Source organism: Curtobacterium sp. MMLR14_006 (assembly GCF_001864985.1).
In the GTDB taxonomy this organism is placed as follows: domain Bacteria; phylum Actinomycetota; class Actinomycetes; order Actinomycetales; family Microbacteriaceae; genus Curtobacterium.
Window position 1 is genome coordinate 58,993 of record NZ_MJGU01000002.1, and the last position, 56,011, is coordinate 115,003.

Annotated in this window: 54 protein-coding genes (1 of these 54 cut by a window edge); 26 read left to right on the top strand and 28 right to left on the bottom strand. The window is 72.7% G+C overall.

Going from position 1 to position 56,011, the window contains the following annotated elements; translation table 11 throughout:
- The first annotated feature begins 33 nt into the window (after positions 1-33).
- The gene (gene uxaC / locus BIU94_RS01030; protein WP_071253451.1) at positions 34-1,452 is read left to right on the top strand and encodes a glucuronate isomerase; all 1,419 of its coding nucleotides are present in this window, start codon (positions 34-36) and stop codon (positions 1,450-1,452) included.
- 43 nt (positions 1,453-1,495) lie between these two features.
- A complete protein-coding gene (locus BIU94_RS01035) occupies positions 1,496-2,116 on the top strand; it encodes a class I SAM-dependent methyltransferase (RefSeq protein ID WP_071253296.1) in 621 nt (206 codons plus the stop codon).
- Here BIU94_RS01035 and BIU94_RS01040 read toward each other — a convergent pair.
- A complete protein-coding gene (locus BIU94_RS01040; protein ID WP_071253298.1) occupies positions 2,094-2,765 on the bottom strand; it encodes a response regulator transcription factor in 672 nt (223 codons plus the stop codon). The genes BIU94_RS01035 and BIU94_RS01040 overlap by 23 nt on opposite strands.
- The gene (locus BIU94_RS01045) at positions 2,762-4,189 is read right to left on the bottom strand and encodes a sensor histidine kinase (protein ID WP_071253300.1); all 1,428 of its coding nucleotides are present in this window, start codon (positions 4,187-4,189) and stop codon (positions 2,762-2,764) included. Before BIU94_RS01045 ends, BIU94_RS01040 begins: the two co-directional genes overlap by 4 nt.
- Before the next feature lie 216 nt (positions 4,190-4,405).
- On the opposite strand from BIU94_RS01045, the gene BIU94_RS01050 reads away from it, so the two are divergent.
- Positions 4,406-4,669, top strand: coding sequence for a hypothetical protein (locus tag BIU94_RS01050; protein WP_071253302.1), 264 nt, complete (start codon positions 4,406-4,408; stop codon positions 4,667-4,669).
- Here the strand turns inward: BIU94_RS01050 and BIU94_RS01055 are convergent.
- Positions 4,656-5,195 carry a gluconokinase gene (locus BIU94_RS01055; RefSeq protein ID WP_071253304.1) on the bottom strand — a complete coding sequence of 180 codons (540 nt, stop codon included), beginning with the start codon at positions 5,193-5,195 and terminating at the stop codon, positions 4,656-4,658. The genes BIU94_RS01050 and BIU94_RS01055 overlap by 14 nt on opposite strands.
- Before the next feature lie 112 nt (positions 5,196-5,307).
- Here BIU94_RS01055 and gndA point away from each other — a divergent pair, with 112 nt between their 5' ends.
- Positions 5,308-6,780: an NADP-dependent phosphogluconate dehydrogenase gene (gene gndA, locus BIU94_RS01060; protein WP_083404502.1), complete on the top strand. Its 1,473-nt coding sequence runs from the start codon at positions 5,308-5,310 to the stop codon at positions 6,778-6,780.
- 205 nt (positions 6,781-6,985) lie between these two features.
- Here gndA and BIU94_RS01065 read toward each other — a convergent pair whose 3' ends face one another.
- Positions 6,986-7,681, bottom strand: coding sequence for a hypothetical protein (locus BIU94_RS01065; protein WP_139196213.1), 696 nt, complete (start codon positions 7,679-7,681; stop codon positions 6,986-6,988).
- A 107-nt stretch (positions 7,682-7,788) separates the two neighbouring features.
- Here BIU94_RS01065 and BIU94_RS01070 point away from each other — a divergent pair, with 107 nt between their 5' ends.
- Complete coding sequence (locus BIU94_RS01070) at positions 7,789-9,369, top strand: molybdopterin-dependent oxidoreductase (RefSeq protein ID WP_139196215.1); 1,581 nt, start codon at positions 7,789-7,791, stop codon at positions 9,367-9,369.
- 228 nt (positions 9,370-9,597) lie between these two features.
- Here BIU94_RS01070 and BIU94_RS01075 read toward each other — a convergent pair whose 3' ends face one another.
- From BIU94_RS01075 to BIU94_RS01120, 10 genes are all read right to left on the bottom strand, one after another.
- Positions 9,598-10,377 (bottom strand): putative protein N(5)-glutamine methyltransferase, encoded by a 780-nt coding sequence (locus BIU94_RS01075; RefSeq protein ID WP_071253309.1) that lies wholly within the window; start codon positions 10,375-10,377, stop codon positions 9,598-9,600.
- Positions 10,374-11,351 carry a ribose-phosphate diphosphokinase gene (locus BIU94_RS01080; RefSeq protein WP_071253312.1) on the bottom strand — a complete coding sequence of 326 codons (978 nt, stop codon included), beginning with the start codon at positions 11,349-11,351 and terminating at the stop codon, positions 10,374-10,376. The genes BIU94_RS01075 and BIU94_RS01080 overlap by 4 nt, the downstream gene beginning before the upstream one ends.
- Positions 11,352-11,412: 61 nt before the next feature.
- Positions 11,413-12,840 carry a bifunctional UDP-N-acetylglucosamine diphosphorylase/glucosamine-1-phosphate N-acetyltransferase GlmU gene (glmU, locus tag BIU94_RS01085; protein WP_071253314.1) on the bottom strand — a complete coding sequence of 476 codons (1,428 nt, stop codon included), beginning with the start codon at positions 12,838-12,840 and terminating at the stop codon, positions 11,413-11,415.
- 261 nt (positions 12,841-13,101) lie between these two features.
- Positions 13,102-14,472 carry an MFS transporter gene (locus tag BIU94_RS01090; RefSeq protein ID WP_071253316.1) on the bottom strand — a complete coding sequence of 457 codons (1,371 nt, stop codon included), beginning with the start codon at positions 14,470-14,472 and terminating at the stop codon, positions 13,102-13,104.
- Between the two features lie 130 nt (positions 14,473-14,602).
- Positions 14,603-15,640 carry an NAD(P)-dependent alcohol dehydrogenase gene (locus BIU94_RS01095; protein WP_071253318.1) on the bottom strand — a complete coding sequence of 346 codons (1,038 nt, stop codon included), beginning with the start codon at positions 15,638-15,640 and terminating at the stop codon, positions 14,603-14,605.
- The gene (locus BIU94_RS01100; RefSeq protein WP_083404504.1) at positions 15,637-16,947 is read right to left on the bottom strand and encodes an ROK family transcriptional regulator; all 1,311 of its coding nucleotides are present in this window, start codon (positions 16,945-16,947) and stop codon (positions 15,637-15,639) included. The genes BIU94_RS01095 and BIU94_RS01100 overlap by 4 nt, the downstream gene beginning before the upstream one ends.
- 150 nt (positions 16,948-17,097) lie before the next feature.
- Positions 17,098-18,147 carry a sugar phosphate isomerase/epimerase gene (locus BIU94_RS01105; RefSeq protein WP_071253320.1) on the bottom strand — a complete coding sequence of 350 codons (1,050 nt, stop codon included), beginning with the start codon at positions 18,145-18,147 and terminating at the stop codon, positions 17,098-17,100.
- A gap of 34 nt (positions 18,148-18,181) precedes the next feature.
- A complete protein-coding gene (locus BIU94_RS01110; RefSeq protein WP_083404505.1) occupies positions 18,182-19,294 on the bottom strand; it encodes a Gfo/Idh/MocA family protein in 1,113 nt (370 codons plus the stop codon).
- The gene (locus BIU94_RS01115) at positions 19,279-19,986 is read right to left on the bottom strand and encodes a ThuA domain-containing protein (protein ID WP_071253323.1); all 708 of its coding nucleotides are present in this window, start codon (positions 19,984-19,986) and stop codon (positions 19,279-19,281) included. The genes BIU94_RS01110 and BIU94_RS01115 overlap by 16 nt, the downstream gene beginning before the upstream one ends.
- Positions 19,983-21,179, bottom strand: coding sequence for a Gfo/Idh/MocA family protein (locus BIU94_RS01120; RefSeq protein ID WP_254782800.1), 1,197 nt, complete (start codon positions 21,177-21,179; stop codon positions 19,983-19,985). Before BIU94_RS01120 ends, BIU94_RS01115 begins: the two co-directional genes overlap by 4 nt.
- 97 nt (positions 21,180-21,276) lie before the next feature.
- On the opposite strand from BIU94_RS01120, the gene xylA reads away from it, so the two are divergent.
- From xylA to BIU94_RS01135, 3 genes are all read left to right on the top strand, one after another.
- Positions 21,277-22,470 carry a xylose isomerase gene (xylA, locus tag BIU94_RS01125; RefSeq protein WP_071253327.1) on the top strand — a complete coding sequence of 398 codons (1,194 nt, stop codon included), beginning with the start codon at positions 21,277-21,279 and terminating at the stop codon, positions 22,468-22,470.
- On the top strand, positions 22,463-24,049 hold the full coding sequence (locus BIU94_RS01130) for an FGGY family carbohydrate kinase (protein ID WP_071253461.1): 1,587 nt from the start codon (positions 22,463-22,465) through the stop codon (positions 24,047-24,049). The genes xylA and BIU94_RS01130 overlap by 8 nt, the downstream gene beginning before the upstream one ends.
- Positions 24,050-24,125: 76 nt before the next feature.
- Positions 24,126-25,112 (top strand): acetylxylan esterase, encoded by a 987-nt coding sequence (locus BIU94_RS01135; RefSeq protein WP_071253329.1) that lies wholly within the window; start codon positions 24,126-24,128, stop codon positions 25,110-25,112.
- 7 nt (positions 25,113-25,119) lie between these two features.
- On the opposite strand, the gene BIU94_RS01140 is transcribed toward BIU94_RS01135, so the two are convergent.
- Both BIU94_RS01140 and BIU94_RS01145 read right to left on the bottom strand, forming a co-directional pair.
- The gene (locus BIU94_RS01140) at positions 25,120-25,500 is read right to left on the bottom strand and encodes a hypothetical protein (protein WP_139195823.1); all 381 of its coding nucleotides are present in this window, start codon (positions 25,498-25,500) and stop codon (positions 25,120-25,122) included.
- A 9-nt stretch (positions 25,501-25,509) separates the two neighbouring features.
- Positions 25,510-25,974 (bottom strand): MarR family winged helix-turn-helix transcriptional regulator, encoded by a 465-nt coding sequence (locus BIU94_RS01145; protein WP_071253333.1) that lies wholly within the window; start codon positions 25,972-25,974, stop codon positions 25,510-25,512.
- 184 nt (positions 25,975-26,158) lie between these two features.
- Between BIU94_RS01145 and BIU94_RS01150 the strand changes: the two genes are divergently transcribed.
- From BIU94_RS01150 to BIU94_RS01180, 7 genes are all read left to right on the top strand, one after another.
- Complete coding sequence (locus tag BIU94_RS01150) at positions 26,159-26,812, top strand: hypothetical protein (protein ID WP_071253334.1); 654 nt, start codon at positions 26,159-26,161, stop codon at positions 26,810-26,812.
- 116 nt (positions 26,813-26,928) lie between these two features.
- A complete protein-coding gene (locus tag BIU94_RS01155; protein WP_071253335.1) occupies positions 26,929-27,813 on the top strand; it encodes a S26 family signal peptidase in 885 nt (294 codons plus the stop codon).
- Complete coding sequence (locus BIU94_RS01160) at positions 27,810-28,664, top strand: LamG domain-containing protein (RefSeq protein WP_071253336.1); 855 nt, start codon at positions 27,810-27,812, stop codon at positions 28,662-28,664. Before BIU94_RS01155 ends, BIU94_RS01160 begins: the two co-directional genes overlap by 4 nt.
- A gap of 31 nt (positions 28,665-28,695) precedes the next feature.
- Entirely contained in the window at positions 28,696-29,181 is a 486-nt protein-coding gene (locus BIU94_RS01165) for a GNAT family N-acetyltransferase (RefSeq protein ID WP_071253338.1), read from the top strand.
- 88 nt (positions 29,182-29,269) lie between these two features.
- A complete protein-coding gene (locus BIU94_RS01170) occupies positions 29,270-29,701 on the top strand; it encodes a chemotaxis protein CheY (RefSeq protein WP_071253340.1) in 432 nt (143 codons plus the stop codon).
- Positions 29,698-30,009 (top strand): transcriptional regulator, encoded by a 312-nt coding sequence (locus tag BIU94_RS01175; protein ID WP_071253342.1) that lies wholly within the window; start codon positions 29,698-29,700, stop codon positions 30,007-30,009. Before BIU94_RS01170 ends, BIU94_RS01175 begins: the two co-directional genes overlap by 4 nt.
- Positions 30,010-30,034: 25 nt before the next feature.
- On the top strand, positions 30,035-31,093 hold the full coding sequence (locus BIU94_RS01180; RefSeq protein WP_139196217.1) for a glycosyl hydrolase family 18 protein: 1,059 nt from the start codon (positions 30,035-30,037) through the stop codon (positions 31,091-31,093).
- Here BIU94_RS01180 and BIU94_RS01185 read toward each other — a convergent pair.
- Genes BIU94_RS01185 through BIU94_RS01195 form a run of 3 tightly spaced genes read right to left on the bottom strand, consistent with a single transcriptional unit; the run spans position 31,086 to position 33,851 of the window.
- Complete coding sequence (locus tag BIU94_RS01185; RefSeq protein ID WP_071253348.1) at positions 31,086-32,069, bottom strand: D-alanine--D-alanine ligase; 984 nt, start codon at positions 32,067-32,069, stop codon at positions 31,086-31,088. The two genes, BIU94_RS01180 and BIU94_RS01185, sit on opposite strands and share 8 nt — an antisense overlap.
- Positions 32,062-33,204, bottom strand: coding sequence for an alanine racemase (gene alr / locus BIU94_RS01190; protein WP_071253350.1), 1,143 nt, complete (start codon positions 33,202-33,204; stop codon positions 32,062-32,064). Before alr ends, BIU94_RS01185 begins: the two co-directional genes overlap by 8 nt.
- Complete coding sequence (locus BIU94_RS01195; RefSeq protein ID WP_071253352.1) at positions 33,201-33,851, bottom strand: M15 family metallopeptidase; 651 nt, start codon at positions 33,849-33,851, stop codon at positions 33,201-33,203. The genes alr and BIU94_RS01195 overlap by 4 nt, the downstream gene beginning before the upstream one ends.
- Positions 33,852-33,938: 87 nt before the next feature.
- On the opposite strand from BIU94_RS01195, the gene BIU94_RS01200 reads away from it, so the two are divergent.
- A complete protein-coding gene (locus tag BIU94_RS01200) occupies positions 33,939-34,616 on the top strand; it encodes a response regulator transcription factor (protein ID WP_071253354.1) in 678 nt (225 codons plus the stop codon).
- Entirely contained in the window at positions 34,613-35,695 is a 1,083-nt protein-coding gene (locus BIU94_RS01205) for a cell wall metabolism sensor histidine kinase WalK (RefSeq protein WP_071253356.1), read from the top strand. The genes BIU94_RS01200 and BIU94_RS01205 overlap by 4 nt, the downstream gene beginning before the upstream one ends.
- A gap of 145 nt (positions 35,696-35,840) precedes the next feature.
- Here the strand turns inward: BIU94_RS01205 and BIU94_RS01210 are convergent, their stop codons facing one another.
- The 4 genes from BIU94_RS01210 to BIU94_RS01225 all read right to left on the bottom strand — a co-directional run bounded on the left by BIU94_RS01210 (position 35,841) and on the right by BIU94_RS01225 (position 41,552).
- The gene (locus BIU94_RS01210) at positions 35,841-38,270 is read right to left on the bottom strand and encodes a glycoside hydrolase family 3 N-terminal domain-containing protein (RefSeq protein WP_071253463.1); all 2,430 of its coding nucleotides are present in this window, start codon (positions 38,268-38,270) and stop codon (positions 35,841-35,843) included.
- An 80-nt stretch (positions 38,271-38,350) separates the two neighbouring features.
- The gene (locus tag BIU94_RS01215) at positions 38,351-39,232 is read right to left on the bottom strand and encodes a carbohydrate ABC transporter permease (protein WP_071253358.1); all 882 of its coding nucleotides are present in this window, start codon (positions 39,230-39,232) and stop codon (positions 38,351-38,353) included.
- Positions 39,232-40,254, bottom strand: a complete 1,023-nt coding sequence (locus tag BIU94_RS01220; protein ID WP_071253360.1) for a carbohydrate ABC transporter permease — start codon at positions 40,252-40,254, stop codon at positions 39,232-39,234. The genes BIU94_RS01215 and BIU94_RS01220 overlap by 1 nt, the downstream gene beginning before the upstream one ends.
- 2 nt (positions 40,255-40,256) lie before the next feature.
- Positions 40,257-41,552, bottom strand: coding sequence for an ABC transporter substrate-binding protein (locus BIU94_RS01225; protein ID WP_071253362.1), 1,296 nt, complete (start codon positions 41,550-41,552; stop codon positions 40,257-40,259).
- A gap of 146 nt (positions 41,553-41,698) precedes the next feature.
- Between BIU94_RS01225 and BIU94_RS01230 the strand changes: the two genes are divergently transcribed.
- Entirely contained in the window at positions 41,699-42,733 is a 1,035-nt protein-coding gene (locus BIU94_RS01230; protein ID WP_071253365.1) for a LacI family DNA-binding transcriptional regulator, read from the top strand.
- Between the two features lie 69 nt (positions 42,734-42,802).
- Here the strand turns inward: BIU94_RS01230 and BIU94_RS01235 are convergent, their stop codons facing one another.
- Complete coding sequence (locus tag BIU94_RS01235; RefSeq protein ID WP_071253368.1) at positions 42,803-43,786, bottom strand: AraC family transcriptional regulator; 984 nt, start codon at positions 43,784-43,786, stop codon at positions 42,803-42,805.
- A gap of 107 nt (positions 43,787-43,893) precedes the next feature.
- On the opposite strand from BIU94_RS01235, the gene BIU94_RS01240 reads away from it, so the two are divergent.
- Positions 43,894-44,340 carry a MarR family winged helix-turn-helix transcriptional regulator gene (locus BIU94_RS01240; RefSeq protein WP_071253370.1) on the top strand — a complete coding sequence of 149 codons (447 nt, stop codon included), beginning with the start codon at positions 43,894-43,896 and terminating at the stop codon, positions 44,338-44,340.
- A gap of 106 nt (positions 44,341-44,446) precedes the next feature.
- Here BIU94_RS01240 and BIU94_RS01245 read toward each other — a convergent pair whose 3' ends face one another.
- The 4 genes from BIU94_RS01245 to BIU94_RS01260 all read right to left on the bottom strand — a co-directional run bounded on the left by BIU94_RS01245 (position 44,447) and on the right by BIU94_RS01260 (position 49,260).
- On the bottom strand, positions 44,447-45,295 hold the full coding sequence (locus BIU94_RS01245) for a carbohydrate ABC transporter permease (protein ID WP_071253372.1): 849 nt from the start codon (positions 45,293-45,295) through the stop codon (positions 44,447-44,449).
- Positions 45,295-46,266: a carbohydrate ABC transporter permease gene (locus BIU94_RS01250; RefSeq protein WP_175472214.1), complete on the bottom strand. Its 972-nt coding sequence runs from the start codon at positions 46,264-46,266 to the stop codon at positions 45,295-45,297. The genes BIU94_RS01245 and BIU94_RS01250 overlap by 1 nt, the downstream gene beginning before the upstream one ends.
- Positions 46,263-47,582 carry an ABC transporter substrate-binding protein gene (locus BIU94_RS01255; protein ID WP_071253374.1) on the bottom strand — a complete coding sequence of 440 codons (1,320 nt, stop codon included), beginning with the start codon at positions 47,580-47,582 and terminating at the stop codon, positions 46,263-46,265. The genes BIU94_RS01250 and BIU94_RS01255 overlap by 4 nt, the downstream gene beginning before the upstream one ends.
- A 661-nt stretch (positions 47,583-48,243) precedes the next feature.
- Positions 48,244-49,260, bottom strand: coding sequence for a LacI family DNA-binding transcriptional regulator (locus tag BIU94_RS01260; protein WP_254782798.1), 1,017 nt, complete (start codon positions 49,258-49,260; stop codon positions 48,244-48,246).
- 202 nt (positions 49,261-49,462) lie between these two features.
- Here BIU94_RS01260 and BIU94_RS01265 point away from each other — a divergent pair, with 202 nt between their 5' ends.
- From BIU94_RS01265 to BIU94_RS01295, 7 genes are all read left to right on the top strand, one after another.
- Complete coding sequence (locus BIU94_RS01265) at positions 49,463-50,698, top strand: ABC transporter substrate-binding protein (RefSeq protein WP_071253376.1); 1,236 nt, start codon at positions 49,463-49,465, stop codon at positions 50,696-50,698.
- A 2-nt stretch (positions 50,699-50,700) separates the two neighbouring features.
- On the top strand, positions 50,701-51,666 hold the full coding sequence (locus BIU94_RS01270) for a carbohydrate ABC transporter permease (protein WP_071253378.1): 966 nt from the start codon (positions 50,701-50,703) through the stop codon (positions 51,664-51,666).
- Between the two features lie 109 nt (positions 51,667-51,775).
- Entirely contained in the window at positions 51,776-52,528 is a 753-nt protein-coding gene (locus tag BIU94_RS01275; RefSeq protein ID WP_254782810.1) for a carbohydrate ABC transporter permease, read from the top strand.
- Positions 52,529-52,581: 53 nt separating this feature from the next.
- Positions 52,582-53,388, top strand: coding sequence for a ThuA domain-containing protein (locus tag BIU94_RS01280; RefSeq protein ID WP_071253382.1), 807 nt, complete (start codon positions 52,582-52,584; stop codon positions 53,386-53,388).
- Positions 53,385-54,491, top strand: a complete 1,107-nt coding sequence (locus BIU94_RS01285) for a Gfo/Idh/MocA family protein (protein ID WP_071253384.1) — start codon at positions 53,385-53,387, stop codon at positions 54,489-54,491. The genes BIU94_RS01280 and BIU94_RS01285 overlap by 4 nt, the downstream gene beginning before the upstream one ends.
- Before the next feature lie 51 nt (positions 54,492-54,542).
- On the top strand, positions 54,543-55,913 hold the full coding sequence (locus BIU94_RS01290; protein ID WP_071253386.1) for an ATP-binding protein: 1,371 nt from the start codon (positions 54,543-54,545) through the stop codon (positions 55,911-55,913).
- On the top strand, positions 55,910-56,011 hold the beginning of the coding sequence (locus BIU94_RS01295; RefSeq protein ID WP_071253388.1) for a response regulator transcription factor. The gene runs 513 nt beyond the window's last position; the window shows 102 of its 615 coding nt (coding positions 1-102); the start codon lies at positions 55,910-55,912; the stop codon falls past the right edge of the window. Before BIU94_RS01290 ends, BIU94_RS01295 begins: the two co-directional genes overlap by 4 nt.

Sequence of the window (56,011 nt, forward strand, 5' to 3'; positions counted from 1 at the left end):
GCTCGTCCCCGCTCGTCCCCGAAGGAGTCGACGATGACCCAGACCACCGCCACCCGTCTCGCGCCGCACGCCGACCGGCTGTTCCCCGCCGACCCGGCGGCCCGCCGGGTCGCCCGCACGGTGTACGACGCCGTCAAGGACGCCCCGATCATCTCGCCGCACGGGCACGTCGACGCGGCGACCATCGCCGCCGACCAGCCGTTCCCGGACCCGGCGGCACTGCTCGTCACGCCCGACCACTACGTGCTCCGGCTGCTGCACGCCAACGGCGTCCCGCTCGAGGCGCTCGGTCGCGACCCGCACCACCAGCCCGACGGCCGCTCGGTGTGGCGGCACCTGGCCGAGCACTGGGACGACTTCCTCGGCACCCCGGTGCGGTACTGGTTCGAGACGGAACTGCACGACGTCTTCGGCATGACGGAGCAGCCGTCGCGGCAGAACGCGGACGCCCAGTACGACCACCTCGCCGACCTGCTCACCACACCGGCCTTCCGCCCGCGCGCACTGTTCGACGCCTTCGGGATCGAGGTCCTCGCCACCACCGACGGCCCCGCCGACGACCTCGCCGCGCACGCGCAGCTCGCCGCCGACCCGAGCTTCACCGGCCGGGTGGTCCCCACCTTCCGCGCGGACGCCGTCTTCGACCCGTCGCGGTCGGACTGGAGGCACGTGGTCGCGGCCGTCGGACAGGCCGCCGGCATCGACACGGGCACCCACACAGGGCTGTTGGCAGCACTGCGCGCGCGTCGCCGCTCCTTCATCGAGCACGGCGCGACCGCCACGGACACCGGCGTGCTCGACGCCGGGTCCACGCCGCTGTCCGCCACCGAGCGCGAACGCATCCACGCCGCCGCGCTCCGCGGTGACGTCTCGACCGCGGAGGCCACCGCCTACCGCCACGACATGCTCTACCGCTGGGCCGAGATGAGCGTCGAGGACGGCCTCGTCATGCAGCTGCACCCCGGCATCATCCGGAACCACCACACGCCGACGCTCGAGCGCTTCGGGCCGGACACCGGGCACGACCTGCCCGCCGTCGGCGCGTTCACCACCCCGCTGCGCCCGCTGCTCGAGGCCTTCGGCACCGCACCCGGGTTCCACCTCGTGCTGTTCACCGTCGACGAGACGGTGTTCTCGCGTGAGATCGGGCCGCTCGCGGGCTTCTACCCCGCCGTCTACGCCGGTGCGCCCTGGTGGTTCATCGACACCCCGGCGGCGATCGGGCGCTACCGGTCGGCCGTCACCGACTCGGCGTCGTTCACCAAGACCTCGGGCTTCATCGACGACACCCGCGCCTACTGCTCGATCCCTGCGCGGCACGACATGGCCCGGCGCGCGGACGCGGCGTACCTGGCATCCCTCGTGGTCGCGCACGAGGTCAGCGAGGAGGACGCCGTCCGCACCGCGCAGCGCATCGTCTCGGACATCCCCCGCGCGACGTTCAAGCTGTAGCCCGCCGGACGACGGTGCGCCGGAACGCCGGTACGGTCGGACGATGGGCACCGACGTCACCGCCGCGTACGCCGCGCGGGCCAGCGAGTACGCGGAACACCTCGGGTCGATGGACCGTGTGCACGCCGACGACCGGCAGCACGTCACGGCGTGGGCCGCCGGCGCCGGCGAGCGGATCCTCGACGCCGGGTGCGGCCCCGGCCACTGGAGCGCGCACCTGGCGAACCGCGGCCACGCGGTGCTCGGCATCGACGCCGTGCCCTGGTTCGTCGACCACGCACAGCGCGTCCACGGCGGTGCCGGCGCGCACGGCGGCAGCGCCGCGTTCCGGGTCGGCTCCGTCGACGCACTCGACCTGCAGGACCGTACCGTGGACGGGGTCCTCGCCTGGTACTCGCTGATCCACCACGCCCCCGACCACCTCGCCGTCCCGCTCGCCGAGATCCGTCGGGTGCTCCGCCCCGGCGGGAGCCTGCTCGTCGGGTTCTTCGAGGGCCCGACGGTCGAGCCCTTCGACCACGCGGTGGTCGGCGCGCACCGGTGGTCGGTGCCGGCGATGGTGGACGTGCTCGTCGACCAGGGGTTCGACGTGCACGACACCCGCACCCGGACGGACGACGGTCAGCGCCCGCACGCCGCCGTCACGGCTGCCACCCGCGGGTGACGAGGCCGGTCTCGTAGGCGAAGACCACCAGCTGGGCCCGGTCCCGCGCGCCGAGCTTGATCATCGCGCGGGACACGTGCGTCTTCGTGGTGAGCGGGCTGATGAACAGGCGCGCGGCGATCTCGGCGTTCGTCATGCCGACCCCGACGAGCTGCATGACCTCGCGCTCGCGGTCGGTGAGCACCCCGAGCTCCGGCGCGAGCGACGCCGGCTTGGCGTGCGTCGCGTACGCCTCGACGAGGGAGCGGGTGGCGCGCGGTGAGAGCAGGGAATCGCCGGCGACGACGGTGCGGACGGCACGCAGGAGCTCCGCGGGCTCGGTGTCCTTGACGAGGAACCCCGCGGCACCGGCCCGGATCGCCTCGAAGACGTAGTCGTCCTGCTCGAAGGTCGTCAGGATCACGACGTGCAGCGCGTCGAGCTCGGGGTCCTCGCCGATCAGCCGGGTCGCGGTCAGGCCGTCGGTGCCCGGCATCCGGACGTCCATGAGGACGACGTCGGGGCGGAGGCTCCGGGCGAGCGCCACCGCAGCGTCACCGTCACCCGCCTCGCCGACCACTGCCATCCCCGGCTCGGCGTCGACGAGCGCGCGGAGCCCCGCCCGGACGAGCACCTGGTCGTCGACGAGCAGGACACGGATGTCGGTCATCTGGGGTCCTCCGTCAGCACGTCGGGCGTGCGGCCCGTGTCGGCCCCGCGGTCCGGGTCGGGCCCGCCGTCCGGGTCGGGCCCGCGGTCCGGGTAGGGTCCGCGGTCGGTGTCAGGCGAGCCGTCGGTCTGCGCCGGCAGCCGAGCGGCGACCCGCCAGCCGCCCTCCCGCGTCGGGCCGGCACGCAGTTCGCCGCCGACGGCCGAGGCCCGCTCGCGCATGCCGATGATGCCGTTGCCGGTGGACCCGATGCCCCTGGACCCCGTGGCGACCGACCCCGCGCCGACCGACCCCGTGGCACCGGCCGCGTCCGGCGGAGCGGTCGCGTCGCCGGCACGGGGACGGTCCTCGACCACCAGGTCGACGACGTCCGGCCCGACGACGACCGCCACCCGGACGGCGTGCCCGGGTGCGTGCTTCATGACGTTCGTGACGGACTCCTGCACGATGCGGAACGCACTGCGGCCACTGGTGCCCCGGACCGTCGTCGGGTCGCCGTCGACGTGCAGGACGATCTCGATCCCCGCCGCCCGCGCCCGGGACACCAGGTCGGGCAGACGGTCGAGACCCGGCACCGGATCACGGTCAGGGTCGTCGGGGTCGCCGTCGACCGACCGGAGCACCCCGAGGACCGTGCGCAGCTCGACCAGCGCCTGTCGGCTCGAGTCACGGATGTCGGTCAGGGCGTCACGCGTGGCCGTCGGGAGCTCGGTGCCGAGGTGCAGAGCCACCCCGGCCCGCAGGTTGATGAGGGACATGCTGTGGGCCACGGAGTCGTGCAGCTCGCGGGCGATGCGCACCCGTTCCTCGCCCGCACGGCGGCGTTCGGCGTCGGCTCGGGCGCGGCGTCGGTCGGCGACCCGTTCGGTGCGCACGCGGACGAGTTCGGACACCGCGATCGTCACCGTCAACCACGAGAGGGCGAGCAGGACCGTGCCGAGGTCGAGCACGGGGGAACGACCGAGCACGACGTCGGCGGTGGGCAGCGTCACGAGGGCGACCCCGGCGACGACCCAGACGGTGCGGCGGTGACCGCGCAACCACGCGTTCGCGATCGCCATCGTCAGCGCGGCGACGAACGGACCACGCGGCGAGACCACGACGGCGTACCCGACGGTCGTGACGAGGACCACGAGCAGGACCGCCCGCGGCCACCGCCAGCGCCCCGGCAGCACGACGACACCGCCGACGAGCAGGGCGAGGGCGAGGGGGCCGAGCACCACCGGGTCGACCGGCACCAGGTCGGTGTGCCGGGTCCAGGGCGGACCGCCCCGACCGCCGAACGGGATGCGGGACGCCACGAGGGTGCCGAGGACCTGCACGACGGCGACCGGCAGCACGCGCCCGGTGCGGGCGAAGCGCGGTCGACCCGTCGGCCGGGCCGGTGCCCGGTCGAGGTGGTCGGTGCGCTGTCCGGTGGTCATGCTCCGAGCCTAGGGTCGACCGCCGGCGCGGTCGTCCGGCCCGATGAGCACCTGTGGACTACTCCGTCGGGAGTACACCGGTGCAGGAAGAGTCCCCCGTGCACGACCGCGGGAGGACACCGGACTGCGGCTCAGGGGCGGACGCGGGACGGGCCTCCCGACCGGCAGGCTCGTCGTGTCGCGACCGCGGCACCGGAACCGACCACGGAGGTCACCATGTTCAGCACCATCACGGCAACCGCACTCACCTCGGCAGCGGCGCACGGCCCGCACTGGCAGGGCGGCGGGTTCCCCTTCTTCCTGTTCCCGGGGTTCGTCGTCCTGACGTTCCTCGTCGTGTTCCTCGTGTTCGGGGTGCTCCGTCGAGGCAGCTGGCGCGCACGGTCCGACGCACGCGGTGTGCTCGCCGACCGGTTCGCCCGCGGCGACATCGACGCCGAGGAGTACCGCTCCCGACTGTCCGAGCTCAGCCGGAAGTGACCGCGAGCGCGGCGGTGATCGCCCGGACCGTGTCGTCGACCGACCCGTCGATCGGCACGGCGACGGCGTGCTCGTCAGCCTCGGGCCGTTCGAGCGTCGCGAACTGCGAGTCGAGCAGCGACGCCGGCATGTACTCGTGGTGCCGGTGCGCCTGCCGGTCCGCGACGAGGTCGCGCGACCCGTCGAGGAACGCGATGACCAGGCCGGGCGCCGAGCGCCGCAGACGATCCCGGTAGACGCGCTTCAGTGCCGAGTTCGCCATCACGCAGCGCGAGCCGTCGGCCTCGACGGCCGCGATGCGTTCGGCGCAGGCGTCCAGCCAGGGCCAGCGGTCCTCGTCGGTGAGCGGGATGCCCTGCCGCATCTTCTCCTTGTTCGCGGCCGGGTGCAGGTCGTCGGCGTCCACGAAGACGCTCGGCTCGCCGCGCTCCGCGAGGGCGTCGGCGACGGCCTGCCCGATGGTCGACTTGCCGGAACCGGAGACACCCATCACGAGGACCGGCGGGAGGACAGCGCGCTCGTTCATCCCTCCACAGTATTGACCGGCCGTCCGGTCGTCCCCAGTTGCCGTCGCTCCTGTGCGGACCCAGGACCGGGATCGTAGGTTGGGGCCGAGACGTCAGGACGAAGGAGACGACGTGGCAGACAACGACGCAACCGAGCAGGACCCGAAGGCCAACATCGGGGTGATCGGTCTCGCGGTGATGGGTTCGAACCTCGCGCGGAACCTCGCCTCGCGCGAGGGCAACACGGTCGCGGTCTACAACCGCACGTACGCCCGCACCGAGGAACTCATGCAGGAGCACGGCGACGCCGGCTTCATCGCGTCCGAGGACATCGACGGCTTCGTCGCGTCCCTGACGAAGCCCCGAACCGCGATCATCATGGTGCAGGCCGGCAAGGGCACCGACGCCGTCATCGAGCAGCTCGCCGAGCGCTTCGAGGAGGGCGACATCATCGTGGACGGCGGCAACGCCAACTTCCACGACACCATCCGCCGCGAGCGCGACCTGCGCGAGAAGGGCCTCAACTTCGTCGGCACCGGCATCTCCGGCGGCGAAGAAGGGGCGCTCAAGGGCCCGTCGATCATGCCCGGTGGGTCCGACGAAGCCTGGGAGACGCTCGGCCCGATCCTGAAGTCGATCGCCGCCGTGGCCGAGGGCGAACCCTGCGTGACGCACGTCGGCACCGACGGCGCCGGCCACTTCGTCAAGATGGTGCACAACGGCATCGAGTACGCCGACATGCAGCTCATCGCGGAGTCCTACGACCTGCTCCGCCGCGTCGGAGGCCACTCCGTCGAGGACCTCGTGCAGGTCTTCCAGCAGTGGAACGAGGGCGACCTCGAGTCGTACCTGATCGAGATCACCGGTGAGGTGCTCAAGCAGCACGACCCGGAGACCGGCACGGCCCTGGTCGACGTCATCCGCGACGAGGCCGGGTCGAAGGGCACCGGCGTGTGGACCGTGCAGAACGCGGTCGGGCTCGGCGTCCCCGTCTCCGGCATCGGCGAGGCCGTCTTCGCACGAGCCGTGTCGTCGAAGCCAACGCAGCGTTCGGCCGTGCAGCGCGCGTTCCCCGACCGCCCCGAGATCGCAGCCGTCCCCGACGGGTTCGAGGACGACGTCCGCGCCGCCCTGTACGCGTCGAAGGTCGTCGCGTACGCGCAGGGGTTCGACCTCATCATCGCCGGTGCGAAGGAGTACGACTGGGACATCGACCTCGGTGACATGGCGAAGATCTGGCGTGGCGGCTGCATCATCCGCGCGCAGTTCCTCAACCGCATCGTCGAGGCCTACGACAAGAACCCGGAGCTCGAGAGCCTGCTCGTCGACCCGTACTTCGCCGACGCCGTGAAGGAGGGCGAGGCCGCGTGGCGTCGCATCGTCGGCATCGCGGCCGCATCGGGGATCCCGGCGCCCGGGTTCTCGTCGGCGCTGGCGTACTTCGACTCGCTCGCGTCCGAGCGGCTGCCCGCCGCGCTGATCCAGGGACTGCGCGACTTCTTCGGCGCGCACACCTACCAGCGCGTCGACAAGGACGGCACGTTCCACACGCTCTGGTCCGACGACGACCGGCGTGAGGTCGAGCAGGAGCCGTCGACGCACTGAGCGGGCTGTACACGGGGCGGGCGCTCGGCGAGGGCGTCTCGTGAGCAGGAGGCGTCGGGTCGCCTGACCCGGCGTCTCCTGCTCGTCCGGCCGGGCCGGGTCGTCCGGCCGGGCCGGATCATCTGGCAGGGCCGGGTCGCCTGGCAGGGCCGCGTCGTCTGGTCGTCCGGCCGGTCAGGTCGGGAACGTGTGGGGTGGGCGAGGCTCAGGCGACGATGCGCTCGCGCGCCAAGTCCGCGACGAGCCGGTCCAGACGGGGCCCGCGGCCGAGGAACCGGCGGGACCCCGGAGCCGATCGGACCAGGAACGTCGCCACCGCCGGGGCGTCGTCCGGCCGGACGTAGTGGATCGCGACCGCGCAGGCGCCGCGACCCCGGGTTCCGTGCACGTCCTCGAGCGCGATGTGCACCACGCGGCTCCACCGCACCACCAGCAGTCGGGTCGCCCGGCGTCCCTCGAGTTCCCACAGGGACGCCTCGGTCGCGCCGAAGGCCCAGGTCACGTGCTCGCTCAGGGTGACCTCGGGGCGCACCTCGGCGACGGCATCGCGGAGTTCCGCCGTCGGCGCCGCCGGGACGAGCCACACCGTCGGGTCGATGCGGCGCACGGCGAGCGCGAGCGAGTCGTCCGCCTGCCGCCGTCGCAGGGCCGCAGCCCGGATCACCGCGACCACGATGACCGTGACGCCGAGCGCGATCGCCGCGAGCTCGACGAAACCGAACCACGACAGGTCGGCGTGGGGCGCGGTCGAGATGACGACGACCCGCGTGACGAGCAGTGCCGCCCACACCCCGACGATCGTCCACCGCAGGGTCATCAGCCGACGCGCGGCCGACATCGGCGTGCGGTCACGGCGGCGGGCAGGACCGAAGCGCGGGACACGTTCGGGAGACCTCGACACAGGTCGATCCTCGCACGACCCGACTCGGAGCCGCTGGCCGGGGCCGGTGAACGACCGGGGAACCGGACGCACAGCGCACCAGCGGCCTGGCGACCTACGCTCCTCCGGTGAGCTCGCAACCGACGACCGCCAGCACGACGCGTCACCCCACCCTGTCCGCGGCCGGGGTCGGGCTCGTGTCCGCCGCGGCCTTCCTGGGCATCGCCGAGTTCGGCGCACTGCTCCTCGGTGGTGCGGGCAGCCCGCTCGTCGCGGTCGGTTCAGCCGTGATCGACCTGGCACCGGCCGGGGCGAAGGACCTGATGGTCACGCTGTTCGGCACCGGCGACAAGGTCGCGCTGTTCGCCCTGATGACCGTGATCGTCGCCGCGGTGAGCGCCGGCGCCGGCGTCCTCGAGCGCGCCCGACCGCCGTTCGGCGCGCTCGTGTTCGCAGCCGGCGGGGTCCTGGCGCTCCTCGCGGTGACCACGCGCTCCGGCAGCGGCACCCTCGACGGCGCCCCGACGGTCGTCGGCGTGGCCGCGGCGGTCATCGTGCTCCGGCTGCTGCTCCAGCGCCTCCGTCGGTGGGAGGCCGCTGCGCAGGTCCCCTCCGCGGCACCGCGACCGGCGTCGACCGAGCGACGCGCGTTCCTGGTCTGGGGTGTCGCGACCGCAGCGGTCGCGGTGGTGGTGGGCGGTGCCTCCCGGCTGGGGTCCTCCGCAATGCAGGCGGCCGCCGCTGCCCGACGGGCCATCCGGCTGCCCGCTGCGGCCACCGCCGCACCGGCTGTGCCGGCGGGCGCCTCCCTCGACGTCGACGGCATCTCGCCGTACATCACGCCGAACGCGGACTTCTACCGCATCGACACCGCGCTGCGGGTGCCGAACGTCGACCCCGCCGACTGGTCGCTGCGCATCCACGGCGCGGTGGAACGCGAGGTCACGCTCACCTGGGACGAGCTGCTCGCACTCCCGCTCGACGAGCACGTGGCCACGCTGAGCTGCGTGTCGAACGAGGTCGGCGGCGACCTCATCGGCACCGCACGGTGGCTCGGCTACCCGATCCGGGAGCTGCTGGCCCGGGCCCGCCCGACGGGCGACGCCGACATGGTGCTCTCCCGCAGCATCGACGGCTTCTCGGCCGGCACCCCGCTCGACGTGCTGCAGGACGACGGCACCGCGGCGCTGCTCGCCATCGGCATGAACGGCGAACCGCTGCCGACCGAACACGGGTTCCCGGTGCGGATGGTCGTCCCCGGGCTCTACGGCTACGTGTCGGCGACGAAGTGGGTGACCGAGCTCGAGGTCACCCGCTTCGCCGACGCCCAGGGGTACTGGACGCCGCGCGGCTGGTCCGAGCGCGGGCCGGTCAAGCTCGAGAGCCGGATCGACACCCCGCGCGCCGGCTCGACGGTCACGGCAGGCAAGGCCGTCGCCATCGCGGGTGTGGCGTGGCAGCCGCACACCGGTGTGAAGGGCGTGCAGGTGCGGGTCGACGGCGGCGACTGGCAGCAGGCGACGCTCGCCGACTCGGCCTCGGCGGACACCTGGCGGCAGTGGGTGCTGCGCTGGACGCCCGACTCCGGGTCGCACCGCATCGAGGTGCGGGCGACGAGCGCCGACGGCGAGGTGCAGACGAGCGTCGAGCGGCCGCCCGCTCCGAACGGGGCGACGGGGTGGCACTCGGTGGAGGTCTCGGCGAGGTAGGGGCGCGCTGTCGCGGTCCACGGTCTGTAGTCCGTGCGGTGCGTGCGTGTGGTGCGGTCGAGGTCGCGGGATGTGCGCTTCCGAGCGCGTCGGAGCGGCCGTTCGTGCGACCTCGACGGACGCGAGCGGCGGGTCGGCGACCTCGGTGCGCGTCGCCGCGACCGACCGATGAGCAACCGGGCTCCGCCGGCCGTCAGGCTCCGCCGGGCGTCGGGCTCCGTCAGGACGTCAGGCGGGCAGGGTCGCGACGACGCAGGTGCCGTCGACCTCGTCGTCGTGCTCGATCGTGGCGGCGAACCCGGCGTCGGCGAACACCGCCGCGGACGCCGACGACTGCGCCTCCGAGACCTCGATGACGACCGTGCCCCCGGGGCGGAGCCACTCCCCCGCGCCCGTGGCGATGCGGCGGTGCAGGTCGAGCCCGTCCTCGCCGCCGTCCAGCGCGACGCGGTGCTCGTGGTCGCGCGCCTCGACGGGCATCGTGGCGATCGACGCCGAGGGCACGTAGGGTGCGTTGACCGCGATCACGTCGACCGCGCCGCGGAACCGGTCGGGCAGCGGAGCGAACAGGTCGCCCCGGACGACGATGCCCCGGTCGCCGACGTTCTCGGCCGCCACGTCGACGGCGTCCGGGTCGATGTCCGTCGCGACGAGGTCGAGCGCTCCGACCCGGCCGAACAGCGCCACGGCGATCGCACCCGCGCCGCAGCACAGGTCGACCACGCGGTCGTAGCGCTGCAGACGACGAGCGGCTTGCTCGACCACGACGGCCGTGCGCGCCCGCGGGACGAACACACCGGGCGTCACGCGGATGCGGTGGCCGTCGAAGGCGGCCCATCCGAGCACGTACTCGAGCGGCTCACCGGCGAGCCGGCGTTGCACGAGGGCACGGAGTCGCGTCGGCTCGCCGTCGCCGGCCTCGAGCAGCAGGTCGGCCTCGTCCTCGGCGAAGACGCTCCCCGCAGCCCGGAGCCGGGTCGCGAGGGCGTCGCGCGCCGGTGAGGTCAAGCGGCGCCGTCGAACATCGACGTGACCGAACCGTCGTCGAAGACCTCGTGGATGGCCCGGGCGATGAGCGGGGCGATCGGCAGGACCTCGAGGCGGTCCCAGCGCTTCTCCTCCGGCAGGGGCAGGGTGTCGGTCACGACCACCCGGTCGATGAACTCGCTCTGCAGCAGCTCGGTGGCCGGGTCGGAGAAGACCGCGTGGGTCGCCGCGACGACGACGCCCGTGGCACCGGCGGCCTTGAGGGCCTCGGCGGCCTTGGCGATCGTGCGACCGGTGTCGATGAGGTCGTCGACGAGCAGGCAGACGCGCCCGCTGACGTCACCGACGATCTCGTGCACCGACACCTGGTTCGGCACGAGCGGGTCGCGACGCTTGTGGATGATGGCGAGCGGTGCGCCGAGCTTCTCCGACCAGATGTCGGCGACGCGGACACGACCCATGTCCGGCGAGACGACGGTCAGGGTCTCCGGGTCGAGCGTCTCGCGGAAGCGCTCGAGCAGCACCGGCATGGCGAAGAGATGGTCGACCGGGCCGTCGAAGAAGCCCTGGATCTGTGCGGCGTGCAGGTCGACGCTCATGATCCGGTGGGCACCGGCCGCCTTGAACAGGTCGGCGACGAGTCGGGCCGAGATCGGCTCGCGGCCGCGGCCCTTCTTGTCCTGTCGGGCGTACGGGTAGAACGGCGCGACGACCGTGATGCGCTTCGCCGAGGCACGCTTCAGGGCGTCGACCATGATGAGCTGCTCCATGAGCCACTCGTTGATGGGCGCCGTGTGCGACTGGATGACGAAGGCGTCACAGCCGCGCACCGACTCGTCGAAGCGCGCGTACAGCTCGCCGTTCGCGAAGGTGCGGGCGTCCGTCGGGACGAGCTCGACGCCGAGCTCGTCCGCGATCTCGGCAGAGAGCGCCGGGTGTGCTCGCCCTGAGACGAGGACGAGTCGTTTCTGGCCGGTTGTCTTGATTCCGGACAAGTGCGGTGCTCACTCCCTGACCCGCGTGGGGTCGATGTCGACGACCGGTGGTCGCCAGGATCTATTCGCCGTTCGCGAGCCGAGCTGCCTCGGCCGCCGGTGTGCAGGGCCGGTGTTCCGCGACCCATCCGTCGGTGTTGCGCTGCGGGGCGTAGCTGATCGCGAGCGATCCGGCCGGGACGTCCTTGCGAACGGTCGTTCCGGCACCCGTGTACGCGCCGTCACCAATCCTAACCGGGGCGACGAACACGTTGTGCGAGCCGGTGCGGACGTTCGAGCCCACCTCGGTGCGGTGCTTGTGCACGCCGTCGTAGTTCGCGGTGATCGTGTTCGCGCCGATGTTCGAGTCCTCGCCCACCTCGGCGTCGCCGATGTAGGACAGGTGCGGGACCTTGCTGCCCCGGCCGATCGTCGCGTTCTTCGTCTCGACGAACGTGCCGATCTTGCCGTCGTCGCCGAGGATCGTGCCCGGGCGCAGGTAGGCGAACGGGCCGACCGAGGCGCCGTCCCCGATCACCGCGAGGGTGGCGTCGACGCGGTTCACGGTGGCGCGGGCGCCGACCTCGGTGTCGCGGAGCGTGGTGTCGGGTCCGACGACGGCACCGGCGGCGATCGCGGTGGCACCGATGAGCTGGGTACCCGGCAGGACCTCGGCGTCGGGCTCGATGGTGACGTCGAGGTCGATCCACGTCGTCGCGGGGTCCTGCACGCTGACACCGGCGAGCTGATGCCGGCGGACGATGCGGGCGTTGAGTTCGCGCGCGGCGTCGGAGAGCTGCGCGCGGTCGTTGATGCCGGCGACGAGCCACTGGTCGGTGAGCGTGACGACGTCGATGATGCCGCCCCGACCGGCGATGAGCGTCGGCGCGTCGGTGATGTACTTCTCGCCCTGGGCGTTGGCGGTGGTGAGTGCGGGCAGCACGGCCCGCAGGTGCGCGGCGTCGAAGGCGTAGATGCCGGCGTTCGTCTCGGTGATCGTGAGCTGTTCGGCCGAGGCGTCCTTGTGCTCGACCACCCCGACGAAGGCGCCGGAGTCGTCACGCACGACACGGCCGAGGCCTGTCGGGTCGGGAGCGATCGCGCTGACGAGGGTCACGGCGTTCGCGGCACCGACGTGGGCGTCGACGAGCAGACGGAGCGACGCCGCGTCGAGCAGCGGGACGTCGCCGGACAGCACCACGACGGCTCCGTCGAAGTCGGCCGGCAGGGCTCCCAGCGCCACCTCGACCGCACGGCCGGTACCGGGGACGTCGTCCTGGTCGACCACGATCGCGTCGGGTGCACGCTCGACGACCTCGGCGGCCACGCGGTCACGCTCGTGCCGCACGACGACGGCGACGTGCTCAGGGCTGAGCGAGGACGCCGTCCGCAGCACGTGCCCGATGAGGGGCAGCCCGGCGAGCCGGTGCAGCACCTTGGGCGTGGACGACTTCATGCGCGTGCCCTGCCCGGCGGCGAGGACGACGACGGCGATGCGCTGGTCGGTCATGGGTCCATCCTGGCGCACCACGGGCCGCGACGCCTGACGGGCACGGTCACCCGTGGACAGTGCTCGGCGATCGGGCACCTGTGGAGGAGTCCCCGTGACTGATCTCCACCGACGTTCCGTCCCATTGCACGTGGAATCGGAAGCAGGATCGCGCGTAGGTGGTCGGAAGGAACGGCCTCCTACGCGCGGAACGACTCACCACGCGCGGAACGACTCACCACGCGCGAAACAGCACCCCCGCGCAACAGCACCCCGCCCCCCCTACGCCCGCTCGCGGCGCACGACCGCCATGAGCACGAGACCGGCGAGCAGGACCACGACGATGCCGAGGATGCCGAAGCGCGTCGAGCCGCCGATCGTCACCGCGACGCCGAACAGGGCCGGTGCCAGGAACGAGGCCGCGCGACCGGTGGTGGCGTAGAGGCCGAAGAGCTCGCCCTCACGGCCGGGCGTCGTCAGCCGTGCCAGGTACGCCCGGGACGACGCCTGCACCGGCCCGACGAAGAGCGCGAGCGTCAGGCCGAGCACCCAGAAGAGCTCGGTGCGGTCGCCGGCCGCGAAGACCCCGATGCCGCAGGCCGCGAGCCCGACGAGGGAGACCGTGATGATCGCCCGCGAGCCGAACCGGTCGTCGAGGCGCCCCGAGACGAAGGTGGCGACGCCGGCGACGACGTTCGCCGCGATGGCGAAGAGGATGACCTGCGACGCGCTGAACCCGAAGACCTGCGCGGCGACGATCCCGCCGAAGGTGAAGACCGCACCGACGCCGTCGCGGAAGACGGCGCTCGCGAGCAGGAACGCCAGCACGTTCCGCCGCTCCCGCCAGAGCCGGGCGACGTCACGGCCGAGGTCCGCGTAGGCGCCGAACAGCCCGCCGGACCGTGCGGGGCCGGGTGCGGCCTCCGGCACGACCACGAAGAGCGGGATCGAGCTGACGGCCAGCCACACCGCGGCGATGCCGATCGCGACGCGGACGTCCCACTGGCCGGTCGCGACGGTGGCGGGGAGCTGCAGCAGCCCGCCGACGACCCCGTCGCCGCGGAAGTCCTGGATGCACAGCACGAGCAGCAGCACGAGCAGGACGATGCCGCCGAAGTACCCGGCGGCCCACCCGATGGCGGAGACCCGTCCCGTACGCCCGCCGGATGCGATCTGCCCGAGCATGGCGTTGTAGCCCACGCTCGCGATCTCGAACGCCACGGTGCCGATGCCGAGCAGGGCCGCGCCGAGCAGCAGGTACGGCTGGCTCGGTGCGACGAAGACCATGCCGCCGATGGACAGCGCGATGCCGATCGTCGCGATGAGGACCGACCGTCGGCGGTGACCGGACGAGTCCGCGAGGCGTCCGACCGCGGGCGCGACGAGCGCGACGACGATGCCGGCGACGGTCAGCGCGGTCGAGACGACGGCGGCGTTGTGCGCGAGCTCCCGCTCCACGACCGCCTTGCCCGCTGCGGACGTGTCCCCGACGAGCGCCGGGTCGACGAACGCCCGGCTCGCCAGGTACGTGCTGAAGACGAAGGTGGTGACGACCGCGTTGAACGCCGCCGAGCCCCAGTCCCAGAGCGCCCAGGACACGAGTGCGCGGCGGTCGGTGCGCGACGGTGCGACGGCGGCCGGTGAAGCGGTCATGCGCGAACCGTAGCGCGTCCTCGTGACGCACCGGTGGCCCCGTTCCGGGTCACGTGTCGGAACGGGAGGCCCGTGGCGGCCTGGCCACGGGCCTCCCGTCCGTCTCGTGGGCGCGTCGGGTGCCGCCCGCTCAGTCGGGGACGCCGCCGGGGTAGACGACGGACTTGAGCGACTCCGGGTCGGTGTCGCTCTCGAGGGCGTCGCGGACGTCGTCGAGCCCGAAGCGGCCGGTGACGAGCGAGTCGAGGTCGACCTGCCCGGACGCGACCAGCTCGATCGCGACCGGCCAGGTGTTCGTGTACCGGAAGATCCCGGTGACCGTGACCTCGAGGTTCTGGATGTGCTCGACCGGCAGCGTCATCTCGGAGTTGCCGAGCCCGACCAGCACCGCGGCACCCGCCGGGCCGACCGCCTTGATGCCGTCCGACACCGCGCGGGGTGCACCGCTGGCGTCGATGAACGCGTCCACGGGGACGATGTCGGACGCGACGGACACGGCGGTCGGGTCGACGACCTCGGTCGCGCCGTACGACAGCGCCCGCTCACGACGCTCCGGCACGAGGTCGCTGACGACGATGCGCGACGCGCCGAAGGCCTTCGCGACCTGCGCGCAGATGATGCCGATCGGACCGGCACCGGCGATCAGCACCGACGACCCGGGGACGATGCCGGCCTTGCGGACGGCGGCGATGCCGACGGACAGGGGTTCCAGGAGCGCGCCGGCCTCGAACGAGACGGTGTCGGGCAGGACGTGCGCGAACTCGGCCTCGATGGTGACGAACTCGGTGAAGGCGCCGTCGACCGGCGGCGTCGCGTAGAAGCGCATGTGCGGGCAGAGGTTGTACCGACCGGCCAGGCACTGCGCGCAGCGGTGGCAGGGACGCTGCGGCTCGATGGCGACGCGCTCCCCCACACGTGCCGGGTCGACGCCGTCACCGACCGCGGTGATCGTGCCGGAGAGCTCGTGGCCGAGCACGAGGGGTTCCTCGACGACGAAGTCGCCGATCTTCCCGTGCCGGTAGTAGTGCACGTCGGAACCGCACACGCCGACGGCGGCGACGCGGACGAGCACGTCGCCCGGGGCGACCTCGGGGACGGGGCGGTCCTCGACGGTCAGGTCCTGGGTGCCGAGCAGCACGCTCACGCGCTGACGCTGGATGGAGGTCATGCGGTCCTCGTTTCCCCGACCGCGTCGACGCGGTCGGACGTTCGGGTGGTGGGGGTGGCCGGTACCGCGAGGGCGATCCGGTCCGGGTCGCGCAGCAGGTCGCCGAACGCGATCTCGGCGGCTCCGTGCACGAGCACGTCGGGCCCGAGCGCGGCCGGCACGATGCGGAGCCGGTCGGCGGTCCCGGTCATCGACTGGGCGCGCACGTCGTCGAGGATGCGGTCCCCGACGTGGTCGAGCAGCACGCCGAGGAACCCGCCGAGCACGACCATCGTGGGGTTCACGGTGTGGATCGCGTTGCGGAGCGCCGTGGCGAGGGCGGCCACCTGCCGGTCGACGACCCGTTCGACGTCGGGCCGGCCCTCGGCGAGCGCGGCGGCGAGGGCGACGAGGTCGTCCGGAGCGGTCCCGGCCGCGGTCGCCAGGTCGTCCCGGGACGCCTCGGTCTCCAGGCAGCCGACCGCGCCGCAGTGGCACCGGATGCCGTTGGCCGCGACGAAGGTGTGCCCGAGTTCGCCCGCGTAGCCGTCGGCGCCGCTGAGCGGTCGGCCGGCGGTGATCACCCCGCCGCCGATGCCGCTCGCGCCGCCGTTGAGGTACACGAGGTCGTCGACGCCCCGGCCGCTGCCGGCCAGCCGTTCCGCCCACGCCCCGAGGTTGGCGTCGTTCGCGGCCCGGACCGGCAGCCCGGTCCGTTCGGCGAGGGGTCCGGCGAGCGGCGCGTCGGTCCAGCCGAGGTGCGGGGCGTCCTGCACGGTGCCGTCCTCGACCCGGACGGTGCCGGGCACGGCGACGCCGACGCCGACGAGCCGGAGGCCTGCCGGAGCGGACGCTCCGGGTGCTCCGGAACCGGTGGGGCGGAGTCGGTCGAGCAGCGCGGCGACGGTCTCGACCGCCTCGTCCGGCGTGGGCGGGCGGTGTTGCGGTTCGACCGAGCGGCTCCGCACGGTGCCGTCGAGCCCGACGAGGGCGACCGACACGGCGTCGACCTCGACCGTGACCGCGGCCGCGACGACGTCCGGGGCGGCCCGGACGACGGGACTCGGCCGCCCCACGCCGGTGCCCGCCCCAGCGGTGGGAAGGTCCTCGTGCAGGAGCCCGCGGTCGACCAGTTCACCGACGAGCGCGAGGGTGGTGGAGCGGTTCAGGCCGGTCCGTCGGGTGACCTCGGCGCGGGTGATCGGACCTTCCTCGTGCACGAGCCGGAGCACCCGCGCGGCGTTGCTCGGCGCGGGCGAGGGCGCGGGCGAAGGCGAAGGGGCGGGCACGGGTGCGGCGCCCGGTGTCGCGGCGGTCGTGCTCGTCATCGGTCCCTCGTCGTGGTCGGTGGTGGATGGTGGATGGTGGCGGCCCGGAGCCTGCACCCGGAGCCCACAGTCTGCGCCCGGGGTCCAGGGTCCGGGGCCCGTCCCGCGGCGGACCCCGCCCGGCGCCGCGGACGCGCGGCCCCGCCCCACTCAGCGTGAGCGGCTGAACGCGGCGTCGAACGCGGCCTCGGGCGGCGCGATGGTGCCGAGCCGCCGCACGAACGCCAGCGCCTCGGGCCCGCCGACGAGCCGGTCCATGCCGGCGTCCTCCCACTCGACGCTGGTCGGGCCGGCGTACCCGATGTGGTTGAGCACGCGGAAGACCCGCTCCCACGGCACGTCCCCGTGGCCGGCGGTGACGAAGTCCCACCCGCGCCGGGGGTCGCCCCACGGCAGGTGCGAGGACAGTCGCCCGTTGCGGCCGTCGAGCTGCTTCACCGACTCCTTGCAGTGCACGTGGTACACCCGCTCGGCGAAGTCGAGCAGGAACGCGGCGGGGTCGAGGTCCTGCCAGACGAAGTGCGACGGGTCGAAGTTGAACCCGAACGCCGGCCGGTCCGCGAAGACGTCCAACGCCCGACGAGCGGTCCAGTAGTCGTACGCGATCTCGGACGGGTGCACCTCGAGCGCGAAGCGGACCCCGACCTCCTCGAAGACGTCGAGGATCGGCGACCAACGGTCGTGGAAGTCCTGGTACCCGGCGTCGATCATCGACGGCGGTACGGGCGGGAAGCCGGCGACGGTCTTCCAGATCGACGAGCCGGAGAAGCCGGTGACGGTGTCGACGCCGAGGGCGGCAGCGGCACGGGCGGTCCACTGCAGTTCCTCGGCCGCACGCTGCCGCACGCCCTCGGGGTCGCCGTCGCCCCACACGTGCGGGGCGAGGATGTCCTCGTGCCGCTGGTCGATGGGGTCGTCGCACACGGCCTGGCCGGTCAAGTGGTTCGCGATGGTCCACACCCGCAGGCCGTTGCGCTCCAGGATCGCCAGCCGGTCGGCCACGTACGCCGGGTCCGTCGCGGCGCGCCGGACGTCCAGGTGGTCGCCCCAGCAGGCGATCTCGAGCCCGTCGTAGCCCCACTCGCCGGCGAGCCGGGCGACCTCCTCGAAGGGCAGGTCGGCCCACTGGCCGGTGAACAGGGTGACCGGCCGGGAGGCCCGGGTCGTCTCCGTCGTGTCGCTCGCGTCCGTCGTCGTCATCGTCGTCGTCCTTCCTCGCGGTGGTGGGGTGCCGTCACCAGGATCCGGGTGCGGACCCGGCGGGGACGGTGGCGGGTCGCTCGACGCGCGAGTGCACGTCGACGACCGCGTGGTCGCGGGCGGCGGCGGAGACCGCCTCCATGACCTCGAGCACGTGGAACGCGAGGTCGCCGGAGGCCCGGTGCGGCCGCTCCGTCGCGAGCGCGTGCGCCATGTCGGCGAGCCCGTAGCCACGGCCGGCGTCGGCGTACCCGGCGGCGACCGGCAGGTCGCGCCAGGTGCGGTCGTCCGCGGTGGCGATCGACACGGTGTCCGAGAACCGGTTCGGGTCGGGCACGCCCAGGGTGCCGGCGGTGCCGTACACCTCGAAGAGCGGTGCGCGGGTGGCCCAGACCTCGAACGAGACGGTGACGGTGGAGACCACGCCGTTCTCGTGCTCGAGGATCGCGACGACGTGCGTGTCGATGTCGACCGGGATCGGCGTGCCGGCGTTCGGCCCGGTGACGATCGTGCGTTCGCGGGTGGAGCGGGTGGCGCTGCCGCTGACCCGGACGACCGGGCCAAAGAACGTGACGAGGCTCGTCAGGTAGTACGGCCCCATGTCGAGGAGCGGTCCGCCGCCGGGCTGGTAGTAGAACGCCGGTGCCGGGTGCCAGAGCTCGTGACCGGGAGCACTCCACGAGACGGCGGCCCCGACCGGGGTGCCGACCAGGCCGTCGTCGAGGGCGGCCCGCGCGGTCTGGATGCCGGTGCCGAGGACGGTGTCCGGGGCGCTGCCGACGCGCAGGCCGGCGGCGCGGGCGGCCTCGAGCACCGGGGCGGCCTCGGCCGTCGACATCGCCAGCGGCTTCTCGCCGTAGACGTGCTTGCCGGCGGCGAGCGCCCGGGTGGCGACGTCGGCGTGCGCGGCCGGGATCGTCAGGTTGAGCACCACGTCGACGTCGTCGGCGGCGAGCAGGTCGTCGACGCTCGTGCCCCGCACGCCCTGTGCCGTACCGACGGCCTCGGCCCGGGCGACGTCGAGGTCGGCGACCGCGGCGAGCTCGAGGCCGGGCAGGGCCGGGAAGTGCTCGAAGTACTGCTGGCTGATCACGCCCACGCCGACCACGCCGACCCGGAGCACCCCTTCGTTCACCGTGCTGCCCACAGGAGCCCCCGTTCGATGATGGTGCGCAGGGGCTGCGACTCGACGACCTCGAGTCGGTGCCCGGGAGCCGACACGAACACGCGGCCCTCGCCCCACTGTCGGGTCCAGATCGCCGGCGCGGTCACCGGCCGGTTCCACGCGTCGAAGTCCCGGGCCTCCTGCGTGGTGGTCGCCAGCACGTCGTTGTACTCGTCGGACAGCACCCAGTACTGCTCGGTGACGAGGTCGAAGTCCTCGATGCCCTGCGTGATCGGGTGCTCGTGCCCGAGGTCGGTGACGTGCACCGTGTACGGGATGTAGTTGTCGGACTGCTCGCCGACCCGTTCGTCGGGGTGCTTGCCCGCGTGGTGGGCGAACTGGCCGCCGATCATGTGCAGGTAGTCGGCGGTGTTCCGGAACGCGTCGGCGATGCCGCCGTGCCAGCCGGCGAGCCCGGCGCCGTGCAGCACGGCGCGCTGCAGGCCGGCGAACTCGTCGTCGGCGATGGTCGACATCGTGACGACCTGGACGATCAGGTCGACCTCGTCCATGACGGACTCGTCGGCGTAGACGGCCGTCGAGTCGGACACCCGGACCGCGAAGCCGTTGTCGCGCAGGAACGGGACGAACAGGTCGGTGGTCTCGACGGGCTGGTGGCCGTCCCACCCGCCGCGGACCACCAGGGCCTGGCGTGTGCCGTCGGCGGCGCTCACGAGGTCGCCGTCCAGCTGCTGCCGGCGGCGGCGCTGCGTTCGACCGCGTCGAGGACCCGCTGCACGTGCAGGCCGTCGGCGAACGACGGCGACGGGTCGGTGCCGGCGACGATGGCGTCGACGAAGTCCTTCACCTGGTGACTGAAGGTGTGCTCGTAGCCGATGAGGTGCCCGGTCGGCCACCACGCGGCCATGTACGGGTGCTCGGGTTCGGTGACCAGGATCCGGCGGAAGCCCTGCTCCCCCGCCGGGGCGTTCGACTCGTACAGGCGGAGCTCGTTCATCGCCTCGAGGTCGAACTGGATCGCCCCCTCGGACCCGCTGATCTCGAGCGTCAGGCCGTTCTTCCGGCCGGTCGCGTAGCGCGTCGCCTCGAACGTGCCGATCGCACCGTCCGCCGCGCCGCCGGACAGCCTGGCGGTGAAGAACGCGGCGTCGTCGACCGTGACCTGGCCGCGCTCCTCGGAGGCGGTGCCGGACAGCCCGACGCCCTCGGCCATGAGCGGCCGCTCGGTGACGAAGGTCTCGAGCGTGCCGGACACCGTGGCGAGCGAACCGCCGGTGACGTGCTCGACGAGGTCGATCGCGTGCGCACCGATGTCGCCGAGTGCACCGGACCCGGCGAGCGACTTGTCGAGGCGCCAGGTCATCGGGCCGTCGGCGTCGGCGAGCCAGTCCTGCAGGTAGAGCGCGCGGACCTGGCGCACGGAGCCGATCCGGCCGTCCTGCACGAGCTGCCGGGCGAACGCGATGGCCGGCACGCGCCGGTAGCTGAACCCGACCATGGCGCGGACGCCCCGCGCACGTGCTGCGTCGGCGGCTGCGGTCATCGCCTCGGCCTCGGCGACGGTGTTGGCGAGGGGCTTCTCGCACAGGACGTGCTTGCCGGCCTCGAGCGCGGCGATCGCGATCTCGACGTGCGACGACCCCGGGGACACGACGTCGACCACGTCGATCTCCGGGTCGGCGACGACGGCACGCCAGTCGGTGGACGCCGCCTGCCAGCCGTACTGCTGCCGGGCGGCCTCGGTGCGTCCGGCATCGCGCCCGACGATCACCGCCATCTCCGGCTCGGCTCCGAGGTCGAAGAACCTGGGGGCGGTCCGCCACGCCTGTGAGTGCGCGGCTCCCATGAAGCCGTGCCCGACCATGGCGACCCGCAGTCGTTGCTGTGCCGTCGACACACTTGCCATCCGCTCGCTCCTTTGCGATCACGTCCTTGCCACAGCCAACACTACCGCTTATGTTGGGCGCGGCAACATTTTGTTTCGACGACGAACGGTGACCACCATGGCAACGACGCCCACCCGTGCAGACAAGTTCTCCTTCGGTCTCTGGACCATCGGATACAACGGCTCGGACCCCTTCGGCGGGCCGACCCGCCCCGCCCTCGACGTGGTCGAGGCGGTCGAGAAGCTCGACGAGCTCGGGGCCTACGGCCTGACCTTCCACGACGACGACCTGTTCGCGTTCGGTTCGACCGACGCCGAGCGCCAGACCCAGATCGACCGCCTCAAGGGCGCGCTCGAGTCGACCGGCATCGTCGTGCCGATGGTCACGACGAACCTGTTCTCCGCCCCCGTGTTCAAGGACGGCGGCTTCACCTCGAACGACCGGCAGGTCCGCCGGTTCGCGCTCCGCAAGGTCCTGCGCAACATCGACCTCGCCGCCGAGCTCGGCGCGTCGACGTTCGTGATGTGGGGCGGCCGCGAGGGCGCCGAGTACGACAGCGCGAAGGACGTGCAGGCCGCGCTCGAGCGCTACCGCGAGGCCGTCAACCTGCTCGCCCAGTACGTCACCGACAAGGGCTACGGCATCCGGTTCGCCATCGAGCCGAAGCCGAACGAGCCCCGCGGCGACATCCTGCTGCCGACCCTCGGCCACGCGATCGCCTTCACCGAGACGCTCGAGCGTCCGGAGATGTTCGGCATCAACCCCGAGGTCGGCCACGAGCAGATGGCGGGCCTGAACTTCACGGCGGGCATCGCCCAGGCGCTCTACCAGGGCAAGCTCTTCCACATCGACCTGAACGGCCAGCGCGGCATCAAGTACGACCAGGACCTGGTGTTCGGTCACGGCGACCTGCAGAACGCGTTCTCGCTCGTCGACCTGCTCGAGCACGGCGCACCGCAGGGCGGCCCGGCCTACGACGGCCCCCGCCACTTCGACTACAAGCCGAGCCGCACCGAGGACATCACCGGCGTCTGGGACTCCGCGTCCGCCAACATGCGCATGTACCTGCTCCTCAAGGAGCGCGCGCAGGCGTTCCGCGCCGACCCCGAGGTGCAGGCAGCGCTCGAGGCCTCGAAGGTCGGCGAGCTGTCGACGCCGACGCTGGACGACGGCGAGTCGTACGACACGTTCCTCGCCGACCGCTCCGCGTACGAGGACTTCGACGCCGATGCCTACTTCGGCGGCAAGGGCTTCGGCTTCGTCCGCCTGCAGCAGCTCGCCATCGAGCACTTGATGGGTGCTCGTGGCTGAGAACACGGGCGAGCGCCAGCTCGTCGCCGGCGTCGACTCGTCGACCCAGTCCTGCAAGGTCACCATCCGTGACGCCGCGACCGGTGCGGTCGTCCGCGAGGGACGCGCCTCCCACCCGGACGGCACCTCGGTCGACCCCCGCCACTGGTGGGACGCCCTCGGTGCCGCCGTCGCCGACGCCGGCGGCCTCGACGACGTCGGTGCCGTCGCGATCGCCGGGCAGCAGCACGGCATGGTCGCGCTCGACGCCGACGGCCGCGTGGTCCGCGACGCCCTGCTGTGGAACGACGTCCGCAGTGCGGCCGCGGCCGCGCAGATGGTCGACGAGCTCGGCCGGGAGGCGTGGGTCGCCCGGACGGGGCTGGTCCCGGTGGCGTCGTTCACCGGGACCAAGGTGCGGTGGCTCCGCGACGCGGAGCCCGAGAACGCGGCCCGCGTCGCGGCCGTGGCGCTCCCCCACGACTGGCTGTCGTGGCGGCTCCGCGGCCACGGCCCGGCGGACGAGAGCCCGCTCGGCCCCGACCTCGACGCCCTGGCGACGGACGCGTCCGACGCCAGCGGCACGGCGTACTGGGACCCGGTGCGCCGCGAGTACGACCCGGAGCTGTTCGAGCTCGCACTCGGGCGGCCGATGCGCGCCGCCGGCGACGGTGCGTCGGGCGTGTCGTCCGCCCAGTCGTCCGTCCGGAACCAGGTTCCGGACGGAGAACCGCGGAAGAGCGCGGTGCAGAGCCCGGAACCTGGTTCCGTGGGCTCGTCGGACGCCGTGGTCGTGCCCCGCGTGGTCGCTCCCGACGAGGCGATGGGCACCCTGTCCACCGACGTCGAGCTGCCCGGCGGCGCGGTCGCTCGGGCCGGCCTCGTCGTCGGCGCCGGACTCGGCGACAACGCCGGGGCAGCGCTCGGCCTGGGTCTCGGCCCGGGTGACGTCGCGGTGTCCCTCGGCACGAGCGGCACGGTCTTCGGGGTCAGCGACGCCGAGGTGCGCGACCCGAGCGGGACCGTGGCGGGCTTCGCCGACGGGACCGGGTCGCGCCTCCCGATCGTCACGACGCTCAACGCGGCCCGCGTGCTCGAGGTGGTCGGCGGCCTGCTCGGCGTGGACCACGACGCACTCGGCGAGCTGGCGCTGCAGGCGCCGGCCGGGGCCGACGGCCTCGTCCTGGTGCCGTACTTCGTCGGCGAGCGCACACCGAACCGGCCGGACGCGACCGCATCGCTGCTCGGCATGACGCCGGCGACCACCGACCGGGCGCACCTGGCCCGGGCGGCCGTCGAGGGGATGCTCTGCGCCCTCGCCGACGGACTGGCCGCGGTGCAGGACACCGGCGTGACCGTCGAGCGGCTGCTGCTCATCGGCGGCGCCGCGCGGAACCCGGCGGTCCGGACCGTCGCCGCACAGGTGTTCGGCCGTGACGTCCTGGTGCCGGAGCCCGGCGAGTACGTCGCCGCCGGCGCCGCGAAGCAGGCCGCGTGGGCGCTCACCGGTGCCCTGCCGACGTGGGACACCGCGACGACCACCGTGCCGTCCGACCCGCACCCCGAGGTGCTCGAGCAGTACCGCGCCGCGGCGCGCTGACCGACGCACCGGACCGACACCCGCCCCCGGCACCCTCGACGAGGGTGCCGGGGGCATCACCGTCCCAGGAGGACCCGTGCCACTGACCGACCTGCCCCTCGACGCGCTCCGTGCCCACCGCTCGGACGTCCGTCGCCCCGCCGACTTCGACGCCTTCTGGGCGGACACGATCGCCGCCGCCCGGACCGCGGGCGAGGGGGTCGAGACGACCCTCGTGCCGGCGGTGACCCCGGTGACCGGGCTCGTCGTCGAGGACCTGACGTTCCCCGGGTTCGCCGGCGACCCGGTCCGCGCCTGGGTCACGCGCCCGCTGGCTCCCGCGGACGCACGGCTGCCCGTCGTCGTCGAGTTCCTCGGCTACGGCGGCGGACGCGGTCGACCCGGCGAGCGCGTCGCCTGGGCGCTGGCCGGCTCCGTGCACGTCGTGATGGACACCCGTGGCCAGGGCAGCGGCTGGGCCGGCGGCGACACCCCGGACCCGCACGGGTCGGGCCCGCACGCCAGCGGGTGGATGACGAACGGCATCGGTTCGCCCGCCGACCACTACTACCGCCGCGTCTACACCGACGCTGTGCGGCTCGTCGAGGCGGTGCGGACGCTGCCAGGCGTGGACCCGGAGCGCATCGCCCTGACCGGTGGCAGCCAGGGCGGCGGCATCACGATCGCGGCGGCGGCACTGGTCGAGGCGCACGTCGGCCCGCTCACCGCGGTCATGCCGGACGTCGCGTTCCTGGCCGACTGGCGGAACGGCACCGACGTCGCGGTCGGTGGTCCGTACCTGGAGCTCGCGCAGTACCTCGCCGTGCACCGCGACGCCGCCGACACGGTGTGGGAGACCGCCGCGTACCTGGACGGCGTGAACCACGCCCCGGGGATCACCGCTCCCGCACTGTTCTCGGTGGCGCTGATGGACGACGTCGTCCCGCCGCGCACGACGTTCGCCGCGTACAACGCCCTCGGCTCCGACGACCGCGAGATCGCGGTGTACCCGTACAACGGCCACGAGGGCGGCGGCTTCCGGCACTGGGAGCGGCAGGTGGCGTTCCTCCGCGCGCGCGGCTGACCTGCGCTCAGGCGGGGCGGCCGAGCACCCTCCGGAGGAGCTTGCCGAACGCGGTCCGCCGCGGCCGCCACCCGTGGGCGGCGAGCGTCTCGTTCACCGGACGGGTGATGTACCCGGTGCTGAAGCGCCAGCTCGTCGCGCCGGGGACGACGGACGTCACGCTCGTCGACTTCATGATCCGCGTGTACTCGGCGGTCTCGGGGAGCAGCCGGACGACGTACCGGTACGTCGTCCGCTGCGAGTCCGCCTGCAGGACGTAGGTCGCGACGTAGCGGCCCTCGGCGTCGACCGACACGTCGAACGGGTGCTCCGTCGACCGGTGCAGCGCCAGCAGGGCGTCGTGCACGGCGGCAGGGGGCGAGGGGGTACCGGGGCCGGGCGTCGTCATGCCGGCACGCTACCGGTCCTCGGCCCCGTCCTGCGCGGTCGAGTGGGACGCGACGGCGCTCTCGAGCAGCGCGTTCGCGAGACCGGCGAGCGTCGCCTGCAGCGCCCCGGGGTCCTCGCCGGCGACCGACCGCAGTGCGTCGGTGTACCGGCGCCGGAGGTCCGCCACGACCTCGGTGCCGGCGTCCGTCAGCCGGAGCAGCGAGCCACGTCGGTCCGCCGGGTTCGGCAGGCGCTCGATGAGCCCGGCTGCGGTGAGCCGGTCGACCATGTTCGTGACCGCGCCCGACGTCAGGCGCAGGTAGCCGGCGACCTCGGTGGGCGTCGAGTACCCGGTGTCGCTGATGAGCGTGAGGGCCTGCAGTGCCCGCTCGTGCACGCCGGTGCGGGCGCTGAGCTCGGCCGCGAGGGTCGCCTGCGCGCGGACGACCGCGTCGAAGGCAGCGACCAGTTCGTCGTCCCCGGCACCCGTCATCGCTGCGTCCCTCCGGTCGCGTTCGTCCGCACGAGAGTACCGGCAACGGGCCGTGTCCCCCCTGGTCCCCCTCATTGGGGACAACCGCGGGGTACCAACTAGGCCATCGGTTCGTTATCTTAATGACTAAGCAATCACCACCGCGAAATGGTGAACCATCAACCCACGAACATCGAGGTACCCCGTGTCGAACCCGCACCGCATCTCCCCGCTGAAGCGCCTCCGCTTCGCCCCCGTGGCGCTCATCGCCGGCGTCTTCGCAGCACTCCTGCTCTCCCTCTCGCTCACCGGCACCCTGTCCGGGTTCGCGGCGAGCATCACGAACACCAGCAACACCGCCGGCAGCGGCACCCTGATCATGCAGGAGCAGAACGCCGGCGCGACCGTCACCTGCCTCAGCACGGACAGCGGCTCCGTCTCGACGAACTCGGCGTCCTGCTCGACCATCAACAAGTTCGGCGGCAGCACCACGATGACGCCGGGCAACACGGTCAACACCGCGATCACGATCAAGAACACCGGCACCGCCGCTGCGAGCACCTTCACGCTCACCCCGGGCGCCACCTGCACCCAGACGAACAACGGCTCCTCGAACGGCTCCGCGACCGACCTCTGCGCGAAGATGAACCTCGTCATCACGTCGGGCTCGACCACGGTCTTCTCCGGCACGCTCGCCAGCTTCAAGGGCGCCGCCGCCTCGGCCTTCACGATGCCCGCCGCCCCCGCCGCCGGTGGGAGCACCCCGTTCAACTTCGCCGTGACGCTCGACCCGAGCGCCGGCAACGCCTACCAGGGCCTGGCGGCCTCGGTCCCGATGACCTGGACCTTCACCGCCTAGCCCACGAGCACCACCACCCCACCCCCACACCGGGTGGTGCCCGGCCGGACCCGACGGCCGAGCACCACCCACCCCCACGTCACCCCGACACGTCACCCCAGCAGCAGGAGCAGCAGATGAGCCAGGCAACGGTCGTGCCGCTGAGCGGAACGCTCACCCGCCCGCTCCTCGGCGAACCGTCGGCCACGCGCTTCGAGTCCGGGATCGCCTGGCTGGTCGCCCTCGTCGCCGCGCTCCTGCTCGCGGGCGCCGCGCTCTTCCTGATGAGCGGTGGCCGCTGGTTCGTCGTCGAGACCCCCTCGATGGGCGAGGCCGCCCCCGTCGGGACCCTCGTCCTCGACCTGCCGGTGGACGCCTCCACCCTGCGGGTCGGCGACGTCGTGTCGTTCCAGGTCCCCTCGAACCCCGACGTGACCTACACGCACCGCGTCGTCTCGATCGACCCGGACGGCGGTCTGCACACCCGCGGTGACGTGAACGGCGCGACCGACCCGTGGACGCTCACGCAGGACAACCTCGTCGGTGCGCCGATGCTCCTCGTCCCGCACCTCGGCTGGCTCTTCCGCGCCGCACCGATCCTGGTGATCGGCACCCTGCTCATCTGGCTGCTGACGAGCCCCTTCACCGACCGCGTCACGCGCGGCTCCCTCCGGATCGCCGGCAGCGCGCTGACCGTCGCCTACGCGGCGTTCGTCCTCAAGCCCTTCGTGAACGTCACGACCATCACGAACACCGCCACCCCGCACTCGGTCACGGCCACGGTGGTCTCGTCCGGCATCTTCCCCGTCCGCGTCGACGCGCACGGCGGCACGAGCGTGCACCTGGTGGACGGCCAGGTCGGACGCGTGCACATCGACCAGCTCACCGCGAACGGGCACTACCAGCTGCACTCGACGATCGACCTCGGCCCCGCCGGGTGGGCGCTGCTCATCGCCGCCTGCCTGGTCCCGCTCGTGCTCTGCCTGTCGATCGGGCGCGTCCAGACGGTGCAGTCCGCATGAGGCCCCTGCGTCTGCGCGACGGCCGGCTCATCGCCCTCGTCCTCGTCCTCGCACTCGTCGCCCTCGTGTTCGCGATCGGCTCCGCCCCGACGCGGTCCGCGTTCTCCGCCAAGGTCACGAACTCCGGCAACACCGCGGCGACCGCGACCTACTTCACCTGCACCGGCGCGGTCGGCGCGGACACCGCCAACGCCGTCTTCGCCTACCGGCTGACCGAGGCATCGAACGCCACGACCGCGGTGGACTGGTCCGGCAAGGGCGCGAACGGCACGTACCAGGGCGCCATGACCGCGACCACCCCGTCCCCCAACGCCTGCCCGCGCGACCCCGGCAGCTCCTACCAGCTGAACGGTTCGACGAGCTTCGTCTCGACGCCGGCCTCGGTGCGGAACCCGACGACGTTCAGCGAGGAGGTCTGGTTCCGCACGACGGTCGCCGGGGGCCTGCTCATCGGCTTCGGCAGCAACCAGGTCGCCACCTCCGGTCAGCACGACCGGCAGGTGTACCTCAACACGAGCGGGCAGCTGGTGTTCGGGACGTACAGCGGGACGACGCAGGTCGTCACCTCGCCCAAGGCGTACAACGACGGCGCCTGGCACCACGTCGTCGCGACGATGTCCGCGAGCACCGGCATGCGGTTGTACGCCGACGGCACCCTCGTCGCCTCGAACGCGGCCTTCACCGCCCCCGAGAACTACACCGGCTACTGGCGCATCGGCTACGACACGATCAGCGGCTGGCCGGGAGCACCCGCCAACTACTCGTTCACCGGGTCGATGCGGTACGCGGCCGTGTACAGCACGGTGCTGACCCAGGCCCAGGTGACCGCACACGCCGCCGCCGGCTCCTGAGCCGCCACCGACGGTCTGCGAGGATCGGCGGATGACCCTGCAGAACGACACCGTCGCCCTCGAACGGATCACGCCCGCGCTCGCACGGCGGATCCTCGTCCGCGACGAACGGCCGGACGACGCGTGGCACGCGGAGTACCCGCTGGCCGACGAACTCGACCCGCTCCGGACCCTGGCCGGTTCGTCCTCGCCCGACCCGGACTTCACGATGTACGTCGTGCGCCGCGCGGTCGACGGGGTCGCCGTCGGCGGACTCGGCTTCTTCGGTCCGCCCGACGCCGACGGGCGCGTGGAGTTCGGCTACGGGCTGGTGGCCGCGGCGCGGGGCGCGGGGATCGCGACCGCCGCGGTGGCGCTCGCGCTCGCACACGCTGGCCGTCGTGGCGCCCGCACGGCGGCTGCCGACACCGAGGCCGACAACGCCGCGTCACGCCGGGTGCTCGAGAAGAACGGGTTCACCGAGACGGGCCGACGTGGCAACCTCGTGTTCCTGGAGCGGCGGCTGTCGGCGGACTGACGCCCGAGCACGAGCGCGAGCACGAGCAGAAACCACTTGCCATGATGGCAAGTGCATGCCAACATGGTGGCAACAGAGGGGAACCACCATGCAGCACCACACGGACGTCACTCCGGCCGAAGCCCGCCGCCTGCTCGACCACGCCGGTCGGATCAGCCGGCAGGCGCACGAACAGACGCGGTGGCCGTACGTCACCTTCATCCTCGCGCTCGGCATGGTGACCTCGTTCGGCACCCTCGCGATGGGCCTGACCACCGGCTCCGCGTTCGGCCTGACGTACGTCACCACGCTGGCCGCCTTCTTCGCCCTGATCGTCTTCTTCGCGGTGTCGATCCGCGGCCGGTCCGCCTTCGCGCGCAGTCGTCGCTGGACGGTCTACATCGCAGCCTGGTTCGTCACCTACGCGGCGGCGATCGTCGTCGTCGCCTGGGTGCACGGATCGGTCCTGTGGTCCGGGGTCACGTCCGGAGCGGTCCTCGTCGTGACCACGGCCTGCGCGGCGTACGAGGCACGGCGGTGACCGTGACCGAGCAGTCGCACCCGCGCCACCGGCTCGACGACCGGCTGCAGAACCCGGTCCGGTTCTCGATCGTCGCGGCGCTCGACCGCGCCGGCACGCTCGGGTTCCGCGAGGTGCGCGACGCCGTCGAGGTCACCGACTCCGCCCTCAGCAAGCAGGTCGCCCTGCTCGAGGCAGCCGGGTGGGTGTCGGTCCGGAAGTCCTTCGTCGGCAAGGTCCCGCGCACCGCGCTGACCTTGACGCGGTCCGGGCGCACCGCCTGGCAGGCACACCTGGCGGCGCTGCGCGAGATCGCGGGCCAGGCCTGACCGGACTCCTGCCATGATGGCGTCGATGCGCACCTCACCCCGGACCTCCGTCTCCCGTCGTCGCCGATCCGCAGCGGTCGCCGCCGTCGTCGTCACCGCGGGGCTCGTCCTCACCGCGTGCACGGTCCCGGCCGCGCCCTCGACCGACGCGGCGGCCGTCGGCTCGGACCGTTTCGACGTCACCGGCTTCCAGCCGGAGAACGCCGACCCCGCCCTCATCGACGCCGACGCGGCGGCGATGACCGTCGTCGGCGTCGACGGGCTCCTGCTGAACCGGGCGGGCACGCGGGTCTCCGCGCCGAGCCGGGCCGCCAAGGCGCAGCGCAACCGGGCGCACGCCCGAGGGCTCGACGCGCAGCTCCTCGTGAGCAACTTCGCCGACGGCGACTTCAGCGAACCGATCGCCCGCAGGCTGCTGCGGTCGCCGGCGAACCGTGCCCGGGTGGTCCGTTCGCTCGCCACCCACCTCGAGCACGGCGGCTGGGACTCCGTGATGATCGACCTCGAGGCCCTCACGGCGGCGGACCGCCCCGGACTCACCGCCTTCGCCCGCGAGCTCCGGGCACGGGTCGGTGACGACGTCCGCCTCGACATCGCGCTCTCCGCGTCGACGACGGTCGCGGGCTACGCCCGGCTCGGCTACGACGTCCGTGCCCTGCGAGCGCCGCTCGACCACCTGACCCTGATGGCGTACGACCAGCACGGGCCGTGGGAACCGGACGCGCCGGGGCCGGTCGGCTCGTTGCCGTGGGCCACGAAGGCCGTCCGCGCGCTCGCCCGCCTGGCGCCGGCCGACCAGATCGTGCTCGGCGTCGCCGGCTACGGCTACACGTGGAAGGGCCCGCGGCCCTCGGCGCAGGTGTCCGACGCCCAGGCACGACGTCGCGTCCGTGCGGCGGACGCGACCCCGCGGTGGGACGACGCCGCCGGCGAGTGGACCGCGACGCTGCGGAACGGCGAGGTGCTCTGGTGGTCCGACGCCCGGTCGCTCGAGGTGCGGGTCGCGCTCGCGCAGCGGCTCGGCCTGACCGGCGTGGCCGTCTGGTCGCTCGACCTGTCGGACCGGATCGCGCCGGTCAGCTGACGGCCGCGCGCCCGGCCGGCCGCGGCACCGCGAGTGCGGCGTCGACGAGCGCCGTGACCAGGTCGCCGTACCCGAGACCGACCGCGGCGTACATGCGGGGCACCTGCGAGCGCTCGGTGAAGCCCGGGGTGGTGTTCACCTCGTTCAGCACGACGCCCGTCCCGGTGACGAAGAAGTCGAACCGAGCCACCCCGGCGCACCCCAGGACCTCGTAGAGCCGGAGCGCGGCGCCGACGACCGCGGCGTGCTCGGCGGTCGTGACCCGCGCGGGCACGACGAACCGGGCGGTGCCGTCGTACTTCTGGTCGCGGTCGAACACCGTGCGCTCCGCCAGGTCGACCTCGAGCGTCGAGCCGATCCGCAGCGCCCCGCTCCGGTCGCGGAACACCGCCACGTCGACCTCGCGACCGGACACGAACGACTCGACGAGGACCACGCTGCCCGCCCTCCGCGCGAGCCGGACCGCGTCGTCGAGTCCGGAACGCTCCCGCACGATGCCGACGCCGTTGCTGGACCCGCCCGTCGTCGGCTTCACCACGAGCGGCGGCTCGAGCGCGACCGGCTCCCCGTCGGCGACGACGACCCCGGGGGCGGTGGCGATCCCGACGGCCCCGGCGACGAGCTTCGTCACCCACTTGTCCATCGCGACCGCGCCGGCGCGGACCGGTGACCCGACGATCGGCACGCCGACCAGGTCGAGCAGGCCCGCCACCGTGCCGTCCTCGCCGTGCTCGCCGTGCAGCAGCGGGAAGGCGACGTCGCAGGTCACCAGGACGGCCACCGCGTCGACGGCCGACAGGGGGTCGCCGGCCGCCGTGCGCCACCGCCCGTCCGTGTCGACGGTGAGCGCCACGACGTCCTCGCCCTGTGCGCGGAGGGCGTCGGCGACCGCCGCTGCCGAGGCCAGCGAGACGTCGTGCTCGTCGTTCGCGCCGCCGCCGATGACGGCGATCCGTCGAGGGGTCCGGTCAGACATGGTCGTGCTCCTGGGTGCTCGTGGTGTCGGTCGTCGTCCGGTGGACCCGGGCGACGCGGCTGCCGATGCGGGTGACGATCTCGTGCGGGATGGTGTCCGACCACGTGGCCCACTCGGCGACGGTGGGTTCGCCCCCGTCGCCGGGGCCGAAGACGGTCGCGTCCTCGCCGGGCGCCAGGGCGTCGTCGCCGGTGTCGACGACGACGCTGTCCATCGAGACGCGCCCGACGACGGGCCGCCGGCGCCCGCGCACGAGCACCTCGGCCCGGTGCGACGCCGCGCGCGGTACGCCGTCGCCGTAGCCGATCGGCAGCAGCGCCAGGTTGGTCGACCGGGTGGTGACGTGTTCGCGGCCGTACCCGACGCCGGTGCCGGCCGCCGCCGTCCGCGTGCCGACCACCCGGGTCCGCAGGGTGAGCGCCGGGCGGAGCCGGTCGGTCGTGCCGGACGGGTCGATGCCGAAGAGGCCCGCACCGACACGGTGCGGTCCGAAGGCGCCACCCACACCCGTGACCGTGGCCGCGGTGGCCGCGAGGTGCGTCACCCGCGGTGCGAGCCCGGCACGTCGCGCGGTGCGCACGGCGTTCGCGAAGACCAGCCGCTCCCGGGCGTTCCAGGGATCGGTCGGACGGTCGGCGCTCGACATGTGGCCCATCACGCCGACCACCGCGACGGTGCCGGCGTGCTCGAGCAGGCGGGCGGTCCGGCAGAGCGCCGGCCAGGCGGGGACCGGGCACCCGTCACGCGCCATCCCCACGTCGACGTGCAGGTGCAGGCGGGCGACGCGTCCGGCCCGGTGCGCGGCGGCCGAGACCGCGCCGAGCATCCCGGGGTCGGACACGGCGAGCCCGACGTCGGCGCGCAGGGCCCCCTCGAGGTCCGCGTCCGGCCCGTTGAGCCAGCTGAGCACCGGTGCCGTGACGCCGGCCGCCCGCACGGCGAGCGCCTCGTCGATGCTCGTCACGCCGATCGACGAGGCCCCGGCCGCGAGCACGGTCCGTGCGACCGCGCCGTGCCCGAAGCCGTCCGCCTTCACCACGCCCATCAGGCGCCCTCCGGTCAGCGCGACGAAGAACGCGGTGTTCGCGCGGATCGCGTCGTCGTGGACGACGAGCTCGGAGACCGGTCGGTTCACCGCTGCATCCGGGGGTCCGAGGTCGGGTCGACGTACATCTGCGGGCAGCCCTCGGACGGGGCTGCCGGGCGGAGTTCGAAGTGCCAGGCCTCGTTCGTGTAGATCTGGCACAGTCCGTACGCGGCACCGTGCTCCTGCAGCCAGGCCGCCGCGTCCCAGTCGCCGATGTCGACGGCCTCGCCGCGCACGTGCAGCGACGTCTGCGGGGTCGAGACCCACCGGGCCGCCTCCTCGCGCGAGCCGTACTCCGCGACCGCGTCGTCGAGCAGCCGCTCCTGCAGGGCCGGCGACCGCCACCCGCTGTTGAGGACGAAGTGCACGTCCTCGCCCTCGGCGTCCCGCGCGGCCTGGCGCACGGCCCGGAGCAGGTCCGGGTCCAGGCGCGTGACCGCCGGCAGGCCGTCGTCGAAGACGGACGCGCCGGAGGGGACCTCGCCGCCGGCCCGACCCGTCGACGACACCGGACCCCGTTCCATCGACGAGACCACGGCGCCCAGCGACCTCGAGGCCGTCGGGTCGGTCACGACGGTGCGCACGGCGACGAGCGCGATCGCGGCGAGGACCACCACGATCGCGGTGACGAGGACGGCGACCACGCGGCGGTGGCGGGTCCCGGAGCGGACGGACGGAGGGGTGGTGTTCGGCATGCGGACCACTCCACCGTGCCGGCCGTTGCCGGAGCGTATGCGTTTCCGCATACGCTCACGACACACCCGTCCGCCTAGCATCGTCGTGTGCGCGTGCTGATCGTCGAGGACGAACCCCTGTTGGCCGAGGCCGTCCGTGACGGTCTGCGCCTCGAGGCGATCGCCGCCGACGTGGCCGGCGACGGGGACACCGCCCTCGAGCTGCTCGCCCGCAACCCGTACGACGTCGCCGTCCTCGACCGGGACGTGCCGGGCCCGTCGGGCGACGAGATCGCCGCGGCCGTGCTCGCCTCGGGCAGCGGCACGCCGGTGCTCATGCTGACCGCGGCCGACCGCATCGAGGACAAGGCGTCCGGCTTCCGGGCCGGTGCCGACGACTACCTGACGAAGCCGTTCGAGATGCGGGAGCTCGTCCTGCGACTGCGTGCGCTCGCCCGCCGGCGGGTGTCGCACCGACCACCCGTGCTCGAGGCGGCGGGGGTCCGGGTCGACCCGTTCCGCCGCGAGGTCGCGCGGGACGGGCGGCACGTCGCGCTCACCCGCAAGCAGTTCGCGGTCCTCGCGGTCCTGGTGGAGGCGCAGGGCGGGGTGGTGAGCGCGGAACAGCTGCTCGAGCGGGCGTGGGACGAGAACGCGGACCCGTTCACGAACGCGGTCCGGATCACCGTCTCGTCGCTGCGCAAGCGGCTCGGCGAACCGTGGGTGATCGCCACGGTCCCCGGCGTCGGCTACCGCATCGACCCCGACGCGGGCCCGACGTCGTGACGCGTCGACGGCCGGGACCGAGCGTCCGGCTCCGCCTCACCCTGACGTTCGCGGCCGTCGTCGTGGTCACCGGCACGCTCCTGCTCGCCGTGGTCTGGCTGTTCCTGCTCCGCTACGTCCCGAGCGGGTCGATCGACACGGCCAGGGACTTCGTGCCGAACCGGCGGGACCTGGTCCGCGCCTTCGCCCCGGCGGCAGCGGTGGTGCTCGTCGCGCTCCTCGCGCTCGGCACCGTCGGCGGCTGGTTCCTCGCGCGCCGTGTCCTCGCTCCGCTCGACCGCATCGCCGAGGCGACCCGGCTCGTCGCGTCCGGCTCCCTGTCGCACCGCGTCGCGATGGCCGGCCGCGACGACGAGTTCCGTGAACTCGCCGACGCCTTCGACGGCATGCTCACCCGCCTCGAGTCCGACGTCGGCGCGCAGCAGCGGTTCGCCGCGAACGCGTCGCACGAACTCCGCACACCGCTCGCGATCACGCAGTCGCTGCTCGAGGTCGCCGAACGGGATCCCGGGCGCGACCCGGCCACGCTCGTCGCACGGCTGCGGTCGGTCAACACGCGTGCCGTCGACCTCACCGAGGCGCTGCTCCTGCTCAGTCGGTCGGAGCAGCACGCGGTCGCGCACGAACCGCTCGACCTGTCGCTGCTCGCCGAGGAGGCCGTGGAGACGCTGCTCCCGCTCGCCGAGGCCGACGCCGTCGACCTGCGGGTCGACACCGGGCCGGCACCGACGGCCGGGTCCCCGGCGCTGCTCCTGCAACTCGTCACGAACCTCGTGCACAACGGGATCGTGCACAACGGTCCCGACGCGCAGGGCGCGCGCTGGATCGGCGTGCGGACCGGCACCGAGGACGGTCGCGCGGTCCTCGAGGTCCGGAACTCCGGGGCGACCGTGCCGCAGGACGTCGTGCCGACGCTCACCGAACCGTTCCAGCGGGGCGCAGCCCGCACGCGCAGCGGGACCGGGACCGGGCTGGGCCTGGCGATCGTCGCGGCGGTCGTCCGTGCCCACGACGGCGAGCTCGAGCTCGCGGCTCCGGCGGACGGCGGGCTCGCCGTCACGGTGCGGCTCGGTCGCTGACGTCCGGGAGGCCCGGCCCCCTCCGCCCCGCAGCTCCCGGTCCGTCCCGCATCACCACCACAACCCCGGTCCGGTGCCGCCCGGCACCGGACGGCGACGGCGCTCCGCACCGCGTGCGGAGCGCCGTCGCCCGTCGCGGGCGAGATCAGTCCTGGGCGACGACCGACCACGTCACGATGCGGGCGTCCCGCACCGTCACCTCGTGCAGCGGCCCGGTCACCGCGACCGTCGCGCGCTCCGTGGCGGAGCCGGGGACGGGCCGTCGGGCCGGTCCGCCGCCGGACGCGACGATCCCACCCGTCGGCACCGGGCCTCCCGGCCGGGACGCCGCGGCGTGCGACGCGACCCACACCTGCACGTCCCCGGGCTCGACCACCCGGCGCATCCGCAGGTCGGTGTGGGCGAAGCGCCCGGCGGGGACGCGGAAGCGCACCCGGGCGGACTCACCCGCGGCGAGCGCGACCCGCGCGTAGCCGAGCAGCTGCACCTCGGGCCGCGTGACGGTCGCGTGCAGGTCGTGCCCGTAGAGCTGCACGACCTCCTCGCCGTCGCGGCCACCGGTGTTGCGGACCGTGACCGTCGCCTCGAGGACACCGTCCGAGCGGACCTCCGGGTCGACGACCAGGTCCTCGACGACGAACGACGTGTAGCCGAGCCCGAACCCGAACGGCCGCACCGGCGTCGAGTCCGCCGCGGTGACGTCGGACGGACCGCCGAGGCGCGGGTGCAGGTAGGTGTACGGCTGCGCGCCCGCGGACCGCGGCAGCGACACCGGCAGCCGGCCGGACGGCGACGTGGCCCCGGTGAGCAGGTCCGCGATGGCCGGTCCCCCCTCTTCTCCGGGGAAGAACGCCTGCACGACGGCCGCCGGCCGTCGCGGGTGCGCGCCGTCGCCGTGGCCGTCCGGCTCGTCGTCGAGCGCCCAGCCGACGGCGTAGGGCCGCCCGGTCAGGAGCACCACGACCGTCGGCGTCCCGGTTGCGACGACGGCCTCGACGAGCTCGCGCTGCACGCCGGGCAGGTCGAGCGACTCGGTGTCGTTGCCCTCGCCGACCGTGCCGCGGCCGAACAGTCCGGCCTGGTCCCCCACCACGACCACCGCGACGTCCGAGGCGGACGCGGCGGCGACCGCCTCGTCGAAGCCCGAGCGGTCGGTGCCGGTGACGTCGCAGCCGACGGCGAAGCGCACCGTGCCCGGAGCGCTGACGCCCTCCAGGGCCTCGCGCACGGTCGGGATCGCGAAGCCGAGCGGCAGGTCCGGGTGCGCGGCGAGCACGTGGTTGGCGAACGAGTAGCAGCCCTGCAGCGCCTCGGCGCGGTCGGCGTTCGGGCCGATGACCGCGAGCGAGGTGCCCGGCGCGAGCGGCAGGACGGGCGTGTCCCCCGTGACCGGCTCGTTGGCGAGCAGCACGAGCGACCGTGCGGCCAGCCGGCGTGCGAGGTCCCGGTGCAGCGGGGTGTCGAGGTCGACCCCGGTGGGCGGCTCGTCCCGGAACGCGTCGTCGTCGAGCAGCCCGAGCCGCTCCTTCTGCCGCAGGACCCGGAGCACCGCCCGGTCGACGAGCGTCTCGTCGACCTGCCCCGACCGCACGCGCTCGACCAGCGGGCCGAGGTAGGCGTCCCCGGTGGGCAGTTCGACGTCGATGCCGGCCTCGAGCGCGAGCGCCGCGGCCGCACCACGGTCGGCGGCGATGCCGTGCATGACCTCGAGGAACGCCACCGAGAAGTAGTCGGCGACGACCGTCCCGGTGAAGCCGAGGCGGTCGCGGAGCAGGTCGGTCAACAGCGCCCCGTTCGCCGCGACGGGCACGCCGTCGATCTCGGCGTACGAGTTCATGACGCTGCGCGCACCGCCGTCGTGGAGCGCCATCTCGAACGGCGGCAGGAAGACGTCGGCGACCTCGCGCGGTCCGGCGTGCACCGGTGCGTGGTTGCGGCCCGCCTGCGACGCCGAGTACCCGAGGAAGTGCTTGAGGGTCGCGTCGACGCCCGCGCTCTGCAGACCGCGGACGTACGCGGTGCCCACGGTGCCGACCAGGTACGGGTCCTCGCCGATGCACTCGTCGACCCGCCCCCACCGCGGGTCGCGGACGACGTCGAGCACCGGGGCCAGCCCCTGGTGCACACCGAGCTCGCGCATCGAGGCACCGATCGCGGCGCCCACCTGCTCGACCAGGTCCGGGTCGAAGGCGGCACCCCACGCGAGCGGGGTCGGGAAGGTCGCGGCCTTCCACGCGGCGAGCCCGGTGAGGCACTCCTCGTGCACGAGCGCCGGGATGCCGAGCCGGGTCTCCCGACGCAACCGGCGCTGCTCCGCCCAGAGCCACGCCGCCCGCTCGTCCGCTTCGACCGGCCGGGTGCCGTAGACGCGGGTGAACTGGCCGATCCCGTGCCGCGTGATGTCGGCCAGGGTGCGGCCGTCCGCCGCCGCCGTCATCTCGCCCTGCATCGGCGCGACGACGCCGTCCTGGTCGAGCCAGTAGCCGACGAGCTGCGCGGTCTTCTCCTCGAGCGTCATCTCGGCGAGCAGGGCGGTCGCGCGGTCGGCGCGGGTCGCGGTGTCGGTGTCCGTCACGGTGTCGGCGTCCGGCGCTGCCGCGGGGGCGGCCGGGAGGCGCGGCGTGCGTCCCGCGGTGCGGGTCGCGTCGGTCGCGGTCACCCCTTCACCGCCCCGGTCAGGCCGCCGACGATGCGACGCTGGAAGATCGTGAAGAACACGAGGGCCGGGATCATCGACATCGACGTGAACGCCAGGACCTTCGCCGTGTCGACCGAGTACTGCGACGAGAACGCCTGCACGCCGAGCGGCAGGGTGTAGCTGCCCTCGTTGTTCAGGATGAAGAGCGGCAGGATGTAGCTGTTCCAGCTCGCGATGAAGGCGAGGATGCCGACCGTCACGACACCCGGCAGCGACAGCGGCACGACCATCCGGAAGAAGAACCCGAGCCGGCTGGCGCCGTCGATCGAGGCGGCCTCCTCGAGCTCGTCCGGGATCGCCCGCAGGAACGGCACGAGGATGATGACGGTGGTCGGCAGGGCGAACGCGATCTGCGGCAGGATCACCCCGACCAGGCTGTTCGTCATGTGCAGGTCCTTGACGAGCAGGTACAGCGGGGTGATGGCGACCGTGATGGGGAACATGAGCCCGGCGGCGAACAACGCGTACAGGCCGCCGCGGCCGACGAACTGGTAGCGGGCGAGCACGAAGCTCACCATCAGCCCGAGCACGACGACGCCGACCGTGGTGGACACGGCGCTGATCGTCGAGTTGCCGAGCTGCTGCCAGAAGATGCCGCTCGACAGCACCGAGCCGTAGTTGCCGAACTCGAACGGTGCCGGCAGGCCCGCGGGGCTCGTGGTGATCTGCGAGTTCGTGCGGAACCCGCCGAGCACGATGTACGCCACCGGCGCGAGGTTCGCAGCGACGAACAGGATCGCCACCAGGTAGGTGAGCGGGTTCGCGCGGCCGATCGCCGCGCTGGACCGGCGCTCCCGCGTGGCCCGGCGCCCGGGGGCGACGATGGTCGTGGTGGCCATCAGTTCTTCCTCTCCGTGAGTGCACCGGCGGTGTCCCGGCGGAGCACGAAACGCTGGTAGACGAGGGCGACGGCGAGCGAGATCAGGAACATCACGACCGCGACCGCGCTGCCGAACCCGAAGTTGCCCGAGGTGCGGCCGTTGGCGACCATGTACGTCGCCATCGTCGAGGTGCCGGCGGTCGACGAGATGTACTGGCCCCAGATGATGTAGACGAGGTCGAACAGCTGCAGCGAGCCGATGATCGACAGGAACGCCCAGATCCGGATGGTCGGGCCGAGCAGCGGCAGGGTGATCCGCCGCTGGATCTGCCAGTAGCCGGCGCCGTCGATGGCGGCCGCCTCGAACAGCTCCTCCGGGATGCTCTGCAGCCCGGCGAGGAACAGGATCACCGCGAAGCCGATGTACTTCCACGAGATGATCACGAGCAGGGTCCAGATCGCGATGTCCGGGTTGGACAGCCAGTCGGCCCGGAGACCGCCGAGGCCGATGCTCTGGAACATGTCGTTGACGGCGCCGTTCGACTGGAGCATGAGGCTCCAACCGGTGCCCACGATGACCTCGGAGATCACGTAGGGCACGAACACGAGCACGCGGATGAGCCCGCGGCCGTGCATCTTCTGGTTGAGCAGCAGGGCGAGCACGATGGCGATCGGCCCCTGCAGGACGAGCGACAGGACGACGATGAAGCCGTTGTGCATGAGGACCGCGTGGAACGCCTTGTCCTGGAAGATGATGAGGTAGTTCTGCAGGCCGACGAAGTCGGTGGGCGGCCCGTAGCCCTGCCACTTGAAGAACCCGTAGTAGGCGGCGAGGCCCACGGGCAGGATCACGAACGTCACGAAGACGATGACCGCGGGCCCGGCGAGGACCGCGATCTCGACCCGCTTCCGCCAGTCCGCGATGCGGCGCGTGGACCGCCGTCCGGCGGGGAGCGGCGTACCGCTCCCCGCCGGGGACGTCCCCGCGGCGCTGTCCGACCCGGTGGTCGGGGTCGTGCCGAGCGAGGTGTCGAGGGTCATGGTCAGCCCTTGGCCGCAGCCTGGTTGGTCGCCGAGACGATGTCCTTCGCGTCGCCCTTGCCGGCGAGCACGTCCACGACGCTGGTGTTCAGCGCGTTGCCGACGTTCTGGCCGTACAGGGTGTCGAGGTACTGCGAGACGAACGGCGCCTCCTGGTAGGCGGCGAGCGCCGACTTCAGGTAGTCGGAGTCGACGACGGACTGCGCCTCCTTGTTGACGGGGATGGCGTTGAAGGCCTTGTAGTAGCCCTCCTGGTTGTCCTTCTGCACGATGAAGTTGAGGAAGTCGGTGCAGGCCTTCTTCGGGGCCTGGGCCGAGCAGGAGTTGCCGTCGACGCCGCCCATCATCGACTTCGGGTCACCCTTGCCGCCGTCGATGGTCGGGAACGGGAACCAGCCGAGGTCGGACAGCGGCTTGCCGTCCGGGGTGAGCGAGGCGATCACGCCCGGGTCCCAGGCACCCATGAGCTCCATGGCCGCCTTGTGGTTGGCGAGCAGGCCCGCCGAGCTGCCGGCGCCCTGCTGCGCCGCGGTGGTGAGGAAGCCGTTGTTGAAGGGCTTCGTCGCGTTGAAGTCCTCGAGCTGGTCGCCGGCCTTGGTCCAGCAGGCGTCGTCGAACTTGAGCGACTTGGCGGTGTCCTCGAGCGTCTTCTGGCTGCACTCGCGCAGGGCGAAGTTGTAGTACCAGTGCGCGGCGGGCCAGGCGTCCTTCGCGCCGACGGCGACCGGGTCGACCCCGGCGGACTTGAGCTTCGCGATGTCGTCGTTCAGCTCGTCCATCGTGGTGGGCGTGCCGTCGATGCCGGCCTTCTCGAACAGGTCCTTCGAGTACCAGATGCCCTCGGGGAGCACCGCGCCGGGCATGGCGTAGGTCTTGCCGTCCTTCTCGTAGCCGGCGAACGTGCCGGCGCTGATCGACTGCTTCGCGTCGGCGCTGATGGAGTCGGAGATGTCCATGAGCTGCCCGGCGGCGATCATCGCGTCCATCTTGCCGCCGCCGCGCTGCAGGAAGACGTCGGGAGCGTCACCGGAGTTGAGCGCGGTCTGCAGCTTGCCGTCCAGGTCCTCGTTCTGGATCGCCTGGATCTTGATGGTGACGTTCGGGTACTTGTCCTCGAACGCCTTGACGGTCGAGGCCCAGTAGGCCTTGCCCGGTCCGGTCGTCGAGTTGTGCCAGAAGGTCATCGTGACCTTCCCGCCGTCTGCGGAGGCATCGCTGCCCGCCGAGCAGCCGCTGGCAACCAGCGCTGTCGCCCCGATCAGCGCGATGGCTGCCGCGGCACGGATCTTCCTCGTCATCGTGGATCTCCTGTGTGTCGTCGTTGACATGCAGCGACATCGACTGCCGCTGCGGAGAGCGTGCCAGGCACTCCTCGGGCTTGTCAATCGATATCGATAACGTTTTCTTTACCGTTCCGGTCCCGGCGGCGCGGTACGGTGTGCCAATGGATCCAGCCGTCGGCGCGCATCCCGGTGCCGGCCGGGTGACGATCGGCGACGTGGCACGGGCGGCCGGGGTCTCGATCCCCACCGTGTCGAAGGTGATCAACCGACGCGACGGGGTCGCCCCCGCGACGATGGTCCGCGTGCAGCAGGTCGTCGACGACCTCGGGTACGAGACGTCGCTCGTGGCGAGGAGTCTGCGGAGCTCGCGGACCGGGGTGATCGGCATCCTCGTGCCCGAGTTCGAGCCGTTCTCGACCGAGCTGCTCCGCGGCATCTCGAGCGCGGCCACCGGCACCGGCTACGAGCTGCTCGCCTACGCCGGGCTCATGACCGGCGCCGACCGACCCGGCTGGGAACGCCGCTCGCTGTCGCGGCTGTCCGGCACGCTCATCGACGGCGCCATCGTGGTCACCCCCACGACGGCGCTGTCCAGCTCGACCATCCCCGTCGTGGCCATCGACCCGCACACCGGGCCCGAGGGGCACGCCACGGTGGACGCCGACAACGAGGGCGGCGCCGTGCTCGCGGTGGAGCACCTGCTCGCGCTCGGGCACACGCGCATCGCGCACGTGCAGGGCCGCGCCGACCTCGCCTCGGCCCAGCTCCGCGAGGCCGGGTACCGCTCGGCCCTGGCGGCCGCCGGCATCGCGGTCGACGAGCGGCTGCTCCGCGACGGCGGGTACCAGGAGGACCAGTCCGCGGCCGTCGCCCGGCAGCTGCTGGCCCTCGAGGACCGGCCGACCGCCGTGTTCGCCGCGAACGACTCCTCGGCCGTCGGTGTGCTGCGCGCCGCCGCCGACCTCGGGCTGCGCGTGCCCGAGGACCTGTCCGTCGTCGGCTTCGACGACGTGCCGCAGGCCTCGGTCACGACGCCGCCGCTCACCACGGTGTCGCAGCCCCTGGCCGAGCTCGGCACCCGGGCGGTCGAGATGCTCCTGACCATGCTCCGCGGCGAGGACGCGTCGGACCACGTCCGGCTGCCGACCACCCTGCGCACGCGTCGGAGCAGCGGACCGGCCCCGACCGCCGCCTGACCGCAGCCCGGACAGCGCCGCAGCGTTGGTCAGCGCCGGTCAGCGCCGGTCAGCGCCGGTCAGCGCCGGTCAGCGCCGCAGCGTCTGCTTCGGGTACTCGCCGAACCGTGCCGCGTAGGACGCCGAGAAGCGGCCGAGGTGCGCGAACCCCCAGCGGCGTGCGACGTCGCCGATGACGCCCGCCTGCGGGTCGAGCTCGAGCAGCTCCGCACGGACCCGGTCGAGTCGGACGTCGCGCAGGTACGCGAGCGGCGTGACGTCGAACACGCGGCGGAACGACTCCTGCACCGACCGCACACTCAGGCCGGCGACGGCCGACAGCTCGGCGATGGTGACCGTCTCGGCCGCGTGCGCGTGGATGTACTCCACGGCCGCACGCAACTGCGCGTTCCGCGGCAGCGACAGCTCGTCGGGCAGGTCGTCGCGACGCGGCGGGAACGTCTCGAGGAACGCCGCCACGGTCTGCAGCTTCGCCTCGTGCCAGTCATCGGTGCCGTGCCCGCCGAGCCGGAGCGAGCGGGACAGCGCGGACAGGGCCTGGTGCCAGCGGTCGGCGGTGCCGGGCTCCGGTTCGCGGGCGTGGTCGAAGCGCAGCGGCCGGTCGTCCTGGCCGAGCGTCCCCACGGCGACCCGGCGCACGAACTCGCGGTCCAGGTGCACGAGGCGCTGGTCGTGGTCGGCGGCGGAGAACACGAACTCGCCGTCGCACGGCAGGAGCACCGGGACGTCCCGGCGCAGCGCGATCCGGGAGCCGCTCGTGTCGACGTGCGCGCTGCCCTCGGTGATCCAGGTGACGACGTAGTCGCCGCCGACCGGCACCGGACCCCAGAGCGCTCCGCGCACCTGCGACCGCCGGATCGTCACGTCGGAGTCGCCGACCGCGGTGTACCGGTAGGCGGGCTCGCCGTCGGTCGACCGGACGGACCACCGGTCGGCGCCGTGCACCCGCGCGAGGTCCCGCCCGGCCGATTCCGCGCCGGAACCGGCGACCTCGAAGCGCACGCCCTCGACCGGGCGCACCGCGGACGCCGTGCGCCCGCCGGACAGGCTCATGCCGGAACTCCCCGGGACATGACACGGGGCGCGTTCCGCGGATACGCTGACCCGGTGAGCGCAGCGCATCGTGGCACCGACCCGATCCGCACCGAGAGGGCGCGTCCGTGAGCGATCTCGACCTCATCGCCGCGCTGACCCGCCTCGAAGCCGCGGTGTCGGACCTCCGGGCGCGGCTGCGCGACCAGCTCGGGGTGTCCGGTGGCGACGTCAGCGTGCTGCAGTACGTCTCGCGGTCCCAGGACGCCGGCCGGACCGTGCGGGTGACCGACCTGGCGAAGTACCTGGGGCTCACCGGCCCGGCCGTGACGGGCATGGTCGACCGCCTCGAGCAGAGCGGGCACCTCTGCCGTGTCCCGAACCCCGACGACGGCCGCAGCCGGCACATCGAACTGACCACGACGGCCAGGCGTGACTACGCGCGCGCGATGGACGGCACGAACGAGCACCTGCACGAGCTGATGGCCTCCTTCTCGGAACGGGACAGGGCCAGGTTCGTCAGGATCGTCGACCGCATCGTCGCGGCCGTCGACGTCGGCGCACCGAGCCACTGACGGCAGAGTACGGGCGAGCACGGCTCGGATCGGACGATTGTCCGCCAAGCGCAATTAGGTCACTTTCCTACCTATCTGGACCGCTCGTTCTGCTGCGCGGACGACCTCATCCCTTCACCGCCCCCGAGGTCAGGCCGGACACGATGGACCGGCGGAACACCAGGACGAGGATGACGATCGGGACCGTCGCCGCGACGCTCGCGGCGAAGATCTGCGCGAACGGCACCGTGAACTGCGTGCCGAACAGGGCGATCCCGACCGGGATGGTGCGGAACGAGTTCTCGCTGTTGAACGTCAGCGCCATGAGGAACTCGCTCCACGACGCCGTGAACGTGAAGACCCCCACCGTGAACAGGCCGGGTTTCGCCATCGGCAGGATGACGGACAGCACCGTGCGCCACGCCCCGGCGCCGTCGATCTCGGACGCCTCCTCGATCGTCGACGGGATCCCCTGCAGGTAGTTCCGCATGATCCAGATGGCGAACGGCAGGTTGAACGCGACGTACGGCACGATGAGACCCGGGTACGAGTTGAGCAGCCCGAGGTTGCGCTCGAGCAGGTACAGCGGCGTCAGCACCGCGATCGCGGGGAAGACCGACAGCATGAGCAGCGAGGTCATGATGGCGGTGCGGCCGCGGATGAACCGCCCGGCGAGTGCGTAGCCGGCCAGGAACGCCAGCGCGAGCACGACGACGGTCGTCGACACCGACACGATGACGCTGTTGAGCATGTACTGGCCGAGCGCGTTGTCGCGGAACGCCACCACGAAGTTGTCGAAGGTGATCCGCTGCGGGAACGCCGTCGGCGGCGACTGGGCGATCTCGCCGGACGGCTTGAGCGACGTCGTGACGAGCCAGTACAGCGGCAGTGCGGTGAGCACCGCGATGACGACACCGCTGACGTTGACGGTGTTGACCCACCTGCGCCAGCCCTTGCGGACACGTTGACGGGGCATCAGTCGGCCCCTCCCTTCGCCTGGTTCCGGAACGCCCGGAGGAACAGCAGGCACCCGACCGCGACGATGACCGCCGTGGACGTCGCGATCGCCGCGCCCGGACCGATGTTGATGTCCTGGAAGAGCACCTTGTAGCCCATGATCGCGAGCGACTGGGTCGTGGTGCCCGGTCCCCCGTTCGTCAGCACGAACGGCAGGTCGAAGACACCGAACGCCTGCAGGATGCGGAACAGCACCGCGATCGTCAGCGTCGGGGTGAGCTGCGGGAGCACCACGCGCCAGAACGTCTGCCACGTGCTCGCGCCGTCGAGCTCGGCGGCCTCGTAGTGGTCCTCGGAGATCTGCACGAGCCCGGCGAGCAGGATGATCGCCACGAACGGCGTCGTCTTCCAGATGTCCGCGACCATCAGGCCGGTGATCGCCGGCACCGGCTCGCCGAGGATCACCGGCGCGTCCCCGAACAGGCCGAAGAACCAGGTCGCGACGCCGTAGGTGCTGTCGTAGACGTACTTCCAGAGCTGCGCGTTGACGATCGTGACGAGCGACCACGGCACGAGCATGAGCGCGAGCATCCAGCCGCGGGTGGCCCCGAGGCGCTCGAGCACCAGGGCCACGAGCATGCCGAGCACGAGCTCGACCGAGACCGTCACGACCGTGTACAGGACGGTGAACCCGAGCGCCCGGTACCAGTCGGCGCTCTGCAGCAGGGCCGCGTAGTTGCCGAACCCGAAGGACTGGATCGTGAACCCCTCGTAGCCGACCTCGACGTCCGCGAAGCTCAGGACGATCGAGTACACCACCGGGAAGATCGTCACCGCGGCGACGACCAGGAGCGCCGGGGCCGCGAAGCCCCACGCGCCACGCGCCCGGATGCGGTCGAGACGCGACCGCCCCGTCGGCCGGGGCGGCGGGTCGAGCCGACCCGGGCCTCCCGACCCGACCGTCGTCCGCGTCGCGGTGCCGGCGCTCACAGCGCTTCACCCGACAGCGCGAGCGAGATGGCGGAGGCCATCGCGCTCGTGCCGCCGTCCACCGACGCCTGGCCCCCGAGGATGCTGTTGCCGTTCTGGTAGACGCCCTGCGAGACCTTCGGGTAGTACGCCGTCGAGGTCGGCCGGGGCACGAGCGTGATGCCGGCCGCGGTGTCGTAGGTGGGCCGCTGCTGCCGCTTCGCGTCCTCGCTGACGAGCGAGGCGCTGCGCGCGGGCAGGACACCGCCCTCGCGGGTCAGGAACTGCTGGGCGGTCTCGCTCGACATCCAGCTCGCGAAGGTGAGCGCCGCCGCGGGCTGCTGAGTGTGCGGGTTGATGTAGTTCCCCCACCCGCCGATCGTCGAGTGGTGGTCGTCCATGCCGTCGAACGTCGGCCGCGCCGCCAGCCCGACCCTGCCGGCGACCTGGCTGTCCGGGCCGTTCGCGATCCCCCACGCGTACGACCAGTTCCGCAGGAACGCGGCCCGGCCGCCCGAGAACGCGTCGTTCGTGTCCTGCTCCTGGTAGGTCAGGGTGGCCCGCGGGGACGCCCCCTCGGTGACCAGCGAGCGCATGAACTCGAACGCACGCTTCGTCTCCGAGCTCGTGGTCTCGGGCCTCGTCAGGTCGTCGTTGAGCAGCGACCCGCCCGCGTCGGCGACGAACTCGGTGACGTTGCAGGTCAGGCCCTCGTACACGTCGCCCTGGAACGCGAACCCGTAGGACACGTCACCGGTGTCGACGAGCTTCGCGGCGGTCTCGCGCACCTCTTCCCACGAGCCCGGCACCTGCAGGGAGTGCTTCGCGAGCAGGTCCTTCCGGTACAGGAAGAACGACTCGTCGATGTAGAGCGGGAACATGTAGTACGTCCCGTCGACGCTCGCCGCCTGCCGCAGGCCCTCGGGGAACTGGTCGAAGAAGTCCTCGCCGACGAGCCGGTTCACGGGGGTCGCGAGCTTGTTCTTCGCGAACTGGCCGGGCCACGCCACGTCGCCGAGGTACACGTCCGGGGTGCTGCTGCCGGCCGCGATCTGGGTCGTCAGGCTCGTGCGGTTCGTGTCGGTGTCGCTCGGGGCGCTGACGATCCGCACCCGGATGTTCGGGTGCTCCTTCTGGAACTCCGTGATGAGCCGCCGCCGCAGGTCCCCGCCGTCCTTCGACGCGACCTGGCCGGCCCACCAGCTGATCGTCGCCTCGCCCTCGGGCGGCTCGGTGGGCCAGTCCTCGACCCTCGTGCGCTCGGGTCGGGTGGAGCAGCCGGCGAGCAGCAGCACCCCCGCTCCCCCGAGCAGGAACATCCTGCGGTCGATGGCCATCCGTCCTCCTCGACGTGTGGTGCTGCGAACCTGTGCGTCCACACAACCAGGCGGAGCCTGGTCTGTCCGCAGGTGGCGCTGGCGGGCAGCGGGGTGCGTGGCGGGCGGGGCGTATCGGGCGGCGCGTGGGCGCGAGAGCGACAGATCCCGCACCGGCGGCCGCGTCAGTGCTGCGGAAGCGACAGTGTGCGGCGAACTGTTCGCGGAGAACTGTCGCTCTCGCGAGGCGGGGCGGCGGACCTGGTCACCGCGAGGTGGCGGACCGCGAGGCGGCGGCCAGGAGGCTCGTGGCGGGGCCGGCCCGCGCCTCCCGGCCGACAGGTGAGCGCGAAAGCGACAGATCCCGCACTGGCGGCCCCGTCCGTGCTGCGAAGGCGACAGTGTGCGGCGAACTGTTCGCGGAGAACTGTCGCTTTCGCGAGGCGGGGCGGCGGACATCGTGACCGCGGAACGGCAGGCCGCGGAGGCGGCGGCCGGGAGGCTCGTGGCGGGGCCGGCCCGCGCCTCCCGGCCGACAGGTGGGCGCGAAAGCGACAGATCCCGTACCGGCGGCCCCGTCAGCGCTGCGGAAGCGACAATGTGCGGCGAACTGTTCGCGGAGGACTGTCGCTTTCGCGAGGCGGGCCACGGGGCGCGGGCCGCGAGGCCGCGAGGCTCAAGCTCAGGCGGGAGCGGGGGCGGTCGAGTCGGCGAGGTGCAGGGCGCACGGGATGAGGGTGTGCGTGCGGTCCGTCGTGCCGCCCTCGAGGCGGTCGACCAGGGACTCGACGGCAAGGCGGCCGAGTGCCGGGCCGGGCGCGTTCAGCGTCGTGAGGACGGGTTCGGTGGCGGCGCCGGCGCCGTCCGACGAGACGATCGCGACGACCGAGACGTCCTCGGGGACGCGTCGACCACCGGCGCGGAGACCGCTCACGAGCCCGAAGTTCGAGTCGTCCTTCATGATGATCGCGGCCGTGAGGTCGGGGTCGCGCGCCAGCAGGTCCGCCGCCGCGCGACGGCCGCCCTCGGCGGAGGCCCCCGCCGCGACGACGGTGCCGCTGAGACCGCGGCGTTCGACGGAGGCGCGGAACGCGGCCTCGGACCGGACCTTCGGGCCGTAGTCGGCCATCGCGGTGCCGTCGAGGTCCTCGACGACGAGGCCGATGCGGCGGTGCCCGAGGCCGGTCAGGTGGTCGAGGGCGTCCTCGACGGTGCGCTCGAAGTCGATGTCGACGAAGGAGATGCCCGACGGGTCCGCGGTCCGGCCGATGGCGACGAAGGGGACGTCGAGCTCGACGAGGCGCTCGATGCGGGGGTCGCGCATGGTGACCTCCATGACGACGACGCCGTCGGCGAGTCCCCCGGAGATGAGCTCCTGCACGTCGTCGCCGGTGGCCGCGGCGGGCCAGAGGACCAGGTGGTACCCGAGCTCCGAGGCGCGGCCGGCGGCGCTCGTGAAGAACTGCAGCGCCGTCTGCCCGAGCCGGTGCTCGAGGACCGGGAAGACCAGCGCGAGGATGCGGCTGCGACGCGACGCGAGTGCCCGCGCGACCACGTTGTTGCGGTAGCCGAGTTCGCGCATCGCGGCGGTGACGCGCGCTCGGGTGGCCGCGGACACCCGCTTGTTCCCGTTCACCACGAAGGACACGGTCGCGATCGAGACGCCCGCCCGGTCGGCGACCTGCTGCATCGTCGCCATGCCGCTCCCTCACCCTGTTCCGCTCACTGTAGCGGGGGTGACCCACGAGAAAGTTCGTCTAAGCGCTTTACCATCTAACCGCTTCGATGCTAGCTTCGACCCCACTCGGGACGCGACGGAGCGGTTCTGGTCCGGTTCGCCCCCGATCCACGAGCGGCACGTCGCGTTCGTGTCCGGCAACCATCCAGAGAAGAGCGAAGCAATGAAGCCTCGACACCGCAGGATCGCACCGGTCCTCAGCACGGTCGCCATGCTGGCGACCGTCCCCCTCGTCCTCGCCGGCTGTTCCGGCGGTTCGTCGGCGAACCCCGGCGGCAAGGTGGACTCCATCACCGTGCTCGACTACTACAACCAGGGCAACGACAAGAAGGTCATCGGCGAGTACCTCGACAAGTGCGGCGCCGAGAACGACGTCACCATCAAGCGCACCCAGGTGCCGGGCTCGTCCCTCATCCAGAAGGTGCTGCAGCAGGCGTCGTCGCGGACCCTGCCGGACGTCCTCATGCTCGACAACCCGGACATGCAGCAGATCGCCGAGACCGGTGCGCTGTCGCCGCTGTCCGACTACGACATCTCGACCGACGGCTACGCGGAGGGCGTGCTGCAGGCCGGCACCTACGAGGGCAAGGTCTACGGGCTCGCCCCGACCGTGAACACGATCGCGCTCGTCTACAACAAGAAGGTCCTGTCCGACGCCGGGGTCACCCCGCCGAAGACCTGGGACGAGCTGCAGGCCACGGCGGCGAAGCTCACGAAGGGCGACCAGTACGGCTTCGCGGTCGACGCGAACGCCACGTACGAGGGCACTTGGCAGTTCCTGCCGTTCATGTGGTCGAACGGCGGCGACGAGAAGGACATCGCCACGCCCGAGACCGCCGAGGCCCTGACGCTGTGGAAGGACCTGATCGACGACGGCTCGATGTCGAAGAGCGTCCTGAACTGGACCCAGGCGGACGTGAACGACCAGTTCATGGCCGGCAAGGCCGCGATGATGATCAACGGTCCGTGGCAGATCCCCGGGCTCAAGGAGTCGGGGGTCGACTACGGCATCGCCCAGATCCCCGTGCAGTCCGCCAGCGACACGGCCGTCGCACCGCTCGGGGGCGAGGTCTGGACCGTCCCGAACACCGGCGACAAGGCGAAGCAGGCCGTCGCCGCGAAGATCGTCGACTGCATGAACAGCGACGCGAACCAGCTCGCGATGGCGAAGCTGCGGTACACGATCCCCTCGAAGACGGCCGTCGCCCAGCAGTTCGGCAAGGACGTCCCCGAGGAGCAGGTGTTCGTCGACCTGGTCGCCGACGCCCGGGCCCGCACGGGCGAGCTCGGCGCGGACTGGCCGAAGGCCGCGACGAAGATCTACACGGCCGTGCAGGCTGCGCTCACCGGCCAGGACTCGCCGGCCGACGCCCTGCAGAACGCCCAGTCGAGCAACTGAGCATGACGAGCACCGCGACCCCCGTCGCCCCACGGCGGGCCGCCGGGGACGGAGCACCCGCTCCGTCCCGGCGGCCCCGCCCGGGCCGCTCGCTGCGCTTCGAACGGATCGCGCAGCTGCTGTTCCTGCTGCCGGCCGTCCTGTTCCTGCTGCTGTTCTTCGGCTTCCCGGTCGTCAAGAACGTCGTCATGAGCTTCCAGGCGTACACGACGTCGACGTTCTACACCGGCGAGGCCCCCTGGGTCGGCTTCGCGAACTACGCCTCCGTCGTCTCGTCGCAGCTCTTCGACACGGCGCTGCTCAACACCGCGCTGTTCACGGTCGGGTCGATCGTCGGCCAGTTCGTGATCGGGCTGCTGCTCGCGCTGTTCTTCCGGCGCAACTTCCCGCTCTCCGGGCTGCTCCGGTCCCTGCTCCTGCTGCCCTGGCTGCTGCCGCTCATCGTGTCCAGCGCGGTGTGGAAGTGGATGCTCGACCAGGACTCGGGCGTCGTCAACCAGTTCCTCGGCTCGTTCGGCGTCCCGTCGGTCCCGTGGCTGACGAGCCCCGCGGTCGCGCTCATCACCGTCATCGCGGTGAACATCTGGATCGGGATCCCCTTCAACACCACGATCCTGTACGGCGGGCTGCAGGACATCCCGACCGAGCTCTACGAGGCCGCGGCCCTCGACGGCGCCACCGGCTGGAAGGCGTTCTGGGCGATCACCTGGCCGATGCTGCGCCCCGTCGTGAGCGTCACGCTCGTGCTCGGTGTCGTCTACACGATCAAGGTGCTCGACATCATCCTCGGGTTGACGAACGGCGGGCCGGCGAACGCCACGCAGACCATCGCCACGCAGTCGTACGACCTGTCGTTCAAGCAGTTCGACTTCGGGCAGGGCGCCGCGCTGAGCAACATCCTCATCGTCATCTCCGCCCTGTTCGCGATCGTCTACCTCCGCCTCAACAGGAAGGCCGTCGATGACTGACGCAACCGCGACGCGCGCCGTGGTGACCCGCGGCAATCGTCGCCCCACCCGGCCGACCGCCCCGAAGCAGTGGGTGCTCTCCGGCATCGGGATCCTGATCCTCGCCGTCATGCTGTTCCCGGTCTACTGGATGGTCAACATCTCGCTGCAGCCGACCGGCTCCGCGATCGAGGCCGCCTGGTTCCCGATCAACGCGCAGCTCGGCGGGTACGCCCAGGCCATCGCCGACCAGGGCGGCGCCCTGGTGACGAGCCTGCTCATCGCGCTCGGCAGCGTCGTGGTGAGCCTGCTCATCGCGACGCCGGCGGCCTACGCGCTCGCCCAGTTCAAGGTGAAGGGCGTCGGACCGGTCCTGTTCGGCATCCTCATCTCGCAGATGATCCCGGGCATCGTCGTCGCGAACGCCCTGTACGCGGCGTACAACGACCTCGGGCTGCTCAACACCGTGCCGGGGCTGATCCTGGCCGACAGCACGGCCGGCGTGCCGTTCGCGATCCTCATCATGCGGGCGTTCATGCAGAACATCCCGCCGTCGATCATCGAGGCCGCGAAGGTCGACGGTGCCGGCAACTTCCGGGCCTTCCGCTCCGTCGTCGTCCCGATCAGCGCGAACGCCCTCATCACCGCCGGGCTCTTCACGTTCCTGTTCACCTGGAGCGACTTCCTGTTCGCCCTGACGCTCACCACCACCGAGGACGTCCGGCCGATCACGCTCGGCATCTACAACTACATCGGCACGTTCACCGCCGACTGGTCGACCGTCATGGCCGCGGCGGTGATGGCGTCGATCCCCGCCATCGTGCTGCTGCTCGTGGCGCAGAAGTTCATCGCGGCCGGCGCGACCGGCGGCGCGGTCAAGTGACCCGCGGCCGAGCGACCCGCACCGGCTCCCCCCACCCCCGAAAGGCATCCACCATGACCACCACACCGTTGCGCGTCACCGTCTGGGGCGAGAACGTCCACGAACAGGTCGAGCGGCACGTCGCCGAGCGCTACCCCGACGGCATGCACGGCGCGATCGCGGACGGGATCCGCGAGCACCTGCCCGAGGCCGTCGTCCGCACCGCCACCATGCAGGAACCCGAGCACGGCCTCACCGACGAGGTCCTCGCGGACACCGACGTCCTCACCTGGTGGGGGCACGCCGCCCACCAGGACGTCGACGACGCCGTCGTCGACCGGGTGCACAAGCACGTGCTGTCCGGCATGGGCCTGGTCGTGCTGCACTCCGGCCACTGGTCGAAGATCTTCGGCAAGCTCATGGGCACCACCTGCACGCTGCGCTGGCGGAGCGAGCACGACCAGGAGCTCGTCTGGACGGTGAACCCGCAGCACCCGATCACCCGCGGCGTGCCGAACCCGATCGTCATCCCCGAGCAGGAGATGTACGGCGAGTACTTCGACGTCCCGACGCCCGACGAGCTCGTGTTCATCTCGGGCTTCACCGGCGGCGAGGTGTTCCGGAGCGGGATGACCTACCGCCGGGGCCTCGGGAAGATCTTCTACTTCTCCCCCGGTGACCAGGACTTCCCCGTCTACCACCACCCCGACGTCCGCCGTGTCGTCGCGAACGGCGCCGAGTGGGCCCGACCGGAACGCGAGCGGGAGATCCCGACGCTCCGCCGCTACGACCTCGGCGAGTACTTCGACGGCCAGCACTACCGCGGCCCGTTCGACGACGCCCCCGTCGAGGACCCGGCAGCCGCCGAGGCCCGCGCGTGAGCGCGCTCCGCGTCGTCCAGGTCGGTGCCGGCGGGATGGGGCGCGCCTGGCTCGCCACCGTCGCCGCCGACCCGGAGGTCGAGCTCGTCGGCGTCGTCGACCTCGACCTCGACGCGGCCCGCGCCGGGGCCGCGCACGCCGGCGACCCGACCCTGCCGGTCGGGACGGACCTGACCGCGCTGGCCGCCGAGACCGGCGCCGAGGCCGTCCTCGACATCACCGTCCCGGTCGCGCACCACCCCGTGACGATGCAGGCGTTGCGCGCCGGTCTGCCGGTGCTCGGCGAGAAGCCGGCGGCGCAGACGGTCGCCGAGGCGCTGTCGCTCGCGGCCGCCGCCGAGGTCACGGGCAAGCTGTTCATGGTGTCGCAGTCGCGCCGCCACAACGACCAGCTTGTCGCCTTCCGCCAGCACGTCCGCGGCCTCGGCGGCGTCGGCGGGCTGAGCACCCGCTTCGCGAAGGCCCCGCACTTCGGGGGCTTCCGCGAGGAGATGGACGACGTCCTGCTGCTCGACATGGCGATCCACGCCTTCGACTCCGCCCGGTACGTGCTCGAACGCGACCCGGTGTCGGTGTACTGCGAGTCGTGGAACCCGTCGTGGTCCTGGTACCGGGGCGACGCGGCCGCCGCGGCCGTCTTCACCTTCGAGGACGACGTCCGCTACGTCTACGACGGCTCGTGGTGCGCCCCGGGCGCGGAGACGTCGTGGAACGGTGACTGGCGGGCCTCCGGCGCGGCCGGCACCGCGCTGTGGGACGGCGACCACGACCCCTCCAGCGACCTCGACGGCGTGCCCGGCACCCCCGGGTCCGCGCCGAGCGTCGGGCACGAGATCGCGGGGGCGCTCACCTCGTTCGTCCGGGCGGTCCGCTCCGGCACCGCGCCGGACGGCGAGGTCCACGGCAACGTCATGAGCCTCACCATGGTCGACGCCGCGATCGCGTCGGCGCGGAGCGGGCGCCGCGTCGTCATCGACGAGGTGCTCGAGCAGGCGCACGCCGACGCCCTCGCCGCCGAGCGGGACGACGAGGTGCGCGAGCGCCTCGCGTCGTGGGGCTCGGTCCGCCACGCGCTCGGCACGTCGGTCGTCGCACCCGGCTGAGCAGGGGCCGGACAGGAGGCGCGGCGCGGCCCCGGCGGTTACGGTTGCCTGGTGCGTGGACAACGGTCGTCGGACGCGGGGGCCGTCGCCCCCGTCGTGCTCGTGGTCGCCGACCCCCGCCGCCGAGCCGGCCGCACCCCGTGGCGTCGCGTGCTCGTCGGGGTGGTGCTCGCCGCCCTCGTCGGCGGCGCGGCGGTCGCCACCGCCGGCGCGCTCGTCTCCCAGCGCACGGCGGAGGCCTTCGCCGTGCGCGACGCGACCGCCGACACCGCCGCGCTCGCCCGGGTCGTCGTCGAACCCGCACTCGTCGACGCGATCGCCGACCAGGACGCCACCGTCGCCGAACGCGCTGCGGCCCGTGCCCGGCTCGGCGACGCCGTCGCGGGCGAGCTGCGCGCCGGTTCGGCGGTGCGGATGAAGCTCTGGCGGGCCGACGGCACCGTGATCTGGTCGGACGAGCCGCGGCTCGTGGGCGACCGGTTCCCGCTCTCCGACGAGGACCTCGAGGCACTCCGCACCGACCGCTCGGACGCCGAGGTGTCCGACCTCGACGAGCCGGAGAACCGGTTCGAACGCGGGAGCGGCCCCCTGCTCGAGGCGTACCAGGCGGTGCACACCCCCTCCGGCGAGGCCCTGCTGTTCGAGGCGTACCTGCCGTACGACGAGGTCCTCGAGCGGGCCGCCGACCTGCGCCACGCGTTCGCGGTGCTGGCGTTCGGCACGGTCGCGGTCGTGCTCGGCCTGCTCGTGCCGCTCCTGCTCTGGCTGCTGGTGCGCATCCGGTCCGGCCAGCGGCTCCGGGAACGCCTGCTCGGCCGTGCACTCGACGCCGAGGCCGCCGAGCGGCGCCGGATGGCCGGCGAGCTGCACGACGGTCCGGTGCAGGACGTCGCCGGGCTGGCCCTGTCGCTCGGCGCCGCCCCGGAGACCCGCGACGCCGCGACGACGCTGCGCCGGGCGGTGTCGTCGCTCCGGACCTCGATGGCGGCGATCCGACCGGCGGCCCCGGACCGCGACGGCCTCGGCGCCGCGCTCGACGACGCCTGTGCCCGCGCCCGCGCGGCCGGCGTGACGACGACGGTGCACGTGCCGGACACCGTCGAGGCCTCGCCCGCCGCACTGCTGGCGGTCGTGCGGTTCGTGCGCGAGGCCGTCTGGAACACGGTGAAGCACGCCGGAGCCACCACGGTCGACGTCCAGGTCGCCCACGACGGGGACCACCTGGCGGTGACGGTGGCCGACGACGGCTCCGGCTTCGACCCGGCGGTCGTCGCCGGACCGACCCGTGCCGGTCACCTCGGCACGACGCTGCTGCGCGAGGTCGCCGAGGACACCGGCGGCTCGCTGCTGCTCCGGACCGCCCCGGGGCGCGGGACCACCTGGGAGCTCACGGTCCCCACCGACGTGGAGACCCTGCGGTGAGGGTGCTGCTGGTCGACGACCACGCGCTCGTGCGCGGCGGCCTCCGCGCGGTGCTCGCGACCACCGACGACTGCGAGGTGGTCGGCGAGGCCGCGACC

Excerpts from the sequence above, each read along its gene's own strand:
- uxaC (WP_071253451.1), top strand. The coding sequence starts at position 34 with ATGACCCAGACCACCGCCACCCGTCTCGCGCCGCACGCCGACCGGCTG.
- BIU94_RS01035 (WP_071253296.1), top strand. The coding sequence starts at position 1,496 with ATGGGCACCGACGTCACCGCCGCGTACGCCGCGCGGGCCAGCGAGTAC.
- BIU94_RS01040 (WP_071253298.1), bottom strand. The coding sequence starts at position 2,765 with ATGACCGACATCCGTGTCCTGCTCGTCGACGACCAGGTGCTCGTCCGG.
- BIU94_RS01045 (WP_071253300.1), bottom strand. The coding sequence starts at position 4,189 with ATGACCACCGGACAGCGCACCGACCACCTCGACCGGGCACCGGCCCGG.
- BIU94_RS01050 (WP_071253302.1), top strand. The coding sequence starts at position 4,406 with ATGTTCAGCACCATCACGGCAACCGCACTCACCTCGGCAGCGGCGCAC.
- BIU94_RS01055 (WP_071253304.1), bottom strand. The coding sequence starts at position 5,195 with ATGAACGAGCGCGCTGTCCTCCCGCCGGTCCTCGTGATGGGTGTCTCC.
- glmU (WP_071253314.1), bottom strand. The coding sequence starts at position 12,840 with ATGACCGACCAGCGCATCGCCGTCGTCGTCCTCGCCGCCGGGCAGGGC.
- BIU94_RS01090 (WP_071253316.1), bottom strand. The coding sequence starts at position 14,472 with ATGACCGCTTCACCGGCCGCCGTCGCACCGTCGCGCACCGACCGCCGC.
- BIU94_RS01095 (WP_071253318.1), bottom strand. The coding sequence starts at position 15,640 with ATGACCTCCATCCAGCGTCAGCGCGTGAGCGTGCTGCTCGGCACCCAG.
- BIU94_RS01100 (WP_083404504.1), bottom strand. The coding sequence starts at position 16,947 with ATGACGAGCACGACCGCCGCGACACCGGGCGCCGCACCCGTGCCCGCC.
- BIU94_RS01105 (WP_071253320.1), bottom strand. The coding sequence starts at position 18,147 with ATGACGACGACGGACGCGAGCGACACGACGGAGACGACCCGGGCCTCC.
- BIU94_RS01120 (WP_254782800.1), bottom strand. The coding sequence starts at position 21,179 with ATGGCAAGTGTGTCGACGGCACAGCAACGACTGCGGGTCGCCATGGTC.
- xylA (WP_071253327.1), top strand. The coding sequence starts at position 21,277 with ATGGCAACGACGCCCACCCGTGCAGACAAGTTCTCCTTCGGTCTCTGG.
- BIU94_RS01140 (WP_139195823.1), bottom strand. The coding sequence starts at position 25,500 with ATGACGACGCCCGGCCCCGGTACCCCCTCGCCCCCTGCCGCCGTGCAC.
- BIU94_RS01145 (WP_071253333.1), bottom strand. The coding sequence starts at position 25,974 with ATGACGGGTGCCGGGGACGACGAACTGGTCGCTGCCTTCGACGCGGTC.
- BIU94_RS01155 (WP_071253335.1), top strand. The coding sequence starts at position 26,929 with ATGAGCCAGGCAACGGTCGTGCCGCTGAGCGGAACGCTCACCCGCCCG.
- BIU94_RS01160 (WP_071253336.1), top strand. The coding sequence starts at position 27,810 with ATGAGGCCCCTGCGTCTGCGCGACGGCCGGCTCATCGCCCTCGTCCTC.
- BIU94_RS01165 (WP_071253338.1), top strand. The coding sequence starts at position 28,696 with ATGACCCTGCAGAACGACACCGTCGCCCTCGAACGGATCACGCCCGCG.
- BIU94_RS01170 (WP_071253340.1), top strand. The coding sequence starts at position 29,270 with ATGCAGCACCACACGGACGTCACTCCGGCCGAAGCCCGCCGCCTGCTC.
- BIU94_RS01180 (WP_139196217.1), top strand. The coding sequence starts at position 30,035 with ATGCGCACCTCACCCCGGACCTCCGTCTCCCGTCGTCGCCGATCCGCA.
- BIU94_RS01185 (WP_071253348.1), bottom strand. The coding sequence starts at position 32,069 with ATGTCTGACCGGACCCCTCGACGGATCGCCGTCATCGGCGGCGGCGCG.
- BIU94_RS01195 (WP_071253352.1), bottom strand. The coding sequence starts at position 33,851 with ATGCCGAACACCACCCCTCCGTCCGTCCGCTCCGGGACCCGCCACCGC.
- BIU94_RS01215 (WP_071253358.1), bottom strand. The coding sequence starts at position 39,232 with ATGGCCACCACGACCATCGTCGCCCCCGGGCGCCGGGCCACGCGGGAG.
- BIU94_RS01220 (WP_071253360.1), bottom strand. The coding sequence starts at position 40,254 with ATGACCCTCGACACCTCGCTCGGCACGACCCCGACCACCGGGTCGGAC.
- BIU94_RS01225 (WP_071253362.1), bottom strand. The coding sequence starts at position 41,552 with ATGACGAGGAAGATCCGTGCCGCGGCAGCCATCGCGCTGATCGGGGCG.
- BIU94_RS01230 (WP_071253365.1), top strand. The coding sequence starts at position 41,699 with ATGGATCCAGCCGTCGGCGCGCATCCCGGTGCCGGCCGGGTGACGATC.
- BIU94_RS01235 (WP_071253368.1), bottom strand. The coding sequence starts at position 43,786 with ATGAGCCTGTCCGGCGGGCGCACGGCGTCCGCGGTGCGCCCGGTCGAG.
- BIU94_RS01245 (WP_071253372.1), bottom strand. The coding sequence starts at position 45,295 with ATGCCCCGTCAACGTGTCCGCAAGGGCTGGCGCAGGTGGGTCAACACC.
- BIU94_RS01255 (WP_071253374.1), bottom strand. The coding sequence starts at position 47,582 with ATGGCCATCGACCGCAGGATGTTCCTGCTCGGGGGAGCGGGGGTGCTG.
- BIU94_RS01260 (WP_254782798.1), bottom strand. The coding sequence starts at position 49,260 with ATGGCGACGATGCAGCAGGTCGCCGACCGGGCGGGCGTCTCGATCGCG.
- BIU94_RS01265 (WP_071253376.1), top strand. The coding sequence starts at position 49,463 with ATGAAGCCTCGACACCGCAGGATCGCACCGGTCCTCAGCACGGTCGCC.
- BIU94_RS01270 (WP_071253378.1), top strand. The coding sequence starts at position 50,701 with ATGACGAGCACCGCGACCCCCGTCGCCCCACGGCGGGCCGCCGGGGAC.
- BIU94_RS01275 (WP_254782810.1), top strand. The coding sequence starts at position 51,776 with ATGCTGTTCCCGGTCTACTGGATGGTCAACATCTCGCTGCAGCCGACC.
- BIU94_RS01280 (WP_071253382.1), top strand. The coding sequence starts at position 52,582 with ATGACCACCACACCGTTGCGCGTCACCGTCTGGGGCGAGAACGTCCAC.